The organism is Paenibacillus sp. FSL F4-0097 (assembly GCF_038593125.1).
In the GTDB taxonomy this organism is placed as follows: Bacteria; Bacillota; Bacilli; order Paenibacillales; family Paenibacillaceae; genus Paenibacillus_AQ; species Paenibacillus_AQ odorifer.
On the sequence record NZ_CP151965.1, the window covers coordinates 4440702 to 4498372 of the forward strand.

General features: G+C 42.7%; 55 protein-coding genes and 1 pseudogene (2 of these 56 cut by a window edge). 14 read left to right on the top strand and 42 right to left on the bottom strand.

From position 1 onward, the window contains the following. The 3 genes from MHH86_RS19935 to MHH86_RS19945 form a co-directional block, all read right to left on the bottom strand. Window positions 1-329: the start of a DUF1266 domain-containing protein gene (locus MHH86_RS19935; RefSeq protein ID WP_176462644.1), read on the bottom strand. The gene continues 349 nt to the left of window position 1, outside the view; the window shows 329 of its 678 coding nt (coding positions 1-329); the start codon lies at window positions 327-329; its stop codon lies beyond the left edge, outside the window. Between the two features lie 398 nt (window positions 330-727). Continuing rightward, complete coding sequence (locus MHH86_RS19940; RefSeq protein ID WP_342479396.1) at window positions 728-1297, bottom strand: hypothetical protein; 570 nt, start codon at window positions 1295-1297, stop codon at window positions 728-730. Window positions 1298-1382: 85 nt separating this feature from the next. Next, window positions 1383-1574 (bottom strand): cysteine-rich CWC family protein, encoded by a 192-nt coding sequence (locus tag MHH86_RS19945; protein WP_076141099.1) that lies wholly within the window; start codon window positions 1572-1574, stop codon window positions 1383-1385. A gap of 252 nt (window positions 1575-1826) precedes the next feature. Here MHH86_RS19945 and MHH86_RS19950 point away from each other — a divergent pair, with 252 nt between their 5' ends. Continuing rightward, complete coding sequence (locus MHH86_RS19950; protein WP_081388099.1) at window positions 1827-2375, top strand: MepB family protein; 549 nt, start codon at window positions 1827-1829, stop codon at window positions 2373-2375. Here the strand turns inward: MHH86_RS19950 and MHH86_RS19955 are convergent. After that, window positions 2345-2875, bottom strand: coding sequence for a hypothetical protein (locus MHH86_RS19955; RefSeq protein WP_076141079.1), 531 nt, complete (start codon window positions 2873-2875; stop codon window positions 2345-2347). The genes MHH86_RS19950 and MHH86_RS19955 overlap by 31 nt on opposite strands. A gap of 107 nt (window positions 2876-2982) precedes the next feature. Here MHH86_RS19955 and MHH86_RS19960 point away from each other — a divergent pair, with 107 nt between their 5' ends. Continuing rightward, complete coding sequence (locus tag MHH86_RS19960; protein ID WP_076141080.1) at window positions 2983-3591, top strand: isoprenylcysteine carboxylmethyltransferase family protein; 609 nt, start codon at window positions 2983-2985, stop codon at window positions 3589-3591. Window positions 3592-3720: 129 nt separating this feature from the next. Next, window positions 3721-4989: an alkaline phosphatase gene (locus MHH86_RS19965; RefSeq protein ID WP_076141081.1), complete on the top strand. Its 1269-nt coding sequence runs from the start codon at window positions 3721-3723 to the stop codon at window positions 4987-4989. Between the two features lie 69 nt (window positions 4990-5058). Here MHH86_RS19965 and MHH86_RS19970 read toward each other — a convergent pair whose 3' ends face one another. After that, window positions 5059-5265, bottom strand: coding sequence for a hypothetical protein (locus MHH86_RS19970; protein WP_076225074.1), 207 nt, complete (start codon window positions 5263-5265; stop codon window positions 5059-5061). Window positions 5266-5333: 68 nt separating this feature from the next. After that, window positions 5334-5855: a PadR family transcriptional regulator gene (locus MHH86_RS19975; protein ID WP_036688994.1), complete on the bottom strand. Its 522-nt coding sequence runs from the start codon at window positions 5853-5855 to the stop codon at window positions 5334-5336. Between the two features lie 181 nt (window positions 5856-6036). On the opposite strand from MHH86_RS19975, the gene MHH86_RS19980 reads away from it, so the two are divergent. Then, window positions 6037-7962 (top strand): FAD-dependent oxidoreductase, encoded by a 1926-nt coding sequence (locus MHH86_RS19980; RefSeq protein WP_076141084.1) that lies wholly within the window; start codon window positions 6037-6039, stop codon window positions 7960-7962. 397 nt (window positions 7963-8359) lie between these two features. Here MHH86_RS19980 and MHH86_RS19985 read toward each other — a convergent pair whose 3' ends face one another. The 7 genes and pseudogenes from MHH86_RS19985 to MHH86_RS20015 all read right to left on the bottom strand — a co-directional run. Beyond that, window positions 8360-9454, bottom strand: coding sequence for a winged helix DNA-binding domain-containing protein (locus tag MHH86_RS19985; protein ID WP_076141085.1), 1095 nt, complete (start codon window positions 9452-9454; stop codon window positions 8360-8362). A gap of 106 nt (window positions 9455-9560) precedes the next feature. Further along, a complete protein-coding gene (locus tag MHH86_RS19990; protein WP_076225075.1) occupies window positions 9561-10532 on the bottom strand; it encodes a ring-cleaving dioxygenase in 972 nt (323 codons plus the stop codon). A gap of 87 nt (window positions 10533-10619) precedes the next feature. Next, window positions 10620-11087, bottom strand: a complete 468-nt coding sequence (locus tag MHH86_RS19995) for a MarR family transcriptional regulator (protein ID WP_076225076.1) — start codon at window positions 11085-11087, stop codon at window positions 10620-10622. Between the two features lie 80 nt (window positions 11088-11167). Beyond that, window positions 11168-11881: a type II CAAX endopeptidase family protein gene (locus MHH86_RS20000; RefSeq protein WP_076225077.1), complete on the bottom strand. Its 714-nt coding sequence runs from the start codon at window positions 11879-11881 to the stop codon at window positions 11168-11170. Between the two features lie 98 nt (window positions 11882-11979). Then, window positions 11980-13320: a HAMP domain-containing sensor histidine kinase gene (locus MHH86_RS20005; protein WP_076141088.1), complete on the bottom strand. Its 1341-nt coding sequence runs from the start codon at window positions 13318-13320 to the stop codon at window positions 11980-11982. 1 nt (window position 13321) lies between these two features. Next, window positions 13322-14017, bottom strand: coding sequence for a response regulator transcription factor (locus tag MHH86_RS20010; protein WP_342479397.1), 696 nt, complete (start codon window positions 14015-14017; stop codon window positions 13322-13324). A gap of 79 nt (window positions 14018-14096) precedes the next feature. Further along, window positions 14097-14420: pseudogene (locus MHH86_RS20015) on the bottom strand (phosphotransferase); the annotation flags it as partial. A gap of 281 nt (window positions 14421-14701) precedes the next feature. Between MHH86_RS20015 and MHH86_RS20020 the strand changes: the two are divergent. After that, window positions 14702-15049, top strand: coding sequence for a PadR family transcriptional regulator (locus MHH86_RS20020; RefSeq protein WP_036689003.1), 348 nt, complete (start codon window positions 14702-14704; stop codon window positions 15047-15049). Beyond that, window positions 15036-16031, top strand: coding sequence for a hypothetical protein (locus MHH86_RS20025; RefSeq protein ID WP_038572325.1), 996 nt, complete (start codon window positions 15036-15038; stop codon window positions 16029-16031). The genes MHH86_RS20020 and MHH86_RS20025 overlap by 14 nt, the downstream gene beginning before the upstream one ends. A 401-nt stretch (window positions 16032-16432) precedes the next feature. Here MHH86_RS20025 and MHH86_RS20030 read toward each other — a convergent pair whose 3' ends face one another. From MHH86_RS20030 to MHH86_RS20090, 13 genes are all read right to left on the bottom strand, one after another. Further along, a complete protein-coding gene (locus tag MHH86_RS20030) occupies window positions 16433-17710 on the bottom strand; it encodes an alpha-L-fucosidase (RefSeq protein ID WP_076225079.1) in 1278 nt (425 codons plus the stop codon). A gap of 48 nt (window positions 17711-17758) precedes the next feature. Next, window positions 17759-18709, bottom strand: coding sequence for an ROK family protein (locus tag MHH86_RS20035; RefSeq protein WP_036689009.1), 951 nt, complete (start codon window positions 18707-18709; stop codon window positions 17759-17761). Window positions 18710-18737: 28 nt separating this feature from the next. Next, complete coding sequence (locus MHH86_RS20040) at window positions 18738-19430, bottom strand: copper homeostasis protein CutC (protein WP_038572334.1); 693 nt, start codon at window positions 19428-19430, stop codon at window positions 18738-18740. Window positions 19431-19454: 24 nt separating this feature from the next. Next, complete coding sequence (locus MHH86_RS20045) at window positions 19455-20894, bottom strand: leucyl aminopeptidase family protein (RefSeq protein WP_076225080.1); 1440 nt, start codon at window positions 20892-20894, stop codon at window positions 19455-19457. Between the two features lie 41 nt (window positions 20895-20935). Then, on the bottom strand, window positions 20936-21928 hold the full coding sequence (locus tag MHH86_RS20050) for a dipeptide ABC transporter ATP-binding protein (RefSeq protein ID WP_342479398.1): 993 nt from the start codon (window positions 21926-21928) through the stop codon (window positions 20936-20938). Beyond that, entirely contained in the window at window positions 21925-22926 is a 1002-nt protein-coding gene (locus MHH86_RS20055; RefSeq protein ID WP_076225082.1) for an ABC transporter ATP-binding protein, read from the bottom strand. Before MHH86_RS20055 ends, MHH86_RS20050 begins: the two co-directional genes overlap by 4 nt. A gap of 13 nt (window positions 22927-22939) precedes the next feature. Beyond that, window positions 22940-23851 (bottom strand): ABC transporter permease subunit, encoded by a 912-nt coding sequence (locus MHH86_RS20060; protein WP_038572342.1) that lies wholly within the window; start codon window positions 23849-23851, stop codon window positions 22940-22942. 66 nt (window positions 23852-23917) lie between these two features. Beyond that, a complete protein-coding gene (locus tag MHH86_RS20065; protein WP_076225083.1) occupies window positions 23918-24841 on the bottom strand; it encodes an ABC transporter permease subunit in 924 nt (307 codons plus the stop codon). Between the two features lie 112 nt (window positions 24842-24953). Beyond that, the gene (locus tag MHH86_RS20070) at window positions 24954-26558 is read right to left on the bottom strand and encodes a glutathione ABC transporter substrate-binding protein (protein ID WP_036689025.1); all 1605 of its coding nucleotides are present in this window, start codon (window positions 26556-26558) and stop codon (window positions 24954-24956) included. A gap of 89 nt (window positions 26559-26647) precedes the next feature. After that, window positions 26648-27652 (bottom strand): asparaginase, encoded by a 1005-nt coding sequence (locus tag MHH86_RS20075; protein WP_076225084.1) that lies wholly within the window; start codon window positions 27650-27652, stop codon window positions 26648-26650. Window positions 27653-27680: 28 nt separating this feature from the next. After that, window positions 27681-28838 (bottom strand): ROK family transcriptional regulator, encoded by a 1158-nt coding sequence (locus MHH86_RS20080; RefSeq protein WP_076225085.1) that lies wholly within the window; start codon window positions 28836-28838, stop codon window positions 27681-27683. A gap of 530 nt (window positions 28839-29368) precedes the next feature. Continuing rightward, window positions 29369-30052: an MgtC/SapB family protein gene (locus MHH86_RS20085; protein WP_244886359.1), complete on the bottom strand. Its 684-nt coding sequence runs from the start codon at window positions 30050-30052 to the stop codon at window positions 29369-29371. A 125-nt stretch (window positions 30053-30177) separates the two neighbouring features. Continuing rightward, window positions 30178-30732, bottom strand: a complete 555-nt coding sequence (locus tag MHH86_RS20090; RefSeq protein ID WP_038572346.1) for a GNAT family protein — start codon at window positions 30730-30732, stop codon at window positions 30178-30180. A gap of 185 nt (window positions 30733-30917) precedes the next feature. Here MHH86_RS20090 and MHH86_RS20095 point away from each other — a divergent pair, with 185 nt between their 5' ends. The 3 genes from MHH86_RS20095 (at window position 30918) to MHH86_RS20105 (ending at window position 32973) form a co-directional block, all read left to right on the top strand. Further along, entirely contained in the window at window positions 30918-31313 is a 396-nt protein-coding gene (locus MHH86_RS20095; RefSeq protein WP_036689034.1) for a DUF2871 domain-containing protein, read from the top strand. Window positions 31314-31408: 95 nt separating this feature from the next. Further along, entirely contained in the window at window positions 31409-32098 is a 690-nt protein-coding gene (locus tag MHH86_RS20100) for a helix-turn-helix domain-containing protein (protein ID WP_036683516.1), read from the top strand. A gap of 20 nt (window positions 32099-32118) precedes the next feature. Then, window positions 32119-32973 (top strand): IS3 family transposase, encoded by an 855-nt coding sequence (locus MHH86_RS20105; RefSeq protein ID WP_081383579.1) that lies wholly within the window; start codon window positions 32119-32121, stop codon window positions 32971-32973. A gap of 130 nt (window positions 32974-33103) precedes the next feature. Here the strand turns inward: MHH86_RS20105 and MHH86_RS20110 are convergent, their stop codons facing one another. Next, complete coding sequence (locus tag MHH86_RS20110) at window positions 33104-35239, bottom strand: glycoside hydrolase family 6 protein (protein ID WP_342479789.1); 2136 nt, start codon at window positions 35237-35239, stop codon at window positions 33104-33106. Continuing rightward, window positions 35208-35798, bottom strand: a complete 591-nt coding sequence (locus MHH86_RS20115; RefSeq protein ID WP_076225091.1) for a glycoside hydrolase family 6 protein — start codon at window positions 35796-35798, stop codon at window positions 35208-35210. Before MHH86_RS20115 ends, MHH86_RS20110 begins: the two co-directional genes overlap by 32 nt. Window positions 35799-36208: 410 nt before the next feature. Here MHH86_RS20115 and MHH86_RS20120 point away from each other — a divergent pair, with 410 nt between their 5' ends. Further along, a complete protein-coding gene (locus MHH86_RS20120; RefSeq protein ID WP_036685812.1) occupies window positions 36209-36637 on the top strand; it encodes a VOC family protein in 429 nt (142 codons plus the stop codon). 57 nt (window positions 36638-36694) lie between these two features. On the opposite strand, the gene MHH86_RS20125 is transcribed toward MHH86_RS20120, so the two are convergent. The 4 genes from MHH86_RS20125 to MHH86_RS20140 all read right to left on the bottom strand — a co-directional run bounded on the left by MHH86_RS20125 (window position 36695) and on the right by MHH86_RS20140 (window position 41934). Then, window positions 36695-39037: an ABC transporter permease gene (locus MHH86_RS20125; protein WP_342479399.1), complete on the bottom strand. Its 2343-nt coding sequence runs from the start codon at window positions 39035-39037 to the stop codon at window positions 36695-36697. A gap of 2 nt (window positions 39038-39039) precedes the next feature. Continuing rightward, the gene (locus MHH86_RS20130) at window positions 39040-39813 is read right to left on the bottom strand and encodes an ABC transporter ATP-binding protein (RefSeq protein WP_339809773.1); all 774 of its coding nucleotides are present in this window, start codon (window positions 39811-39813) and stop codon (window positions 39040-39042) included. Window positions 39814-39973: 160 nt separating this feature from the next. Then, window positions 39974-41248: a HAMP domain-containing sensor histidine kinase gene (locus MHH86_RS20135; protein ID WP_342479400.1), complete on the bottom strand. Its 1275-nt coding sequence runs from the start codon at window positions 41246-41248 to the stop codon at window positions 39974-39976. A 2-nt stretch (window positions 41249-41250) separates the two neighbouring features. Next, a complete protein-coding gene (locus MHH86_RS20140; protein ID WP_038572354.1) occupies window positions 41251-41934 on the bottom strand; it encodes a response regulator transcription factor in 684 nt (227 codons plus the stop codon). Window positions 41935-42000: 66 nt separating this feature from the next. On the opposite strand from MHH86_RS20140, the gene MHH86_RS20145 reads away from it, so the two are divergent. Then, window positions 42001-43272, top strand: coding sequence for a serine hydrolase domain-containing protein (locus MHH86_RS20145; protein WP_342479401.1), 1272 nt, complete (start codon window positions 42001-42003; stop codon window positions 43270-43272). Between the two features lie 40 nt (window positions 43273-43312). On the opposite strand, the gene MHH86_RS20150 is transcribed toward MHH86_RS20145, so the two are convergent. Further along, a complete protein-coding gene (locus tag MHH86_RS20150) occupies window positions 43313-43672 on the bottom strand; it encodes a hypothetical protein (RefSeq protein WP_036685802.1) in 360 nt (119 codons plus the stop codon). A gap of 279 nt (window positions 43673-43951) precedes the next feature. Between MHH86_RS20150 and MHH86_RS20155 the strand changes: the two genes are divergently transcribed. Then, window positions 43952-44161 carry a hypothetical protein gene (locus MHH86_RS20155; protein WP_036685800.1) on the top strand — a complete coding sequence of 70 codons (210 nt, stop codon included), beginning with the start codon at window positions 43952-43954 and terminating at the stop codon, window positions 44159-44161. Here the strand turns inward: MHH86_RS20155 and MHH86_RS20160 are convergent. The 6 genes from MHH86_RS20160 to MHH86_RS20185 all read right to left on the bottom strand — a co-directional run bounded on the left by MHH86_RS20160 (window position 44158) and on the right by MHH86_RS20185 (window position 50051). Beyond that, window positions 44158-44649, bottom strand: a complete 492-nt coding sequence (locus tag MHH86_RS20160) for a DinB family protein (protein WP_063829829.1) — start codon at window positions 44647-44649, stop codon at window positions 44158-44160. The two genes, MHH86_RS20155 and MHH86_RS20160, sit on opposite strands and share 4 nt — an antisense overlap. 28 nt (window positions 44650-44677) lie before the next feature. Then, entirely contained in the window at window positions 44678-45781 is a 1104-nt protein-coding gene (locus MHH86_RS20165; protein WP_051491411.1) for an LCP family protein, read from the bottom strand. A gap of 8 nt (window positions 45782-45789) precedes the next feature. Then, a complete protein-coding gene (locus tag MHH86_RS20170; RefSeq protein WP_342479402.1) occupies window positions 45790-46599 on the bottom strand; it encodes a GNAT family N-acetyltransferase in 810 nt (269 codons plus the stop codon). Window positions 46600-46807: 208 nt separating this feature from the next. Further along, window positions 46808-47035 (bottom strand): hypothetical protein, encoded by a 228-nt coding sequence (locus tag MHH86_RS20175; protein ID WP_036685795.1) that lies wholly within the window; start codon window positions 47033-47035, stop codon window positions 46808-46810. Between the two features lie 64 nt (window positions 47036-47099). Next, window positions 47100-47300 carry a cold-shock protein gene (locus tag MHH86_RS20180; RefSeq protein WP_036685790.1) on the bottom strand — a complete coding sequence of 67 codons (201 nt, stop codon included), beginning with the start codon at window positions 47298-47300 and terminating at the stop codon, window positions 47100-47102. A gap of 684 nt (window positions 47301-47984) precedes the next feature. Beyond that, window positions 47985-50051, bottom strand: coding sequence for a methyl-accepting chemotaxis protein (locus MHH86_RS20185; RefSeq protein WP_339191876.1), 2067 nt, complete (start codon window positions 50049-50051; stop codon window positions 47985-47987). A 218-nt stretch (window positions 50052-50269) separates the two neighbouring features. Here MHH86_RS20185 and MHH86_RS20190 point away from each other — a divergent pair, with 218 nt between their 5' ends. Next, window positions 50270-50674: a CBS domain-containing protein gene (locus MHH86_RS20190; protein ID WP_038572361.1), complete on the top strand. Its 405-nt coding sequence runs from the start codon at window positions 50270-50272 to the stop codon at window positions 50672-50674. A gap of 54 nt (window positions 50675-50728) precedes the next feature. Here the strand turns inward: MHH86_RS20190 and map are convergent, their stop codons facing one another. Beyond that, window positions 50729-51475: a type I methionyl aminopeptidase gene (gene map, locus MHH86_RS20195; protein WP_036685786.1), complete on the bottom strand. Its 747-nt coding sequence runs from the start codon at window positions 51473-51475 to the stop codon at window positions 50729-50731. Between the two features lie 398 nt (window positions 51476-51873). Between map and MHH86_RS20200 the strand changes: the two genes are divergently transcribed. Further along, entirely contained in the window at window positions 51874-53505 is a 1632-nt protein-coding gene (locus tag MHH86_RS20200; RefSeq protein WP_340940601.1) for a cellulase family glycosylhydrolase, read from the top strand. An 863-nt stretch (window positions 53506-54368) separates the two neighbouring features. Here MHH86_RS20200 and cysI read toward each other — a convergent pair. Then, window positions 54369-56093 (bottom strand): assimilatory sulfite reductase (NADPH) hemoprotein subunit, encoded by a 1725-nt coding sequence (gene cysI / locus MHH86_RS20205; RefSeq protein ID WP_340892004.1) that lies wholly within the window; start codon window positions 56091-56093, stop codon window positions 54369-54371. Between the two features lie 46 nt (window positions 56094-56139). Further along, on the bottom strand, window positions 56140-57671 hold the 3' portion of the coding sequence (locus tag MHH86_RS20210; RefSeq protein WP_340893284.1) for an assimilatory sulfite reductase (NADPH) flavoprotein subunit. 325 nt of this gene lie beyond the right edge of the window; 1532 of the gene's 1857 nt are visible here — the last part of the coding sequence; its start codon lies beyond the right edge, outside the window; it ends in the stop codon at window positions 56140-56142.

The window sequence follows — 57671 nt, forward strand, 5'->3', positions numbered from 1 at the left end:
ACAAAATCCTCATGATCCTTATGTGCCTCAAGATATTTACTGCGTGAGGTTTCGGAAAGTGTGGCTAATCGAGCATGTAAAGATCTATATTCTGCACGGTTGCCATCCTCTAGAAGCCAGCGAATCTGGCGATGAAAGGAGTTAGCATCCTCGATATTCCATCTTTCACAAGCATTTTTGATTAATCCTCTTTTGAAGAAGACATTACTGAAATCAAACTCATAAACCACATAGTATCTCCCTAAGAGACCACGTATGCAGGTAGAGGAAAGACAGCGGAAATACATTTCCAATCGTTTTCTTTGCTTAACATTGTATTCCTTCAGCATATAGAGCCTCCTGATATTAGTTCGAGAATAGGTATGCTGTTTTGCAAATGTTCCTGATTTTCCATAGAATAATAAGAATGAACACCGCATTGACAAGCGGGGGAAGCTCAGAAACTGAAAAATAACATATGGTATATACCAAAATATAGAACCAGCTTAATTTCAGGAAAACCAATAGATAGAATAATATAGGCCCTATAATGTTCTTTCCAATGGTTACTAGCGAAGAGATACGAAGACGTTGTGGATACAGTTTTTTGTTGTTCAACATGGACTTATTCGCAAGGTAACGAAAATGAATGAACTCGTCCTTTTTAGGCTCATTAGTAATGGCTAATGGGATACCTTCATTTTTTGGCGGAGGATATTTTTCTGTACATCATCTATAAAAAACAGTCTCATTCGTTCTCTGGACGTCCTAACATCTGATCTATCTTCTCTTTTGCACCTTCCCATGAGGTCAATAATGGAAAAGCATATTGTTCACGGGCCCGCAAATTCCATGGATGCGGAATACAAAGCACTTTTCTTCCCCCCTGCAATGCCGGAACCAGGTTATGCACCCCGTCATCGATCAATAGATCGTAGTTAATAAGATTTTTTCGCTTACAGGTAAAGAAATTTTCAATCGGAATAAACGGCATATGCTTCTGCAACCAGTTCCATTTTTCCACCACCGACTGGGGTTGGGCTGCCGTAACAATAATTACATCATAAGCGTTATGCAGTTTCTCCATTTCTCCTACGACATGTTCGTCAAACAGTTCAAGCTCTTCATACAGACCGGGCCGCCCATAGAAAATCTCTTGTGTACAATCCGGATGACGTAAATGATCCGTATTCCAATCAAGCATTTCCTCATACCGTAGCAGATGCGTGGGAAAATCATTATTATTATGGTATATGGCTCGCTTCACTAGATGGCAAATTGTATCATCCATATCTACTGCAATTATTGGCTTCCTCATCTGCGCCTCCATTATTTTTTTAGATTACACTTTAATTATATACAATGAAATTACGGTTTTCGTCGAGAATTAATTAATATCCCGGTTAATGTTTATTAAATGCTTCTACGCATTTTTGGCAGATACAAGCTTTCCCTCTCAGTTCTTCCGGGATCTGTTCCTGCAATTCGAGTGGAATTTCTGTATGGAAACACCAACAGTCACCGCTTTCAGCGCCACAACGATTCAATTCTTTACATAAAGGACAATGGCGTTCTTCAACCAGTATGTTCATCATATCCAAAATTTCTACTCCCCCAAAAATCACAAACTATTTTTCTTTGGAAAACCATATTAATAAAAAAATCCAACAAATGACAATACGTCAGTAAGTAAAACAAACAACTCCCCGAATAGGTTTCCGCCATAACCACTTCTGAAGATCCCTAGTTTAGTATAAGCCCAATTTCTCTATTATTCCTAGACTTGTGAACTCGGTTCACTTGCATTAAGATAGTGAACATTACGAACTCAAATGGGAGAATAACAGATGAATGATAAGAAGATGAGCTTTTTAGATACCCTACATAGTGACTTACTTGCTACCATGGAAGAAGTATATAATCCTTGCAGGTTTGATTGCTCCGAACCAATTCTTGAATCGCAAAATGCGGAATACGGAGCATATATCTTTACCTTAAATGCGCTGGCCATTAGATTCCGGGTGGCTAAAATCACACCCACTAAAGTCGGGCAATTTGTGACACTATGGGAGCGAATTGGAGATCATCCCATCCAACCCTATGACATCTCAGATCCTGCTGATCTCTTCGTTATAAGTACACGAAATGGGAATCACTTTGGCCAATTTATTTTCCCAAAAGCTGTCCTAGGAGAACATGATATTCTATCTGCTAAAGGTGAAGGTGGAAAAAGAGCTTTTCGAGTCTACCCGCCTTGGGACAATCCCACGAGTCGCCAAGCTCAAAAAACGCAAACATGGCAGTCGGAATATTTCTTGGATATCCCTGCAAATAAACCCATAGACTACCTTCGTGCGCAAGCACTTTACGGTTTACCTGTAAATCTTACGGTCTGACCTATCTCCTCCACATGTTCCTTATCGCCCTGCAAAATAAAATAATAGTATACATCATCTCCTATTTTCACTGCTTCGGGATATTTAATTATAAGCGCCGCTTGATGATTCCATTCCTCTCCTTGGTCAGTAGAAGGCATTATCAACTTTGCCTTCTCTTCCTCTTTTAACCCCTCTAATGTCAGTTCAGTGATTTGCGGATGGGAGCCATATGGTTTCAGCTGATGGGAGGCAATGATTTCAGCTACTTCATTTATTGATTGTCCCTCTCCAGACATAGCGGATAATTGAAAAAAACCATCCTCCCCCTGACCCTTCTCATCATCTGCTGAATCGACGACCCATTCCGTTGGATACTTCAAAGAGACTCCATAAGCATTGGAAGTAAAGGTTGCAAGCCCAGTTTGCGTAAGCAGCATACCGATTACAGTACCTGCAAGTGCAATAACCACGATAACCAACACCCAAAGCCACCGTTTTTTGTATACATTTGTTTTCACGATATCCCCCTAAATCAATAATTAGTTGACATGTACAATATTAGGAAATAAGATATAAACAAACATATGAGCAGTCATTCATATGTATTGGTAAGGAGGAAATCATAATGAGCGATCTTAAAAATATCCTATCTCTACTTCTTTTCTGCATCTTCCTAATTTCTTATCTATTAAAGCTCCTTATACTTTACAAGAAAAACCACATTAAAGGAAACGTTCTGGCTAAAGGCTCTAAACTATCTAAGATCCATTATATCGAGCTATTGGTAAAAACCTCTACTTTTTTATGGGGCGCAGCATGGTTTGTTTTTTCCGTAGCAGAGTCCTTTATGGTTACACTTGTAGGCAAACCGTTTGATATTCCTGTAATTCACTTTAGCGGTGTTGGTGTAGCTGCCCTCGGATGTTTTATTTTCATTCAAGCTATGATTGCTATGCGCACTTCATGGAGAGTTGGGATTGATAAGACTACTGTAACCAAACTCATCACACACGGTATTTATAAATATAGTAGAAACGCTGCATTTGTCGGGTTTGATCTCATGTTTCTGGGATTGTATCTGATGTACCCCAATCTGTTAACACTCCTAATATTCATTCTTAACATTGCCGCGATTCATTTACTAATTCTTCAAGAAGAGCAACATTTAAAGTCCGTATTCAGAGATGAATATATCCAATATTCCAATAATACACCTAGATATTTTCTATTTTAAAATCTTTTATCACAGCTCGGATAATTTATATTCGCTTTATCATTTTTACATTTTTTACAAGACAAGAAAACATTCTCTTAATGTAACTACTATAATATGAGACTGTAAACATACATTAGGAGGGAAATTATGAAATCACCGAAAAAGAATGGCGTCAAAACAGCAATTGTAGCGACAGCGGCAACGGCTTTTTTTGTATCCAGCATAGTCACTACTCATGCACCTAATCAAGCAGACGCAGCATCTTCGAACACAAGAAATGTAATTCTGTTTATTGGAGACGGAATGGGTGCTGCTCAGCGTGATGCCATCCGGCTTGCCACCGTAGGTGAAAAAGGAAATCTAGCAATGGATTCGATGCCATACGTTGGATTAATTCATACAAGCTCCACTGTCCCTGTTACAGATTCGGCTGCTTCTGCTTCAGCCTATGCCAGCGGTGTGAAAACTTATAATGGAGCTATCGGAATGGATGCCGATAAAAAAAGTGTTAAAACCATTATGGAATATGCTAAAGATGCCGGAAAATCAACAGGTGTCGTTACTACTAGTCAGATTACAGACGCGACTGGCGCCGCATTTGGTGCTCACGTCGAAGACCGCTCAAAGCAAAGTGATATCGCCCTCCAGCTTCTGACTAAGAGCAAGGTTGATGTTCTGCTTGGTGGGGGTGAGGATTTCTGGTACCCTGCAGGCAATCCCGGGAAATTCCCAGATGAACCCGCTGAAGATCCTTCAGAGAAAAGCAAAGGAACACAAGGTAACCTTGTTGATAAAGCTAAACAATTGGGCTACACCTATGTAACGAACAAAGCGGATATGCAAAAAGCTAAAGACGGCAAGCTACTGGGAATATTCGCAAACGAGGAAATGTTCCAGCAAAATCCTGAGGGTGAAGGGGATATTTATAATCCGGTGGTATCGCTGCCCGAGATGACTAAGAAAGCTATAGATACGCTAGCAACAAATAAAAAGGGATTTTTCCTTATGGTGGAAGAAGAAGGCACTGACGAATTTGCACACCAAAACAACGCTAAAATGACGATTAAATCAGGTCAAGAACTGGACAAATCCGTGCAAGTAGCCAAAGACTTCGCCAAAAAGAATCCAGATACACTGGTTCTAGTTCTTGCCGACCATGAGACCGGCGGATTTTCTATTGAAGCAGTTGACGCAGATGATGAGTCCGGTGACGGCATATCCAAAGAAGACGGCCCATTCGCCATCGCCAATTCCAAACACAATTTTGTAGTGGACTGGACGACCTCAGGCCATACTGCGGTTGATATTCCAATCACAGCTATGGGCAAAAATGCACAATTATTTACTGGAATCTACGAAAACACCGAAGTATTCACCAAGCTTATGCAAGCATCAGGTTTTAAAGCCAAAAAATAAAGGCGAACAATAAAAGACTAGCCAAATTAAGGAGGATGCCCCCTGCTCTCTATTGAGCAGGGGGCATCCTCACTTCTGATTACCTCGGTTGATATTAGCATCAATTAAAGCATTTTTGTGATTGTTATCTTTTTCTTCTTCTTCTTCAACTGTTACAACTACGCTTTTCAAAAATAACGGACTGTTATTAGTAATCATCAAATTATACTCATTATCGTTTTCTACTTTTGTATCATACTTAACCATTTCTTCACAGTCATAAGCTTGACTCTCCAATCTTATATTCTATTGTACCTCCTCATATTTTAAAAAATGATTGGTTCATAGGGTGCTAAACTGTTTCCTTATGCTTCTAATTTACGTGACAGCTCCTTAATTAACTCGATCTCTCGTAAAACCATACTTCGGGTGTAAAAATAGAGCTCCTCAGAGTAATCCATATCCTCACTATTGCCTACTACTTTGGATAACTGCTGTAAATGGTCCAGCTTTTCGTTCATATAAGTCTCTCTGTAATCAAGCAATCTTCTACGTGTCTCCTGATCCAAAAGCTCATAATAAGCAAGACGAATAGACCATTCATTATCAATTCTAATAGTCTCCAGCGTAAATTCTGTTAAGCAGGTGTTAAACCGCTCCTCACCCTCAGTAGTTATAGAATATACATAACGTTTAGGCCGGCGTTCCTGAATTTCCGTTTTTTTGATTACCCATTTTCGCTTTTCAAATAATTTCAGCTTTGGATAAAGCGAGTTATTGTTTACGATTTTATCATTGCCCATTACAAAAATAATGTTTTTTTTAATTTCATAACCATGTTTGGCCCCTTTCATTAATTGGGCCAGAATCAAAACTTCAATATCCATAATCATCCTCCGGGCTTCCGGAATACGTATCCGGTTCATCATTTTCTTATATTACCTCAATTACTACAATCCTGCCAAATCACTCGTGATTTTTTGCACATACTTTCACCCTACCCTTTCGCTAATATAGGTTAAAATAACCTATTTATTTTTAACCTATATGTAGAGAGGAAGTTATCATATGGAATTCACACATTTATTTAGCAAGGGCACAATCGGAAATATGGAGCTTAAGAACCGGGTCATTTTACCAGCGATGGGCACGAAAATGAATGCGCCGGGTGGATACGTCAGTGATCGTCTGATTGATTACCATGTAGCACGAGCTAAAGGCGGCAACGGCTTAAATACTGTAGAAGTAACAACTATTCACCCAACGGCGGCCTCCGATGATGCTCCTGCCCTTTATGATGATAAATTTATTCCAGGTATGGCTCAATTAGCATTAGCTATTCGAGAGGCAGGAGGCAAAAGCTGTCTACAGTTATGGCATGGAGGTAAAGTAACTCCCAACCTAATTCAGGTCTCCTCTTCACCTGTTCCATTTGAAGGCGTAAGTCATATACCACGTGAACTTGCGCATCATGAAGTCGGCGAGATGGTTCAAGCTTACGCAGATACAGCCTCACGTGCGAAGAAAGCCGGATTTGACAGCGTGGAATTCCATGCCGGCCATGGTTATTTGCCCCAACAATTTCTAAGTCCTGCAATGAATTTTCGTCAGGATGAATACGGCGGTTCTTGGGAGAATCGTTGCCGCTTCCCGTTGGCTTGTATCCGCGCTATCCGGGAAGCGGTTGGACCTGGGTTCCCTATCTTGATGAGAATTTCTGCAATTGAGGATCTACCGGGCGGACTTACGCTGGAAGATATGAAGCTCTTCTCGAAGCTCGCTGAAGAAGCTGGAATTGATGCTATTAATGTATCTCGTGGGGTCCCTGCTGGCGCTGCAATTAAATATGAAGTTCCGCCAATCGATTTACCTGTGGGCTTCAATGTAGATAACGCAGCGCAAATTAAATCTGTGGTTAACATCCCTGTTATTGCCGTAGGCCGTATTAATGATCCAGCAATTGCAGACCGGATAATCGCGGAGGGTTTGGCTGATTTTGTAGCCATTGGGCGTGCGCAGCTGGCTGATCCGGAATTCTGCAATAAAGCTTTAGCCGGACGTGCAGACACCATCGTTAAATGTGTGGGTTGCGACCAAGGCTGCTTCGATGGATTCGTGAATCCTAATGTGCCATTTATCAGCTGTGTGTTTAATCCTGCAACCGGCCGTGAAAGTGAATATGAATTGCAGCAAACGAATATCCCCAAGAAAATACTTATTGCTGGTGGTGGCCCTGGTGGATTAGAAGCAGCTGTCACACTGAAACGACGTGGGCATCATCCAATATTATGCGAAAAAAATGACATTCTAGGCGGACAGCTTTATATTGCCGGCGCCGCACCACGTAAAGAGGAAATGGCTGCAGCCGCTCTGCATATGGGAGAAACCGCTAAACGTGAAGGTGTAGACATTCGATTGAATACAGAGGTTACACCTGAATTAATCCAAGAAATTGGTCCAGATGAGGTCATTCTTGCAATCGGATCTTCTCCTATTATTCCGCCTGTGGAAGGCGTCGACAGTTCACATGTGGTCAATTCACATGATGTGTTGTGGGGAACGGTTCATCCAGAAGGAAGAGTCGTTATTATCGGTGGCGGTTTAGTGGGGCTTGAGGTCGCAGAGCTGCTTGTAGAACGCGGACATCAAATCACTGTAGTTGAAATGCAAGCCGATGTTGCTAATGATCTAGGACTTTTGCGTAAAATCTGTGTCATGGAAAGTCTATATGGACATGGCGTTGAATTAATAACCAACAGCAAATGTATGGCGATTCAAGGGGATAGCGTAATTGTTGAAAAAGACGGCGAATCTCACAGCCTACCTGCTGATTATGTAGTAATCGCCGTAGGTTCACGCGCCCTCAACAAACAACCTCTTCAGGATTTCTTGGAGGAAAGCTCCATCCCTTATCATATAATTGGCGATGCGGTGCAAGCGCGTAGAGCGCTTAATGCGATTTGGGAAGGCGCTGAATTAGCTAGACGAATCTAATTAAGCTAGCTATAAGATTTATGAAATAAACCCGGCAGGTCGCCCTGCCGGGTTATTTTTTACTCAGAGTGCATTCGTGAGCGGTTATCCGGTAATCGGTATCCATTCAACCATTCACCATTCGCCCATTATGCCGTTCTGTCTTTCGGACTCAGGAGGCGCTATTGAGCTAAAAGTAGTCTTTTTACGAATCTATCGGACCCAGATGCCGCTATTCCGCAAAAACAGGGGGCAAAAGTGGTGCTGCGACGGGAATAACTGCATTGGAGTCCGAAAAGCTCAGCAAATCAGCATTTAGGAGCTAATAAGTGCACTGGTGTCCGTTAGCGTTAAAGGTGCGCACAAAAGTATGGTAAGAAAGATGAAAACGGTGAGAATGATGAGAATAGTGAAATACTCATGTCAATGAACCACTCACATTCATTTTGAGTATCGGCAGCCCGATAAATGCCGCATATCGCTCTGCTTCTTTAAGTACCAACTTTTCCGTATCGCCCAGCTCGGCAAAAGGATGGATCACAATCTCGATCCCCTTGGTCTTTAGAGTTCTTTTCCATGTACCCACAACCTGACCCTCCACAACAATCGTTGGAAGAAAAACACCATTATTCCCCGGAACTATCAAAGGAGCAACGTCGGGCTCTAGAACGGCACTTCGGTCTTTATAACCAAGAATGTACTCATCAAAACCCGGAAGCAGATGAACGCCCGAGTCCTCAGCAGTTGGCTCTAGCCGATGAGCAGACATCCAATACTCACTGCCATCAATAACCTCTGATTGCAGTTGACTTTTGGCCGCTTCCAGTCCTCGTCTGGCATCTGTAAGGGTTATGCCTGCCCACCAAGCAAAATCTTGAACAGTTGCTAAACCATGTCCAGTGAAATATCTCCGAGCGAGTTCATACAATGACTCTTCGTAAGTAAGATCGCGAAAATGAGGCACCCATTCCTCTAGCAAAACAATCGTTTGCTGCTTACCATTCATCGGCCCGAAACAAATCAGCCCTTGGTACGCAACATTCCACAACATATGGTAACCACGCTGGTTCCCTGTGTGAATACCTTCTTCTTCTATTAGCTGAAGTAAAAGAGCACGATCTAGCTGCTTTCCACCTTGTAAAGCATTAACTATAATATGTCTACAACGTTCTAGTGTCTGATCATCTAGCCCAAGCTCTGCATTTCGTCGCTTTGTTTGTCCCGTTAAACGCGGCACAGATAGCTGATGCATCCACTTTACATCTTCCGGTGGGACAAAATGAAGCGTACCACGCAGCGTCCAATTCAGAATCATCTTGCGATCAACGATAGCACACTCTATATCAGCTAAATTCGAAGATGGAGTACGTAATCCGATCGCCCACATCGCCTGCATGTAATCCTGCGCCTGTATTGCCCCTAATTCTTTAACGACCTGTTCGGGCTTGATTAGCTTGGAATCAACGATCTTCTGATTATATAAACGCTGAGCAGCTATCATTTTATTCGTCACACTTTACCTCCTTAAGTGAACCTTATCAAACCATCGTCTAACCTTATAGGAATGATTTTAATATAATTTTTTCCAATCTCATAGTTTTTCTTATTTCTTAGCTATATTATTGGATAGGATGAAGTTTCGATTCAATCTCTTCCCGGCGTTCTTCCAGAAAAGAAGGTAAGGTCAAATTCTCGCCCAGCGCATCAAAAGATTCATCAATCTCAAACCCTGGACCATCTGTAGCAAGCTCAAAAAGAATATGGTTCGGATCACGGAAATACAAAGAATGGAAGTAATAACGATCAATGACCCCTGTGTTCTTGAACCCTGCAGCTGTGATTTTAGCAGCCCATGCGGTTAACTCTTCCAGATCCTTCACTCTTATAGCCACATGATGAATACTGCCTTTTCCCGGTCTTTCCCGGTCTTGATCATTAACTTCTTTGAGCTGAAGTTCAGTGTACAAGCCGCCTTTAGCTGTTTCATAAATATCCACCATTACCTTCGGGTCACCCATGGATGGCACTCTACGAACTTGTGTATAGCCTAAAATATCCTCCAAAACAGCCTTTGTACGGCTAGCCTCACGGACAGTCAATTCAACGGGACCCAAACCAACAATGGCATATTGTGGTGGAATATCATCAGTAATCCAAGGTTCTACCAGTTGAGTCACATTATCTTTTTCTGCGGACACCAGATGAACCGTTAATTCATCACTATCCTGAAAAGTAAGCGAATTGCGCTCCTCTATACTTACGATAGCTTCATGAGCGATTTCAAATGTATCTAATCTGTTAGCCCAATATACTAAGGCCTCATCGCTAGGAACGAGAAGAGAGATTGCAGAAATGCTGTTCGTTCCTTTCCGGGTCTGGCCTGCATTTGGCATTTCAAAAAAGGATACCTCGGTGCCTGGAGCGCCATTAGGGTTGCCATAGAATAAATGGTACATGGTTGGATCGTCCTGATTTACGGTTTTTTTGACAAGTCTTAGTCCCAGAACTTTTGTATAAAACCATAGGTTTTGTTTAGCGTCTTTAGTAATCATTGATACATGATGTTGTCCGGTTATTTGTTGTTGGCTCATTTTAATTTCCTCCTAATATGATTATGGTTTACTAGTAAACTGATGCTGAAAAAAGGAAGCTTTATTCAGAATAAAGCTTTAGCGCAACTACTGAGCTCCTCGTGGAATTCGATTCTCATTTTGGCTATGGCGGTGAATCTTCTTAAGCATGCTGTAAAATACCTTTTTCTCCTCGTCCGTCAGTGGATCGAATAACGAAGCTTGGAAATCCGATTGCAAAGGAAGAACTTTCTCGATAAGCGCCTGGCCCTTTTCAGTTAAAGAAATATACTTCACCTTCCAATCCTGCTTACGCTCAATCCATCCTTCTTTTTCTAATCTGCCAAGCATATGTGATACTCCACCTTTAGTAATGGTTAAATGCTCTGCAATATCCATCTGTGTCACAGGCTGATGTAATAGTATTTGTACTAACGCATCAAACTGGCTAACCGTTAAATCAAACTGCTTCAAGAACTCATTGGAAAGATCGTTACTATTGTCATAAACTCTTACCAGCCGCAGCCAGATCAACAAGCTTAGTTTGTTGTCTTCAGTGAATCCATTGTTTCGCATTATGCCACATCCATTGCTTTGGAATTGGATCTATTTGATTATCAGTTTACTAGTAATCTGATGTGGAGTCAAGTTTCGTATTAACTTAAGAAATAGAGAAGCACAGATAAACCATTACTAAACATGTGTGCACCTATTGGCACTAATATATTTTTTCTTTTCTCATATAGGTAGGCAAAGATTAATCCAGCAGTCATATAGGAGAAGATATTCCACATTTCGTTATAGTTACCCTGAAAAACCACGGCTCTATAGACATGCTGGAAGCCAAATAAAAAGGAAGATATCAGATAAGCCAGAAGACGACTTTTCCTGCGGATCGTTCTGTAAATGGTTGCCCGATACACTAATTCTTCAATCACGGGACCAATCCATACCACATTCACTGTAAAAATAAATGGATACGAAGACAACATTGCCCGTAAATCCACCTCATTAACAGACTTTGTAATGGGATGAAAGATGGAAATTAGTGTGGGAATCAACATACTTCCGATGATAATAATCAAACAAAGTCCCCAAACGATCCATACCATATTACGCACCCAGTGTTGTCTGAAATCATGAACAGCTTGTTTATAGAACCCTCTAATACCTATAATCACTCCTATGTAGATCAGACCATTCAACAGTAAGGCCATTCGATTTTGTTGTTCTGGCTGCCAAATAAAAACATGGTTAAGAATCTCCATAACCGGCCGGATCAAGAGAATGGAGAACAAGCCTAAAAAGTACATTACTGCTAATATAACGCCCATGATCAATTGCCATTTACTTAATTTCTCATCAATCATTATAATCTAATCCCCCATGTAAAATTGTTAATAGACTGAATATCAACCATTTTAGCATTAGGAAATTTCATACGACTTAATGTAATCTTACATAGACCTTAAATTTGCCGGTTCAGCTCAATTATAATTTCAAACTGGTTATCTTGCGTATTCAGCTGAACAGTCCCTCCATGAGCAGCTATTATTTTTTGAACAATGAGTAGCCCTAATCCAGAACCTGCCGGGTTCAAGGCTGATGGTTCGCCGTAATTAATAAAAGTAAGCTTGGCTCCATCATTCACCTTTTCCAGCACAACTTGAAACGTAGAACCTTGCTCCTGATAAGCGATGGCATTATAAAGCAGGTTTGAGAATACTCGATTCATTCTTTTTTTATCAAACTGTAGAATTATTTCTTCTGGCTCGATTACAAAATCAGGGATCAGACCCGCAGCCTCAAGCTCGGGCAACATATGTATCATTTCTTCTCTCAAGTATTCTGAGAAATCATCTGGTGTAACATCCAAGCGGAATTCGGGACTTTCCATTCTCGATAATTCAAACAAATCCTGAATTAATACATTGGCACGGATACTATTTTCGTATATTATTTTGGCAAATTCCAAATGTTCTATCCGACCGCTCACCTGTTCTTTTAGTTCAAGCTCTGCGTAACCCATAATACTTGTTAATGGATTTTTTAAATCATGGGATATATCTAATATTAGATTTTTTCGATTGTTTTCACTCTGTTCTTTTAACGAGGTCTGGATCTGAATCACTTCTGCCATATGATTAAAAGCCTGCTCCAGTTGACTAAACTCCCGATTCCCGCCTACCTGCACTCTTGCTGAATAATCCCCATTCTTAACTTTTTCAACAGCAGCGGACAACTGGTCTAAGGGTTTAATGAAACTAACCGCCGTAATTCTCGCATAAATCATCGTGCTTAGAATCAGAATCAACAAATAACCTAACCCAATAAACCCAAGCATTCGAAGGGTATGATCCTGCATAGGTGAATCTGAATTCCAATGGAAACTGCCTGTCATTTTCACTTGTATAGGTAAAGAGACGATCAGCCAAAATTGTTCCTGCTCATTATATTCAACAGTGATCATATTTTTGTTAGCGCCAGTATTCATTAGAAAATCCGTAAATTCTTTGACACTAATCTGCTCGGACGTAAATGGATTGTTGCCAATGGAGTCTATGACTTCGTAATTGGAATTCACAACCTGTAAACTGCCCCCGACATCATTAATAACACTAGTGTCAATTCTTTGATAGTCATTTTGCATAAGCTTAGCAGCCGTTAACTGATTATAAATAATATCTTTAGATCCCAGCCTGTTCATGCAAAATAAAGCAACAATCACCAATATCGTTATAACCGTTGTTATAAGAAAGATCGCGATATAGTTTTTTAACAATTGATAGGATATATTTTGTTTTCTCATCTTATTTACCTGGGTTGTAGAATTTGTAACCTAGTCCACGCACTGTAACGATATATTCGGGATGGTGTGGGTCCCGTTCGATCTTATTCCTTAGACGGCTGATGGTAACCATTATCGTATTATTATCACTATAGAAATCCTCTTCCCACGCCGCTGCATATAACTTTTTGGGCGTAAAAATTTGATTAGGACTCTGCATCAGACATTGTAATACCTTATATTCCTTGGCATTTAAAAGAACCGGACTTTCATTTATGTACAACATACATTCCTTTAAATTCAGCTTCAATTCTCTATGTTGGATTGTTTCTTCAGTTATCGATTGGCTAAGATCGTATATATTTCTTCGTCTCAGCTGCGCCTCAACCCTAGCCACAAGCTCTGAAGCACTAAATGGCCTCACCATATAATCGTCCGCTCCAAGACCTAAACCAACAACCTTATCAATTTCTTCACCGCGGGCAGTTAACAAGATAACCGGAATATGGCTTTTCTCTCTTATCTGTCGCAACAGATTAAGCCCATCAAGCTTGGGCATTACAATATCCAGAATGGCAAGATTTATTTCATGTTGATTAACAACCTCTAAAGCCTCAATGCCATCCTTGGCTTCGAATACTCGATAGGATCGATCTTCTAAATGTATTTTCACTAGTTTTCTTATATCAGTTTCATCTTCAGCAATCAGTATATTCATCGCTCAATTCCCCTAACTAATCTCAAATAGCTGAGTCTTTTCACTCAGTATAACTTGCCAAATACCACTTCGGTATAAAAAGCCTAAAGAATAGCTCTGGAACATCATGATTAAAATACCCATGGATTCGGCCCGATGCGAACTCTGGACTCGTTAGTGCACACCAAGAAATGCGATTAAATTCCTCCCAAGGATCACCATAATCAAATCTATTAAGATCAATAATTCCAAGTTCCCTCGACTTCGTAATGATCATATTCCCTACATGATAGTCGCCGTGTTGAAAAGTCTGCGGCCGCCCCTCCAATAAGTAACGATTCGCCTCCACAAACTCAATGACCTGCTCTGCTCCCTTTAGAACAATGCCGAATGTTTGATATTTCGTGATGTACTTATCGATCTTCCACCCCAAACTGAAGAGGTCATTTTACAACCTCCTTTTAATCAAACCGCTTCACAAAATAGAAAAATTTTCTTATTTATTTCTTAGAAGATTATTTTATTCAATTGATGTTGGAACAACAATAGTGTATGATGCATAGTATAGATCGAATACTGTATGACACATAGTAAGTATAAGCGGCTTCGACGTCCTCTCAAGGACAACAAGCGTTTAAACCAAAAATATAAGAACAATTTATAAGAGATTATAAATCCTTATATTTTAAATAATGAGGTGGGTGAATGAGTACTTTATTAAATTCTTTAATCACAGAGCTTAGAAGAGGTACGTTAACGCTAGCCGTTTTAAGTCAATTACGAACACCCCAGTATGGATATTCGCTCGTTCAATTGTTGGAGGAATCCAGCATCATCATCGATCAAAGCACCTTATATCCATTACTTCGCCGATTAGAGAAACAGGAATTAGTGACGAGCAGCTGGGACACATCCGAGAGCAGACCCCGTAAGTATTATGTTCTAAGTGACTATGGCGTAGAGATTTTTTTACAGCTAAAGGAAGAATGGCTTAAGAATTCGAAAGAACTCTACGGCCTATTACAAGGGGAGGATGACCATGAAGCTAATTGAGATTTACATTCATGAAGTTACTCGGAGGTTACCGGAACAAAATCGGGAAGACATCGCATTAGAATTACGATCAACCATCGAGGATATGTTACCGGATGATTATGACGAAAAAGAGGTAAAGGCCGTCCTTGAAAAATTGGGCAATCCAGCTATTTTAGCTAGTGAGTACCGCGATCAGCCCATGTATCTCATCGGCCCACGCTATTTCGATTTATATGTTACGTTATTAAAAATGATTATACCAATCGCTGTAGTTGTTTCTTTAATCGCTCTGGTTGCTGATTACTTGATTGGCTACAGCGGCGATAAAACAGTTGCGGATATTGTTACTGCAGTTATAAGTACAGGAATTGGAACCTTCCTTGAAGTAGGAATCCAAGTCTTTTTTTGGATAACTGTTGTGTTCGCTATTATCGAACGGGCGGATAAAGGAAAGGAAGGGCATCCGCTTACTACAAAATTAAGGAAATGGACTCCTGATGATTTGAAGGATATCGCGCTTGTCCATAAGAAAAAAGCAATTACAAGCTTCGAAGTGTTCGGAAGTTTACTGTGGACTGCCATTTGGGCTACTGTTTATTTTAATGCTGAACACCTGATCAGAGTCTATAGAGGCGGTGAAGGCGCACTTAACTTCGTAGCCCCAGCTTTTAATCAGCATGTGTTACTTGATTATTGGCCTATTATTCTTATTGTGATCGGATTAGAAGTCGCATTAACTATATATAAATTAATCAAGAGACAATGGACTAGAGAATTAGCATTATGTAATACGGTCCTCGAGCTCATTGTACTTATTGTATTCGCTGTTATCCTTATAAATCCGAATGTATTTAACCAAGAATTCATTAACTACATGTCTAATTTATTAACTACTACAGCTAACCAATTTGAAACGGGGCTAGTAGGTGGAGGTATAGCAGTCTTGATTTTAGTTGCGGTCCTCAATATATATGAAGGCTTCCGCAAGGCTCGCCTCTAGTATTCGCAGAGCGGTGATTCTCCTGTTATTTGGAGAATTGCCGCTTTGTTTTCTGACTCGTTGAATGCCTGCTTCAAATGCTTCAACAAATTCAACAGCTTCAACAGTTTTGTCACCCTCTAAGAGTTACGGACCCAGATGACGTAATTTGCACATTTTCTGCCTTTAGAACAGGGCTTCGGACTCCAATGACGTTATTCCCTAGAATCAGCTCCATATCGGGGGTGTTTCAAGGCAATAGCGGCTATGCGGTCCGTTGGCATCCCAAACGTGCGATATTTCTGGGTTTAGTGTCATCTGTGTCCGATAGGTGTTTCGTATGTGCAAATGTTAGCGAAGAATACGAAAAAAAGGAGTTGTCCCATAAGCCATGAATGGCTGCTAGGACAACTCCTTCTGATTTAATTAAATAGTTCAAGCTCGATAACCGTATCCATCTCATCAGGTAACATCGCGCCTTTTAATGTAATAAACGCTCCACCGTCAACATCCGAATATTCCTCAGCCATCCACGGCGCCTCCACCTTTAGCTCGGTACCATCACGTAGTAATCTGGCCTTTTTAATCTTCCCTTTCAAGCCTTGGAAATAGATCGGGCCAATTCCACGGTCGTAAACGTGCGCATATAACTTATTGCCCTTTTGCGTATAACGTCCCCACTCTGGCTTAGGTAACAAAGACTTCCCGCATCCATAAATACTGTCTCCATTAAGGCGCATCCACTCCCCAACTTCGTCAAGGATAACCAGTGATTCCCGTGTCATTTCACCTTTAGCATCTGGTCCAACATTGAGGAGCAGGTTACCATTCTTACTGATACATTCGACCATCGTACGGATGACTTGCTTGGTTGATTTATAATTCTTATCCTCGGAATGATAACCCCAGTTGTCATTAAGGGTAATGCAGGCTTCCCAAGGGATGGATTGGCCGTTTACGTCAACAATGCCGCCAGGTGGAATGATCTGCTCGGGGGAGAAGAAATCTCCAGCATATTCCTCAGGTTCTGCCGCACGAATATTGCCACCTAATCGATTGTCGATAATAGTATCAGGTTGTATGGAACGAATCATCCGGATAAGCTCCGTCGCCTTCCACTTCTCCCCTGTCATATTATCGTAGGAGAAGTCAAACCACATAATGTCGATTTTACCGTAATTGGTGAGCAGTTCCTTTACTTGCCCATGCATATACTCCAAGTATCTATCGAAATCAATCGGCTTATCTTTAGCCGCTTCGTTATCCCGATCAGGATGTGCCTTATCTCCATATCCGGGATAATCCTCATGGTGCCAGTCTATGATAGAGTAATATAGACCTACTGCAATCCCTTCAGCCCGGAAAGCGTCTACATATTCCCGCACTAGATCACGCCCAGCGGGCGTATTAGTGGCTTTGAAATCAGTCAGCTTACTATCGAACAGACAGAACCCGTCATGATGTTTGGTCGTAAGAACAGCGTATTTCTGACCCGCAGCTTTTGCTGCACTTGCCCATTTCTTCGGATCATATCGAGAGGCGTCAAATTCATCGAAATACGTCATGTAATGCTCTCTACTCATCCGCTCGTTACCGCGTATCCATTCCCCTCTAGCAGGAATTGAATATAATCCCCAATGGATAAACATCCCGAACCTATCCTGTAAGAACCATTTCGTTCTTTCTTCTCTTGCACCCATCTCTCCAACTCCTCGTTAATGAAAGCTATAATCAATCTTTCACTCCACCTAAGCGGTATGAAATAATGCTGCGGCTCCAATTAAACCTACATCGTCTTTGAGAGCGGCAGGTTCAATTGTAAAAGTACCCTTATATGGATCCATGACAAATTGCTCCGTCTTCTCCACCAGTGCAGGGAATAACAAATCTCCAGCCTTACTCACGCCTCCACCGATCACGATCCGATCAGGATTGAACGTATGAACTGCATTGGCTAGACCTAGTGCCATATAATGAATACTGCGGTCAATAACCTCGACGGCCACGGCATCGTTAAGTGCCATGGCTTCAAATACGTGCCGCGAAGTAATTTTTTCTCCATTTATATTAGCCAGTTCCGTAATCATCGACGGTCTGCTCTCCATACTTCGCAGCGCCATATCCCGAATCGCTGTGCCCGAAGCGAAAACTTCCCAGCAGCCGAATCTTCCACAGCTACATTCCGTTCCGTTCGGGTCAATAATATTATGACCTAGTTCACCAGCAAATGAATTTTTGCCAAGAAGCAGCTTGCCGTCAATGACGATACCTGCTCCAATCCCTGTGCTAAAGGTAACATAAACCATGTTGTCTGCACCTTTGCCAGCTCCTCGGACATACTCACCCCAAGCCGCAGCGTTCGCATCATTCACTACCTTTACTTCAACGCCTAGCTCCGACTCCATCCAGTGCTTCAGCGGAACATTATCCCATTCCGGAAGATTGGTGCCGTGAATAACGATCCCGTCCTGGCTATTTACAGCTCCGGGAGAAGCCAGCCCCACTCCAGTGAGTGGTCGTCCTTCGGATACGGAGCGGATCATATCGATCATTCGCTGCACCACTTCTTTAGCGGTACGTGCCCCAGCCGTTTCCATCAGTTCCCGTTTCAACACGGTCCCCTTTGAATCGAACAATGCTGCGGCAATTTTTGTGCCTCCTAAATCGATTCCAACTACGTAGCTCTCAACCTTCTGCATAACCCATTCACCTTTTCACTATCTATTATTAGCCGTTAGAATGAATACTCTCTGCTAACGCCCGTAAGGCTGCTGGATCGATTGGCGACAAAGCGTCTTTATCATAACGAACAGCCGACCCAAAATGCACTTCTGTTACTCCAGTCTGATGTATAAATGAAGTAATACCTTCCGGCTTCAAACCGCTTCCAGCCAGTATACTTACCGTTTTACCTCTTGATTCCTCGACTAGCTTCCGCATAGCAGGAATAGCTTCTGGTGCCGGACCTGGCCCAGCAGAAGTGAGTACACGCGTAATTTGCGGATACTTACAAAGCGTTCGATAACCTTCTATTTGATCCTTCAACTCATCAAAAGCACGGTGGAAGGTTACTTGCAATCCATCGGTCAACGGCAATAATGTTTCAAGCGCTCGCTCGTCGATAGTCCCTTCCGGTGTTAACGCACCAATCACAATCCCCGCCGCTCCGCTGGCTGCAATTTGCTTTATCTCTGCTGCCATGGTCAAAATGTCATACTTTGAATAGCAAAAAGAACGGCTGTGCGGGCGAACCATAACAAACGCAGGAATGCTAACCGATTTAGCAACTTGTTGCACCAATCCTATCCCTGGTGTTAGACCGCCTTCCGTAATCGCAGTAATGAGCTCCAGGCGGTCAGCCCCGTTCGCTTCGGCTGTAAGAGCATCGTCCATACAGGTAGCGATGACTTCCAATCTCATAACTTTCCCCCACTCTTCCGGTTGTTATTGTTGTGCCTGTTTCATGACATAATCAGCGAGCAGTCGAGCACCATAGCCCGTTGCTCCAGCTTCTGAATACCCCACATCCTGCTTGTACTGAACCGTCCCAGCCATATCAATATGAACCCAGCTCAGCGATTCCGCTACAAAACGCCGTATAAAAAGCGCTGCTGTAATCGCACCTGCAAAAGGTGAAGTACTAACATTACGTAGATCAGCGTAATTGCTTCGAAGATCGACTTCATATTCATCCATAAGCGGCATGGGCCACAGTCGCTCACCATTGCGCTCACCGATTTCGACGAGGTTCTGCGTCATCTCTCCATCACCCCATATGCCGGCGATACCTAATCCTAGCGCTGCGCCAACATTTCCAGTAAGTGTTGCAATATCGATGACCTTAGTTGCCCCGATATTTGCTGCATGAATAAGCGCATCCGCGATAATAAGCCGCCCCTCGCCATCCGTATTTGCAACCTGAACCGTCAGCCCATTAGGATAGCGTATAACAGACGATGGCAGCATCGCTTCAGCATCTGGTACGTTATCAACAACTGGGATCAATGCGGTCACATTTACATGAGCTTGATTCCGTACTAAAATATCCAGCGCCCCAATAACAGCTGCTGCGCCACCCATATCCATACGTGCATCGCTGATATCACTTGCGGTCTTAACATTCATCCCACCCAAATCGAAGGTAACACCTTTACCCACCAATGCCAGCATTGGCAATTCAGGGTTACTCTCATAGCGAATTTCAACGAGGGCCGGGGAGTGTTTACTGCCTGCTCCAACCGCCAGCAACCCATTCATCTGTAGGTCAACCAGCTCCTGCCCCCGGTAAACATGAACTTTCACTGCTGCGTTATCACGCTCGAAATATTCGACCATCCATTCTGCGAACCGATCCGGATTTAGAGTCCCGGGCACCTCATTCACCAGATCGCGAGCAACCACTGCTCCTTCAGCGCGTATGCGGCCAGTACTTAGTACAACTTCCAGTTCAAGCTTAGTCAGCTCAGGCCAATCGGCTGTCTGGAGCAGCAAATCAACTGAATTGTCTATTTTAGTAACGCCACGATAGGTTTGGAAACGATATAATCCGAGAAGCCAGCCTTCAATCCATGCTTGCAGCTCATCCGCAGCGGAAATATCACTTTCTGCTGTCCTACGAACAAATGAAGCGAAATTCAGCCCTTCTCTTAGAGCTAAGCGGGCGGCAGATCCCGCTGCTCGACGAATTTTCTCAAGCGTAAGAGCCTTGCGTTTTCCCATTCCAATAGCTAACACATCGGACTCTTCCTCAGAACGAGCATATAACCATGTCACACTGCCACTCTGTTTGTGAGCTTCTCCCAGCCGAAGAGGAAAAGGCTCCTCTTCATAGGCTAAGTAGATAAGCATATCCGCCCCATTAGCAGAATCGAACAAGATATTCATAGCTGTCCCTTCTTTTCCGTAAAGTGTACTCACATTTAAAATTATCGTTCTAGTTTCAACATTTCTTCATCAAACAGATGACAAGCGAGCTCATGACCTGGTCCAACTTCCCGGAATACAGGCACATGTTGCTTACAGATCTCCATACAGGAAGGGCATCTTGTATGAAAGCGACAGCCCGTCGGCGGATCAACGGGACTTGGAAGGTCACCTTTTAGAATAATGCGTTTCTTCTTCAAGCTTGGATCGGGCACGGGAACTGAAGATAGCAGCGCTTGGGTGTAAGGATGCAAGGGACGGTCATACAATGTATCCTTATCAGCCGTCTCCACAAGGGAACCCAGATACATGACCCCAATTCGATCACTAATATGCTCGACCACACTAAGATCATGAGAGATGAATAAATAGGTCAGGCCATATTCCTCCTGCAAGTCCTGTAACAGATTCAACACTTGGGACTGAATCGATACATCCAGTGCTGACACGGGTTCATCCGCCACGATTAGACTAGGGCGCACTGACAAAGCCCGGGCAATCCCAATCCGTTGCCGCTGTCCACCGCTGAACTCAAACGCAAATCGCTCAGCGTGCAAACTGTTCAATCCAACGGTCTCCAGCAGTTCGCAAGCTAGCTTATCCCGCTCTTTGGAGGACAGCTTTGTATGAATAAGCAGGGGTTCGGCGACAAGATCCTTCACCTTCATGCGTGGATTAAGTGAAGCGTAAGGGTCTTGAAACACCATCTGCATATCTTTGCGCAGAGGCCGCATTTGGTTATCTGAGATATGGCTAATATTTTGCCCCTTAAACCACACTTCTCCATGATTGGGTTCCAGTAAGCGAGTCACTAGTCTGCCCGTAGTCGATTTCCCACAGCCACTTTCACCTACAAGGCTGAACGTTTCTCCTTTACGAATGGCGAATGAAATCCCATCAACGGCGTGCAAATATTTAGTCGTTCCGAAGAAGCCCTTCTTCACAGAAAACAACTTCTTCAAACCCTTAACTTCAATTAGTGGAGTCTCTTTCATAAACATCCCGCTCCTTCCGTGTCCTCCTGCTGTGTAAGCCAACAACGGCTTTTGCGCTCTAGTCCCTCAATCGGAAGTAGCTCAGGTTCGTGCGACAGACAACGCTCCATGGCAAAGTCGCAGCGAGGCGCAAACTTACAGCCGGCAGGCATTTGTGAAAGGTCTGGCACATTTCCTTTTATTGACTCCAAGCGATGTACATTGTGGCGCAGCTTAGGTACCGATTGAATCAATCCCTTGGTATACGGATGCTGCGGTCTGGCAAACAGCTCCTGAACAGAGGCTTCCTCCACCACACGACCTGCATACATTACAACTACCCGGTCACATAATTCGGCAACTACTCCAAGATCATGGGTAATGAGCAGCATTCCCATATCCTGTTCATCTTTCAACTGCTTCATCAGATCAAGAATTTGCGCTTGAATCGTTACATCGAGTGCGGTCGTGGGTTCATCGGCAATCAACAGCTTAGGATGACAAGACATGGCCATTGCAATCATGACCCGCTGTCTCATTCCGCCGGATAGTTGATGCGGATATTCATCGATTAATTCCTCTGCGCGAGGGATACCTACAAGCCGCAACATATGAATCGCATGCTCACGAGCCTTCTTGCGTCCATAACCCAAATGCAGTCTAATCGGCTCTGTTAATTGCAGTCCAATCCGCAGCACTGGATTAAGAGAGGTCATCGGCTCCTGAAAAATCATTGCCAGATCATTTCCCCGGATTTGGCGCATCTCCTTCTCAGAAATCTTCGTCAAATCCTTTCCTTCAAAACGCACAGAACCTTCAGAAATTCTACCCGGCGTATCTTTAAGCAACCGCATGATCGATAATGAGGTTACACTTTTGCCACAACCAGATTCACCAACCAGGCCTAGCACTTCACCTTTTTTAATAGCAAAGTCTACCCCCGCAACCGCAGTAATACTTCCATCGCCGCGTTTGAACTCCGTTTTCAGCCCTTGTACATCCAGCAAATGTTGAGTCATGTCTTGTCCCTCCTTAGTTTTTCATTTTGGGATCAAGAGCATCACGCAGTCCGTCCCCGACCAGGTTAAATGCAAGTACAGTTAAAAAGATGGCTATCCCCGGAAAATAAACGATATGTGGAGCAATACTTAAATAATCACGTCCCATACTTAACATTGCGCCCCAATCAGGCTCCGTTGTTTTTGCACCCATTCCGAGAAAGCTTAGTGATGCAGCGGCCAAGATCGCTCCGCCAATCTTCATGGATAGATTAACGATAATGCTGGGCACGGTCTCAGGAAAAATATGACGCCAAATAATCCGGCGATGCTTCGCTCCCATGGAACGAGCAGCTTCCACAAACAATGTTTCTTTCGCAGACAGCGTTACGCTCCGAATAATTCGGGCGAACGATGGAGTACCAAAGACTGCAACCGCGATAACAACATTGGATAGACCCGGACCGAGGATGGCGACGATCCCAATGGCAAGCAGCAAGTCAGGAAATGAAAATAGTACATCACTGCCACGCATAATAATCCGATCTAGCCAACCGCCATAATATCCACTTAACAGACCTAGGATGGTTCCAAGTACGCCTGCGATTAAGACGGAACTGAGACTGACAGCTAAGGTTAAGCGAGTACCATCAATCAAACGGCTTAGAATATCACGGCCATATTCGTCTGTCCCGGCCCAATGTGCAGCAGAAGGACCCGCCATAAGGGCATCGTAGTTTGGTTCATCAGGATTATACGGGGTCAGAAATGGCCCGAAAATTGCAATTAGGAATAGCAATATAATAAAAAATGCGGCCACAAGGGGCATCTTTTGTTTACTGAACTTACGTAAAAAAACACCCATACGGCCTTTTGTTTTCTCCGGGGCCAGTACCTCTCCGGGTAATGGAGATTTTGCTCCCATCACCGCCGAATTGTCACTCATGATATCCCTCCTGATCCTAAATTCACCCTATAAATCTATTGAAATTCTGCTTCTTAGTCGCATTAGCTACTGAGAAAACCTTATTTTCGGATTAAGTACGCCATACAATAAATCTACTAATAGATTGATAAGAATAAATTGTGTAGCAAACAGAAGCAGTAAGGCTTGAATGACTGTATAATCCCGGAACAAAATGGAGTCTACTAGCAGCCTACCAAGACCCGGAATACTGAATACCGTCTCAACCATTACAGAGCCGCCGAGCAGGAACCCAAACTGAAGTCCAGCTACGGTAACCACCTGAATCAAAGAGTTGCGCAGCGCATGCCTGCCGATAACAACATACTCGCGTAAGCCTTTTGCACGTCCTGTACGGATATAATCCTCCCGAAGGGTCTCCAGCATAGATGACCTAGAATAACGGGCCAACATAGACATAATTCCCATCCCAAGTGTAATGGAAGGAAGAATATAGGACTTCCAGGAATCAACACCACCTGTTGGAAACCAACCAAGCTCTACCGAGAAAATTTGAATGAGTACCAAGCCTAACCAAAATCCAGGAATAGACATCCCTGAAATAGCTGTCAACGTCCCTAAATAATCTGGCCACCGATTGCGATAAACGGCTGAAACCACGCCAATTAGAAGACCAATAATTAGAGCCCAGGCCATACTGAGAAAAGTCAGCCACAACGTTGGCATTACTCTGCTTTCTAGCATGTCGGTAACCGGGATCCCTGAACGGATCGAATTGCCCAGATTCCCACTTAGCAGATCACCCATGTAGTTTATGTATTGCTTCCACAAAGGCAGATTGAGACCCAGCTGCTCCTGAATTCCACGAATCTCTTCAAGTGTGGCATCTTTACCGGCAATAAGTCGGGCTGGATCGCCTGGGATTAAGTGAATAAACAAAAAGACAAGCACCGATACAATGAACAACAGCGGAATAACCCCGAGGAGTCTTTGTAAAGCATATCTACCCAACTCATAAGCCCCCTTCAGTATCGACAAATGATTTAGTGAGGCCGCTTCCCACCATACTACAGAAGCGGCCTCGTTCATTTCTTGGGATATTAAACCTAACGTTTGTTTAGCATTATTTCACTTCTGCATTCAGGACATTAATGGAACCATCGGGGAAGACCTTAACTCCTTCCAGATACGATCTTTTGCCTGAGATGATTTGGTCGACGCCCATGAATGCCCATGGAGCATCTTCCCATATTGTTTTTTGAATATTGCCATAAATGGATTTAGCCGCTTCTGGATCAACAGATTTATTCGCCTCAGCGATCCACTTGTCTACATTTTCATTTTTATAATAAGCTGTATTTGAGCCAGCAGGCGGGAACATTTCACTACTGAACAACCCTCTGGTTGCACCATCTGCATCACCTGAAGACGGAGACCAGCTGACATACCACATTTGAATTTTTGCTTCTTCTGGCGTCTTAGCAGAGTTAATTTGGTCGGACAATGTGCCGCCTTCCATGGATTTCACGTCTACCTTAATCCCTACAAGTGCTAGCTGTTGCTGAATAAATTGCATACCCTTCATAGTTTCGGATTCATTTTCACCCCAAATTTCGGTTTCGAATCCATCAGGATATCCTGCCTCAGCAAGCAATTGTTTAGCTTTTTCAATGTCATAGTCATAACCTGTTTGTGGGGAATAGTATTGTGTTTTGGAAGACATCGTGGAATCAAGCTTAGCGCCAAGACCCGATTTCACAACTTTGATATAAGCTTCTTTATTGATAGCATAGTTAATGGCTTGACGAACCTTCACATCATCAAAAGGTTTTTTCATCGTATTTAACGTTACATAACGAACAATTGTCGAATCGATGGTATCTACAGTAATTCCTTCAAGACCTTCAACCTCAGATACTTGCTCCGTTGGCATTGGATAAATGAAATCTGCCTCGCCGGTTTTTAGCATGGCTATCCGTGATCCATTCTCTGGAACAGGTCTAAAGGTCACACTATCTACTTTTGGCAACCCAGCTTGCCAGTAGTCAGGGTTCTTAACGACAACCAAGCGGTCGCCTTGCACCCATTCTTTGAACTTAAATGGTCCCGTTCCTACAGGATTTTTCGAAATATCGGCGCCATTTTCTTCTAAAGCTTTCGGACTAATAATAGGTGCCATAGCTACTTTATTTAAAAATGCGTTGTACGGCTCGCTGAGTGTAATAACCACTGTTTTGGCATCAGGAGTCTCCACTTTAGCTACCTTTGCGAAGCTTTTGCGCAGTCTCAGATTATTCTTCTCATCTTGAATACGGGCAATGTTAACTTTAACCGCTTCAGCATTAAAGTCAGTACCGTCTTGGAATTTAACATTCTCTTGCAGCGTGAACGTGTAGACCAACCCGTCTTCACTTATGGAATGGCTTGCGGCAAGAACAGGAACTACGTTCATATTCTCATCAAAACCCATCAGACCTTCGTACATCGTTCTGGCAGCGCTGATTGAATGCGTATCGCTTGCGTTATGAGGGTCCAGCGTAATAAAGTTAGAATTGATGGCAATTACAATGTCTTTATCATTCTTTGTAGTTGGGGTGCTAGTTTCAGTTCCACCAGCAGTATTGCCTTTTTGTCCCTCGTTGCTCGCTTTGTTGCCGCACCCTGCAGTCACTACTACTGTAATAAGCAGCAGCATGAACATTGACCATACTTTTCCTTTTGCTTTCATTTTTTACACTCCCCTATTCAAACGATGTATTAGAAAAGCTTCTAGTCCGATTAATCACCAAACTTGAAGATTATTCTTGACCTTATGCTCTAGATCTCCCATTGAAATACAGCACGGCGTTCGCCGACCACAGTACCGCCATCATTAACAATCGTGTTAGGCACAAGTGCATATAAGCGATCAATTGTGTCTTGATTGCTGTAACCAATACGTTCTAGAATCGATGCGATAATACATGGCCAGACTTGTTCTGATCCGTCGGATACTTTCAGTGATATACCCATTCGTTCCTTACGGAGTCCGATACCGTATACCCCTTTTGCTCCACCTTTAGCTGTCAGATTGTCATCCTTCAGGAGCTCTGAGCATACAAATTTCGTGTCAGCAATCATAACCGGGTTATCGTTCATAAGTTTTGCAATGGCAGCGGCTGCCTTACGTATATCCGTATCCTCTATCAAATCGGGACACGCTAGCTTTAGATAGGAATAAGCGATTTTATGAAGCGGAAGTGCGAAGATAGGAAGTCCACAGCCATCAATACCTTGCGGGATGGACGCTTTGGGAACTTCAGCGATATAAGCCATCATCTCAAGAATCTCCTGTTGTACAGGATGGTTAGGATCGTAATAAGTGTCTATATCCCAACCCATATATTTGCTAAGGCCCATTAAACCTGCATGTTTGCCTGAGCAGTTATGAAAGATTTTACGAGTTGGCTCATTTGCCCGGTGACGTTCTGCTTTGGCTTCTTCATTCAGCGGGTATGTAGAGCAGCAATGAAGTGACTCTTCTTTTAATCCCATTTTCTGAAAAAGAGCTTCAAGCGCTTCAATATGGAAGGCTTCTCCCCGGTGTGAAGCGGTAAACAGCGATGCTTCTTTACTTGTCAAACCATATACTTCATCGATCCGGCGTTTCATTACCGGCAAAGCTTGGAATGGCTTAGCAGCAGAGCGAAGATAAGTCATATGCTCCGGATCACCTGCTTTGTACAAAATGCTGCCCTTCTCATCAACTACACTAACTGCACCATAATGCACATTCTCCAGCAGGTCACCACGATATTCTTCTACCAATGTTGTAAATCCCATCTGTACAACCTCCCCAGCAGTATTTAATTTAATCTAAGGCAAAAAATCGGTTCTGCGATAAAAGTCCCGATCCGATAATTACACCCTTCTCATTCAGCAACGAACGATGAATCGTAAAGGAACCCCGAAGCGGCTCCCATGTAAAGCGCGAGAGGTACAGCTGCTCAACTTCTTCGTATATATCCGGGAATTTGTCCACGAGTTCTCCACTCAAAATCACGCTGTCGGGGTTATACATGCATACGACATTATTAATGGTGATCGCCATATACATGAGTGCACGGTCGATCAAGTGAATCGCCCATTGTTCTCCTGCATGTTTTGCTGCGAATAACTCCTCAATCGTACGGATCGGGCGAATCCGATTAGCTTCAGATAATAAAGAACTGATATTTATATAAGTCTGTAAACAGCCCGCTTTGCCGCACTCACACATCATTCCGTTAGGATCCACTGTCGTATGCCCAATTTCACCCGCACTGTTCATCACCCCTCGGTAAATCTCTCCCTCGAGAATCATCGCAGAACCCACGCCTTGACCGAACCCCAATAATGCCGTACGGCTGGAGCCGACTGCGGCTCCTTTAAGATGTTCTGCAAGAGCCCTTACTTTCAGCTCATTGTCCACAGCGATTTCAAAACCTGTCAGTTCCTTCAAGCGTTTGGCTAACGGCACATTTTTCCATCCTAGCTGAACAGAGAAGACAACAATTCCTTCTTCGTTATTCACAATGCCGGGAAGTCCAACGCCAATACCCACGATACGTGTTCTGTCAATCACATGCAGCTGGAACAATTGTTCGATGGCATCCTTAATTCGCTCCAGCGTTCGATCTGGACTTTCGTCTGGTGTACGGGGAAATTGACTACTGCAGATAAGCTGTCCTTGTAAATCCACAATTCCAATAGACATAAGACTGCGATCCAGTTCAACGCCAACCGATAATACAGAAGCGTCCATCATACCTATTAACGTTGATTTCCTACCTAATCCTGATGATACCTGCTCTGAATCGAGTAAATATCCTTCCTCCGTCAACTCTCCGACAATTCGACTTACAGTCGTAGGACTCATACCAGTCTGCTTAGCAATAGAAGCGCGAGAAATCGGTTGTTGATTTTTTATAATTTCGAAAACCGTTAAACGATTTTGTCGCTTCATAAAATCCTGATCGTGCTTTTTCACGGGCATTCTCCTAATTATTTTCTCCAGTGCATTAATTGGATTAATAAACCACAAAAACAAGAAAATATTTGCAAATAAAGCGCTGATAATGTATTGTTTGATTTAAATTTTAATCTAGTTTCTCCAGTGATGGGATTAATAATAAAGGGTCATGGTTTATGTGTCAATATAAATGACATATTTTTTATTTAAAAATAAATGTAAGCGGTTAACTAAAGATAACCGACACAAAAACCACTAAATATATAACACAGACATAACACACATACCCATGAATTAGCATTTAATTTGAATCTTGATCCTATTAATTGGGATAGAAAGACTGAAAGAAGTATTTTGTTTGGATTAATGTGAGGGGGTTGAATGAAAGATTGATAATGGGAGCTGGAGCAATCTGTAGATTGAAAATATACAAAACGATGTGTGAATCGAAAATACAATGGAGGTAACACTCGCATCAAAAGGAAGCTCTCTAAAGGGAGGTAACCTTTGATGCGAAGTGAGTTAGTTACATCGAGGGTGCTAAAAAATCATTGAAACTCAACGGTCTTAACGGCTGCGTCCTCTTGGATCATCGATAACAATTGCACTGGATTAAATGATTCAGGCAATCTTACAACGATTTCTACGTTTAATTCGGATTCTACACTGTTATTTTCAGCATGAAAACTTAGAACAGCAATTTTGTGTTCTTTAAGTAACTCTTGAATTCGGCCCATAGCGCCTTCTGTGTTAGCTAGACTTATAACGAGCTGTTGGGTTTTTGGTGCGGCCAGCCAGCTGTTACGACTGTGTAAGATCTTTTGCCCAAGTAAAATGATTATCGTTGCTCCTACGCCAAGAATATAAAGACCAGACCCTATGGCCATGCCCACTCCGGCTGTTGCCCAAATCCCTGCAGCAGTAGTGAGCCCTTTGACTGTGTGTCTTTGCATAAAAATCATCCCTGCTCCCAAAAAACCTACTCCGCTTACTACCTGAGCAGCTATCCGAGCGGGATCAAGAGAAAGATTAGGCCAATCCGCTTGGTCCTGAAACCCATATTTGGAGATGACCATCATGAGTGCAGCACCTAAGGCTACAACAAAATGTGTTCTAACTCCAGCTTCTTTCATCCGGCTTTTGCGTTCATATCCAACTAATACGCCACAAATTCCCGCGCCAATTACACGAAGCAAATACTCAAACTCCATACCTTCACCTTCTTTCATCATGATATGTATGTTGGATTAGTACCACGTAGGATAAATTCGATAATCTATTTATTGTATCACAAACAAAAAACCATAATACGTCCTCTCGCATTATGGTTAACTTGCTTTTATTAATTTTACACTTCTTAGTTCGTATCGGAAGCTAACAAAGAGCAAATCTCCGCATCTACAAATCTACCTTTTTCAAAAAAAGATTCGCGTAACAACCCCTCATACTTAAAGCCCGCTTTCAAAAGCGACTTCTTGGAGGCAATATTAGCCGGATCATAAAACGCCTCAATTCGATGGAGCTTCATATGCTCAAAGCCATACGCAATAATAGCTGTCAGAACTTCCGTCATCACACCCTGCCACCAATAAAGTGGAGATAATTCATACCCAATCTCTGCTTTGAAATTTCTGTGCGCCCAGTTATGATATCCGCATGAACCAATCATTATATTATCCTCACGCCTGGCTATTCCCCAGCGAATGCTTTGTTTGCCTTTGAAACGTTCATCCCATCTTTCGATAAGGTTGATCGCTTGCTGTATATCGGTGAAGCTATCCAGATCATAATACTGGGTCACTTCATCTTTTGAAAAATAATCATATATTTCTTTAGCATCATCCAGTGTAATTCTTCTCAAAATAAAGCGGTCAGTTTCGAGCACCGGAAATACTTCAATGTTATCATTCATATTTTCCTTAAGTCTCCTCTCATTTCTCTAGTAGTACAGTTCGTCGTGGAAAGTGAAACTTCCTTTAGGATATAATGTATTTATAAACTAGTGATTTTTTTCACCTTGTAATCATTTGTTCATATTGCGTTCTTAATTGCTTGATACACTTCAATCATAACGATAACTACAAAGGAGATATTCTTATGAAAAAATTGTATTACACGTCTTTTTTCTATGCAATTCTTGGTTTGATAGCCGGAGTGGCCTATCGCGAAATTACTAAAATGAATGATTTCACAGGAGATACTATATTAGTTGCGCTTCACACCCACATTCTAATCTTAGGATTCTTTTTCTTTATTATTGCTATGATCTTAGATAAGTTATTTAATATCCATGAGGCTAAATCTTTTGGTGCATGGTACATTGTCTATAACATTGGTCTTCTAATCACGATTGGTGCAATGGCTACACGTGGAATGCTGCAAATTAACGGCAGTGATATTAGCTTCCTGCCCCATATTGCGGGGCTTGGTCACGCCATTGTTGGGGCTGGAATCATCTGGCTGCTTGTGCTACTCGGTAAACGAATTAAATAATACAGAAAGAGCCGCCAGGATCTGATAAGCTCCCATCATAGTAGACAGTAGAAAAAACAAAAACTTCTACTGCTACAATGATGGGAGTTTTTCTAATGTCTAATAGAAGTCCAACATCTTTAAAAGTAAAATTACATGTCGTAGGGCTGTGCCTTGAGCACAAGTCAAATCCAAACTATGAGGCAAAGCAGCTAGGTCTTAGTTCACACACAGTTAGAGAATGGATTAGGAAATATAAAGCAGATGGTTTGGACGGGTTGAGGGAATCGAGAACATGGAAATCATACCCAAAGGAATTGAAGCTTGCTGCTGTTAACGAAGTGTTGTCTGGTCGTTGCTCCGTTGAAGAGGTGACAAACAAGCATTATATTTCAAGCAGAAGTGTTTTGACAAAATGGATTACCAAGTATACTAATGAGATAGAATTGAAACCTACACATACAGGAAAAGGACTATCTCATATGAACCAAGGACGTAAAACAACTTTCGAAGAACGCATTGAAATTGCACAATATACCATCGCTAATGGATTGGATTATCAGAAAGCGATTGAAAAGTACGGAGTATCTTATCAGCAAGTTTACGCATGGGTTCGGAAATATCAAGTTGGCCGCGAGGAGGCTCTTCAGGACAATCGCGGTCGCAAAAAGCCTGTAGAAGAACTAGATGAGCATGACCGCCTTAAACTACGGATTAAAGAGCTAGAAGCGCGAAATGAATACCTAGAGATGGAGAATGACTTCGCAAAAAAGTTGGCGGAGATCAAGCGACGAAATACACGCTAACCCTCGTTCGACAAGTAAACTTGTATCAAGCGATTCAAGAACTGAACAAAGAAAAAGGTCACGCAATTACGAAGTTGTGTGCGTTAGCTGGGGTTGCTCGATCTGCCTATTACAAGTGGTTAAAATGGAAACCCTCTTGCATAGAACTTGAAACTCGTGCGTTAGCGAAAGAAGTAAAGCTACGATATGACAAGCGAAAAGGGATTCTTGGCTATCGTCAAATGCGCACGCAATTAAACCGAAAGCTCAAAAAGCAGTACAACAAAAAGCGTTATTACCGAATTATGTGTGCTCTTGGGCTTAAAGCAGTCATTCGCAGAAAACGAGCGAGTTATGTGAAAGCTACGGAGATCCATGTAGTTGAAAATGTAATGAACCGTAACTTTGATGCCAATTCTCCTAATTCAAAATGGTGTACAGATGTGACTGAACTGAAGTACGGGAATGGGCGCAAAGCCTATTTGAGCGCTATTATTGATGTATATGATAATTCCATTGTCTCATGGGTATTAAGCCATTCCAACAACAATAAACTCGTGATGGATACGTTGAAGAGGGCTTACGCGAAGAATCCTGGCGTATCCCCTCTTTTACAAAGCGACAGAGGCTTCCAGTACACGTCTCATGAGTACAACCGACTTCATGTAAAATACGGATTTAAGAAAAGCATGTCTCGTGTGAGTCGGTGTTTGGACAACCAACCTATTGAGCGTTTTTGGGGTACATACAAGTCAGAAAGCTATTATCTTACAAAGTATGACACCTATGATGATGTCCTCACAGAGGTTAGCAAATATATTCACTACTACAATAATTACCGCTACACAGAGTGTTTGGATGGCTTGTCACCTAGCGAATACCGACGAGCTGCATAACGAAGATACCTCAGTTCTGGCAATACGAACTGAGGTATCTAAACTAACTATTTTTGTTTTTTACACTGTCCACTTGACAGGGAGCACTTCAATCACTCCAGCGGCTCTTTTAAATATCCCCTGCTTTCCGTTACGGAGCAATCCCCCATACGAGAGCATCACTTTGATAAAGTGTCACTTTATCCCAGTTAGTATAAGCAGTTTTAGTAGCATCAAAGGAGTAGTCATTGGCTTCGTTAAAATTAGTCCAATCGGATTTATATATTCTGAGCTGAATATCTCCGGACTGGCCTCCAGCTGGAATGGAACCAGCTGCAGAAGTAAACGAAAGTTCAACGTAAGTGTCTGCATTCGTGCCTGTGTAGTCTGCAAAGGCGACTTGAATATTATTGTTGCCAACTTGTGCCCAGTCAATTGCGCTGTTTAACGTCTGATTACTATCTTTAGTGAAATAATAACGGATTTTAAGATCGCTTAAGTTCACTGCGGCTGTGCCGTTATTTTTAATATTAAAATAAGGTTTGATCTGATTGTCTGTCGCATTAGTATCTCCCGCCCGATACTGCAACGTCAGACTAGTTGCTGCCGGAACTTGTGGAACAGCACTCGCTTGTGCCGAATTCACACTCTCTCCCGCACTATTGGTTGCGCTTACAACATAGTAATAGGTTGTTCCGTTCGTTAAGCCCGTGTTGATGTAGCTCGTTGCCGTTAGCCCTGTTGCTACAGTGGTGTACGGTCCTCCGCTTGTGGTTGCACTTTTCACAGTGTAACTCGTCGCACCACTGGATGCGCTCCAGCTCAGGCTCACTTTCGCATCTCCTGCTGTCGCTACCAAGTTAGTTGGTGCCACTGGAACAGTTGCCACCGCTGCTGGGATCGCACTTGCTTGTCCCGAATTCACACTCTCTCCTACACTATTGTTTGCGCTTACAACATAGTAATAGGTTGTTCCGTTCGTTAGGCCCGTGTTGGTGTAGCTCGTTGCCGTTAGCCCTGTCGCTACAGTAGTGTACGGTCCTCCGCTTGTGGTTGCACTTTTCACAGTGTAACTAGTCGCTCCACTGGATGCGCTCCAGCTCAGGCTTACTTTCGCCTCACCTGCTGTCGCTACCAAATTGGTTGGTGCCGCGGGAACAGTCGCCACTGCTGCTGGAGTCGCACTCGCTTGTGTAGAATCCACACTCTCTCCCACACTATTGGTTGCGCTTACAACATAGTAATAAGTTGTTCCGTTCGTTAAGGCGGTGTTGGAGTAGCTCGTAGCTGTTAATCCTGTCGCTACTGTGGTATACGGCCCTCCGCTTGTGGTCGCTCGTTTTACCGTGTAACTAGTCGCACCACTGGATGCGCTCCAGCTCAGGCTTACCTTTGCATCTCCCGCTGTCGCTACCAAGTTAGTGGGTGCCTCTGGAACTACAGTGCCCCCTCCGTTGCTCAGAGGAATTACAGGGTAAGCATTCTGTACCAGCTGAACAAATTGATCATGGAACCAGTGACCTGATACAGGCGCATTAGGTAATGCACCGGTCAGTGTGCCGCTTGAGCTGGTATAAGTCGGATCACACATTCTGTCAAAGCCCTTGCCTTCATTATTTGGAATGGCACTGCTGGAACCATCAGATTCTCCCGGAGGTTTCACCCAGACAAATGCGTCCAAATGTGAGGCTGCATAACCTGCAGGGGCTGCTTGTGGAACTTCTCCAATTCCAGCGCCGCTGGCATTACACCAATTGCCGCGATGGAGACGTTTATCAATCCGACCGGAATCTGCATAAGCGTTAACGGTTGTTCCGCTTGCACTAGTCGGGCGATTAGGTCCACCCCACCCGTTACGGGAGGTATCAATAAGGAAGCCGATCGTGGAAGGCCAACCTTTTGCTACAAAACCTGAATACAAAGCTGCTGTGAAATCGGCTTCATCAAAATACGGATTCCATTCATAATAACTTGCGGAGCGAAGCTGCTGGCTGCCTATCGTAAGATTCGGATCTGGAAGATTAGGTTCTACTAGTGGAGTGGTATTGGCTGTATTCGTAATAAATCCATCGACACTAGCAAGTCCAGCTGTAGTGCCTGACACAACCGAAGTAAAGAGGTCGATAGCGGGGCCACGGTTAGTATCCCATCCGAGCCAGCCGGAGTGGCCAATATCCATGTAAGTATATACATTCGGAATGGCATGGAGAGCATTTAAAGTGTAACGCGTAGCATCACGGTAAATATTCGTGGAGTTAGCTTGAGCACACTGTTGGTGTGCTGAGATTGGTGACTAGATTCGGAAGCGAGTCCGGCTCTACGATAGTCACTATACGAATGTCACTATATTTGGGCTTTGCAAAAATACTGGCGATTACGTCAACATAATCTGACTTATAGGTTGTAAGACCCGCAGCTGTCAGTGGCAGCTCGCCATTGGAGGCAAGAGCGTGGCAATCCCGCCCAGGCATGTCATAAATTACGAACGTGGCTGTAATCGGCGTATTGGGTTGCTTTTGCGCGAGTACGGCATCTAAAGTCTGTTCCAGACTTTTTCTACCTCCATTGTCCTCTCCGCCATAAATTGCAGCAATTCGATCCAGCCATACGGCTGTCGGATATTTTTTAATGGTCTCCATCTTGGAAACTAAAGTACTATCGGTAACCTGAGCAATAGAGGTATCAATCAGTGCGGCATAATCAGGATTCACATATGCTGTAGCTCCTACAAACGGATTGTCAACATGTGCCTCACTGGCATACGTGGTAGAAGGAGCATATCCGGTGATAACTAAAGCCATGATCGTAAGCAATAACAACATTTGCTTCCTTAGTGCTTTTGTCATTTATTATTCTCCTTTCGACAATTAAATAAATTCGTAAATAATTTATTAATAGCCACGCGATGCTACAATTGCAGTATTCACTCCTTTAAAGAATTGTCACCTCCTCTATGCCTTACCCGCACTCACCATCACCTCCTCTCAGTGGTAAAGATCAAACACGAGCCCAAATCCACCCCAACTATTTAACATAAATATAATTTTATTTAATTTATAGAAAATTATCCCTTTTCTTGAATACTACCATATCCTATTTTTAATTAGAAGATAGTAGATGAAATAAAAGTTTAATAATGAGACTAAAAGTATATTTGTTTATAAACTGGTAAATGATACAATGTGGATGTGATAAGGTATTTTGAATTTTAAGAACTTTTGATGTGCCGCTAACAAACCTTTAAGGAGTGAAAAAAATGTCTATCGATGTTTATCTTAATTTCAACGGGAATTGTCGTGACGCAGCAGAGTTTTACGCAGAGGTGTTTGGCACTGAACGTCCACAAATCATGACCTTTGGTGAAACACCACCCGATCCCAATTTCACTCTTCCTGAGGAAGCTAAAGATTTGGTTATGCACACCCGCTTGAATATCGAAGGCAGTAATGTAATGTTTTCTGATGTTTTTCCAGGCATGCCTTTTATCGAAGGAAACAATATTAGTCTTTCCGTAGTTAGTAAGGATTTAGATAACATAAAGAAATATTTCAATAAACTTCAAGAGGGCGGTAAAGTAGTTATGGAACTGCAAGAAACCTTCTGGAGCTCTTGTTATGGTAGTCTAAAAGATAAATTCGGCATTGATTGGCAATTCAATTATGATGACGGACGAATGAATATGTAAAAAAAACAACGAGTATGGAGTAACAAACCTCCTGCTCGTTGTTTTTTTGTCTTTTGCTTAGTCCATAATCAAATCGTAAACACTAACCTTCCGAATTCGCCGGGCAACAAGCATAGACACCGCATAAGCGACTACTAGAATGGCTGCACACAATAGCAATACTTGTGGCAAACTAACCGCCAGTTGGACGTTATAAATCCCTAAACTCGAGAGCAATAGTACAAACGCAGAGTCCGAGAAAAAATAACCGCCTATACTCCCCAAAGCTACTCCCACCACAATCACCGGAAACAGACTAAAGGTAATCTGCGTCATCAGATTAAAAGTGGTATAACCCATTCCTTTAAGAATGCCGAACTCACGCTTCCGCTTCAGAATCAAAGTCTTAATCACTAAATATAAAATCAGGCTTACTACTATAATCGTCACCACAGTGATGACTGCTGTCATAGAAGATACTGCGGCAGTGAATGTACTGAGCGTACTATCAACCGTTTCTCGAATGTTAGTAATATTCCATTTTCCGGGGAAATGTGCTTCCAGATCCTTCACAAAAGCTTGCGCATCTCCCCCCTCTTTCAGATACACATTGATGGACAGAGGGGTGTACTCCGGTTGAAGTCTTCTCATTCCATCACCGGTCATACTCGCCACCATTCCAAGTTGGCTAATCTGCTGGCTTAAGCCAGTGACCAAATAATTCTCCGTCACACCATTAAAAGTGATAGGTACCTCGTCCCCTATTTCTGTATTTTTCAACTTTGCAATAACACCGGAAATCACAATTTCATTATCATAAATAGGCTCTCGCCCTTTGTATATGGTTTGTGTCTCCAGCTTGCTATAATCGTCAGATACCCGGAGCATAAAGCTGGTATTTTTAATCGAAGCGACCATGCTATCCAATACAGTCAACTTTTCAACCCCTGGCATGGCTTCTAATTCTGTAAACTTCCCCTGCTGTAGGTCACCGTTTTTCGGCAACAACAAAAAGTCGCTGCGTTCTATACCTACCAGTTTTATAACTGCTGAGGTGTCTCCCTTAAAGTTGAAATTCACTATAGAGCAAAAAATACTAGAAAAGGTTAATCCGGCAACGATCAATACGATCATCATATTCTGCTTCATTTGCCTTACTAAAGCTTTAAGGCTTAAGCTGAATTGCAGATTCATTCGGGATGTTTCGAGTGGAATTGGGTTCCGCTTAAAATTGTGAGTGAGGATTCCGCTCTGCAGAGCTGTAATCGGAGTAATGTTCCGAATTCGCCGGCTCGACAGATAGGTAACAAGTAGCACTAGTCCAGAGACAATAACCAAACTAAGTACTGCACTGACCCCTTCAAAGGATATTGGCCACAGAAGTCCGATTGAAGACGAAATCATATTCCCTACCAACGGCATAACCAGCCCAGATAACCCACCTCCCGGTATAGCTGCGATGATTGACACTGAGGTGAACTGTAGCAGAAGCGCGTTTTTAATCTGCCATGAAGTATAACCGTTGGCTTTTAAAATACCGATATTCGTCAAATTGTCTTCAATATGTCCCAATATTTGAAACCTGATGACAATAAGCGAGATCAGAACCATAATCAGGGCAAATACGATCAGAATGGCCGCTAAAAGATTAACAAAAACACGGTTCCCTTGGAGACCAACCTCTGCCCGCATGACTTGAAATTGATCCGTACTTCCTGAGGCAAAAATCCGCTCACTTAGCATTTGTTCCAGCTTTACATCCTTTGAAGGATCGGTTAAATCTGCTGATAGAAAGCTGTACTGAGCTTCTGTTCCAAGACGTTTCTCCAACTGCTTATAACCTTCATCATTCAAAAATACTTTTAAAGCTCCATTAGTTAACGTTCCTAGCAACGGCTCCTCAATAAAGCCACCTATTGTATAAGAGAATGGCTTATTATCGTATACAAAAGAAAAGGTATCGCCAAGGTTATACCCCGATCCAACATGGAACAAATAAGGCAAATAGATCATATCCGCATCCTTAGATCCTAACGGAGTCGTTGTCTTGAATAGTCCCTTGGTCCGCGGTGTATCCATGTTAAGAATTATAAAAGCTACCGTAGTGTCCGTTTGTCCGTACTTCATTTTAGCGTCTGCTAACAGAATTGCTGCTTCATTCTCCCAGGTTTCTGTATATGAATAACTATCCACAAGCTCCTCATACTCTTCTAGATGATCATCTTTTGGGAAAAATGCACTTATTTCTGGAGTCCTTAATTCAGTCATTTTTTCTTGCTGAAAAGAATTTAGCTTTAAACTGACCGTAAGGCCAATGTTCAGCAGCAGCACAGCTATCATGATCAAAATGAAGAGTGTAAGCGTGGCGCTTTTTCTTTTACGAATATTTGACCAAGCTAGGTTTCCTATTAGGCTGCTCATCCCTACCACCCCAATTCGGTTAGAAAGGACTGTACTTGCTGCTGCCGTTCAGGTCCGTTATCTTCGCTATAAGGGGTAAGACGCAAATCACCAACGATGACTCCGTCCCGCAGATACAATATCCGATTACCACGCAACGCGGTTTTAAGATCATGTGTAACCATAATTATGCTTTGCCCTTGCCTATTCACCTCAGTGAGGACGCGCAATACACCTATTCCTGCTGAACTGTTTAACGCACCTGTCGGCTCATCAGCGAAAACCGCTTTTGGACTGTTGATCAATGCCCGGATAATACCCGCCCGCTGAGCTTCGCCACCTGAGATTTGCGCCGGAAACTTGCCCCAGACAGAGTCATCCAGACCTACATCTGAGAGTAGCTTTTTGGCTTTTTTCACAGCCCCTGCTCTATCCTTTTGTACAAGAAAAGCACTAGATAATACATTGTCGAGGACACTCATCGTATCCAGCAGATGAATCTGCTGAAACACGAACCCACAATTCTTCCGCCGGAATACCGCAAGCTGATCATTACTCATGGCTGTGATATCCTGACCTTCAAATAGAACCTCTCCAAGCGTTGGCTTATCCATACCCGAAATGGCATACAGCAGTGTTGATTTACCAGAACCAGAGCTGCCCATGATAATCGTGAAATCACCATGATATAAGGTCAGATCCAGATTTTTCAAAACATGCTGCTGAGTTCCTCCATGGGAGAAGGTTTTTCCAAGCTTATTAGTCTGCATCAGCACTTTATTATTCACTTCGCTCATGTTGAACACTCCATTTACATTCATGCTCATTAATTGCGCTAAAAGAAAATCATTGCTCTACGCGAAATATAATGGCTGCAATCACAAGCTTATTCGTAATTGCAACCTTATCGTACGTTAAATGTTCTTAACATGTCTTTGTGCAATCCTTAGCTAATTCTTAATTCTGTCCTGCTAAAGGAATTAGCAGTTTGACTGTAAATCCATCCTCCCGATTGGAGCACACAATGTCGCCTTGCATTTTTTGCATCATATAACGGGAAATGTACAGGCCTAGACCCGCACCATTCTGGCTCACGGCCAGACTGCCCCGAAAAAATTTATTAAATACTAAAGGCAGCTCCTCCTCCGGAACCCCGGGGCCATAATCCAGAATATCTACCTCCAGATAATGATCCGTAATCTCGAACCTAATATCAATAGGTGTGTCTATGTAGGCATATTTGTAGGAATTATTCACAACATTATCAATCACCTGCTGCAGCCGCAAGGAGTCCACCGTAATGATACAGTCAGGCACTGCTGCTACTGAAATCCGTTCATAGAAATTTACATTATTTATAATTTGGATCAGCAGGTGGCTTTGCTCCTCCGTTAAGCTGACTTTAAGTTCATTTAGTTCCTCTAAGGTCGAATGGAACATATCGGTCACCAGACGATCAATCTGATCCGCTTTGGAATACAAAGTGTTAAGCTGTCTGCTGGTCTTCTCATCCCTTGCGCTTAATAACATCAGTTCCGTAATCGCCTTTAACGAAGCAACTGGTGTTTTAATATCATGACTGAGACTAGCAACCAGTTCCTTTTTACTTTTATTCGCCAAATATTCGCTGTGTCTAGCCGCTGCAAGCTCTTCCCGCATCATATCAAAGCTTTCGGTAAAAGCACCAAACAGATGATTACGATCCATCTCCAGCGGAACTTCCAGATCACCTCTCGCGATATGCTTCGCGAATAGCTGCATTTTGCGAAACGGACGGAGAACCGATCGATTCAGGAACCAAATATAGCGAATGCCTAGAACCGTAAGCAGTAGCAGCATCACAATAGAAACTTGTATAAATTGTTTTTTCATATGTATAAAAATCGCATGGTAATCATTATTAATAATCACCTTACCCACCATCTTATCCTGAACAAAAACGTCCACTAGAGTATCCCGATTGTTGATGGCTTCGTTAACGGTAACGGAAATCGCATTTCCCGTCTGATATTTAAGTACTCCCGCGGTATCGATAATGGCAAATTCATAAGGACCTTCCTTGTACAGGTTCGGATCAAGCTTGTCCCAGTTCTGCTCCGTGAGCTTCACAATGGTATTGATAGCCACTCTATCTGTTCCTGTCTCCTCCTGCAAATTAAGAATTAGGAATGTGAGCGTTAAACTTGCGGCAAATATAGTAAGTAGAAGAGCCAACAGCAGTTTTTTAGTCATAACTATTTGTCCTCAAAAGCATAACCGATGCCCCATACTGTACGGATGTACTGAGGATCATTAGGATTCTGCTCAATCTTCTCGCGTAGATGGCGAATATGTACATTTAAGGTGCCATCCCCCGCAAAAACATCTCCCCATACCTCTGTAAATAACTCCTCTTTGGGGATTACCCTATTTTTATGCTGAATCAAATAGCTGAGCAGTTTATATTCCATCGTTTTCAGCTTGAGAGCTACGCCATTAAGGCTTGCCCTCCTAAGTTCAGGGTCTATCTGGATAGAGCCGGCTTGAAGGACCGCTGCCTCAGCTATAACTTCGTTATTGTGGCGTTTAAGCACCGCCTTCACTTTTGCGAGCAGCACTCTCAGGGTATACGGCTTATGAATATAGTCATCTCCTCCGATATCAAGAGCAATCAATACATCATCTTCACTGGAGCGGGCACTAATAAACAAGATAGGAATCCCCATCGTCTGACGCAGCTCTTTGCATAACTGGAAGCCGGATTCACCGCCTAAATTAATATCAAGCAGTAACATTGAGACCTGATGCTCACGCAAAAAGCTCCGACAGGCAGCAGCGCTTGTAACAAACGCGGTTTGAACATCAAACAAATTAAAATATTCGCAGGTGCTCTCCGCAAGTTCAGTTTCATCATCAATAATTAAACAATCATATCTCATGGATTTCTCTCCGCTTCAACAGAATTTAGTATTATGTTAGAATATGCCTTTAAGGAGGGGTTACCTGTGGATAAACAATCCCAGCGTCTGGAGCAATATTTAGAAAAATACGAACAAAGCTGCCCACTGAGCGGCACAGTCTTAATAGCTCAGCATGGAGAAATCAAGCTACAAAAAGCATACGGATATGCGAATCTTGAACATCAGGTTCCGAACACTATAGATACCAAATTCCGGATCTGGTCATTAACCAAGTCATTCACTGGCATGGCAATTCTGATGCTAAAAGAACAAAAACGTCTGCGACTGGAAGATCCGATCCTTAAGTATCTTCCTGAACAGCATGCATTCGAGGGGATTACCGTCCTTCATCTGCTGGGACATACCTCGGGTATAGCCAACTACACTTCTCTACCCGAATATAATCAAAAATTAAATAAGCTGAAGCTGACTCCACTGGAGATGTTACAGCTATTTGTGAGTCAACCGCCTGCATTTATGCCTGGCACATCGTTTTCCTATAATAATTCAGGTTATTATTTATTAGGAATGATTATTGAGAAGATTACAGGCATGACATTTGAAGATTATATCACTACTTTTATATTACAGCCTCTTGGCATGGTAAATACAGGAGTTTATAACAATCAGCAAATCATTTCAAAATTAGCCTCACCTTATCATTCCTCATGGGGTGAGTATACTCAGGGTGAATACATAAATATGAGCTCTATCCTATCAGCGGGTGCTATGTATTCGACGGCTGCTGATCTTTTCCTGTGGGATCAAGCGTTATACTCCGATCAATTAGTATCCCACGATACTTTGGAGATGGCTTTTCATTCAAGTAATCTCAAATATCGTTTTGGTTGGTTTTTGGACGAACGTTATGATCGCAAAAGAATGTATCACGGCGGCGCTTATCGCGGCTTCCGAAGTGAAATGCACAGATATCCAGAAGAGCAGACGACCGTCATCATGTTGACCAATTATGATTGTGTCCCCATTACCAAGTTAACGGAATCTCTATCTGGATTAGTATTCGGTGAGCCTGCCGAGATGCCGATATTCCCGCAAGCCTTCCCACTTGATGATAGCATGTATGCTGAATATATGGGGACCTATGAGGGATTTGGCTGCAAAGCGAGCGTAGAGCGTAGGGGCCAGGACTATTATTTTGTCTGGAATGATGGAGAGGTTACACCGTTCTATCCTATCTCAGAAACAAGATTCCATCATACCAAGCATGACAGTGAATTTGAATTTAAACGGAGTGAACAGGGTGAGCTTTCATTTCTGGGGATGAAAAAAAACAAACGAGTGCCGCATAAGCCATGAAATGGCTGCTGGGGCACCCGCCTTTTTTTTCAGCTAAAGCCTAAGCCTTGGCCAAAATAATAAATTGTGTGAGCATCACGATTACCGCTGAAGACACCCCCAGCGAATTAATGATTGTTAAAGCATTTGGATAACTTTCTTTCCGAAACTGTGAGAACAAAGACACCGTCCATAACACGCTGAAAAATAACGACGACAACCCAGATACAGCTTCACTATCAATTCGTCTGCTCCGGAGAAACAATCCGGCAAGGGTGGCGACAGTATAAACAATATATATTACTAGCTCTATCGATGTGATAACGATTGCCTCGCCGGCAGAGAACAAACGCATTAACAAGTATTGAAAACCTAAACAGATAAACACAAGCTGGTTAAAAGATAGTCTCTTCACTCTCATAGCTTAGCTCCTTTAGGATATATTTTCACAAAAGACAACGCTTACATTGTACTGGTGATTGAATATATCTTCTGTGACTTTCCATACCCTGCCAAATATTAGTCAGATAATATCCTCACATACAAAAAAGGAAGTACACTTTGCGAAAAAGATCCGCAAGGCATACTTCCTTTTTTTACGATTCGATTGTAGATTTAGACGGAATGGGACATCTTAGTTCCAAAATAGAATGAACAGTGGATTTATAAGATGTTTTCTTAAAATTAGGAGGTCATTGCTGTGAGAAACAAACAATCTATTGTCTTCGTGACCATTCCATTATCCGAGATCAAGAAGTTCATCCTTATTGATATTGTTGCTGGATGGGTCTTTTATTTTGCTATAAAATTCCCCTTCCATTCCTTAATTGCCGCCTCTGCCGGAAGCATGTTTGGTCCTATCCTCATACGCCAATCCATGAAGTTAGTTCAAAATCGCGCCAAGGTTTAAGGTTTTAAGAACTGCTCAATCTGTTTTTTATGATGCTTATCATGTGGGATAAAACTTCTCAAATACTTGCGAACGCTGAATTTTTTGCGATCTCCGTCCTTATATTCCTGATTGAATTCATCTTCCGTTAACCCTGCAGCTGCATCTATGATTTTAGTTCTATAACGTACAAATTGTTCAATTAATGTTTGTTCAGATAATAATTTAGCATATTCTACAGCGTTAGCATTAAACTCGTTAAAATCCAAATGCTTAGTTGTGATCGGTTCCCGGAGAATTATTTTCTTAATCGCACCTTCATAAAAATATTTATCCCATAACATGAGATGACAGATGATATCCTTTACAGTCCATTTACCAGCTGCAATAGGCTGATTCCAATGTTTGTCTGATACTTCCCCTAAAGATTCTACGAACGGGATGAGGGACTTAAATTCGAGTAACATTTGCTCATTTGTTTTTGCAGCCAGAGAGATCAACCTCCACATGAAAAATAAAATAATTCAGTCACAACATCTATGCTGCGTCATCCGCAGAAGCTGCGGCCAGATCCATATCGGTAGAGTCAGGATTCAGCCAAATCTCAATCAACTCATGGGTACGCTTCACATCATTTTCGTCAAGCATATAATACCATTGATCCTTCCGTCTGCCTTCACCCTGCAACATATGGCTTGTGATCTCAGGAGTACCCCCTTCAAGAATTACTCTTTTCGCCAAATCAAGAATAAAGTCTGACTTCATATTGGTTTGGAAATTACTGCCTGCTATTTCGATGATTTTCTGTATATTAAGGATATTATCTACTCTCTTCATCCGTTCAAGCGCAGATTTCAAAAAGATCCGCTGCCGCTCCGTTCGTTTAAAATCAGAATCCTCACGGTATCTTACATACATTAATGCTTCAGCGCCAGAATAAATCGGTTTGTTCGGTTCAATTCTTAATTTCTCATGATCCGGACTCTTGTTCTCAATCACCTTGGTAATCGGAAGTTCAACACCCCCTAGAGCATCTGTAACGCCCACAAGACCGTTGAAATTAATAGTAGCGTAATATTCGATAGGCGCGTTTAATAAATTTTTAACGGTGTCTACACTCATCTGAGGACCGCCATAGGAATGTGCTGCATTAATCTTGGTTTCTTTCCTAGCTCCTTTAACATTTTCCGCTCCGATAATTTCTGCATAGGAATCACGAGGGATCGACACGAACAATACTTTATGATCAACTGGCCGAATCACAGTATATATAATCGAATCAGAAAGCCCGTTCTCTTTTCCCCGCTGATCAGTACCCAATAGGAGGATAGAAAATGGACGATCCTTATTATCCGTCGTGGGTTGGAATCCAGGAGCTTCAGCATTTTCATTATTTTTTAAAGGAACGTATGACCCATCAAGCGTGTGTTCAATAGTTGGAGCCACAACATTATTAAATCCGAAAATCAGCAGTTCTTTACGAAAAACATAAGATCCTAGCCCAGCAATAAGTACGATAGCAAGCATAAATAGCCAGATCTTTTTTTTCCTGCTGGTCTTAGTTTTCTTCTTCACCTTCTTTTTCTCAATTCTACTTAAAGAAAAAGAAGAAGCTGAATGGGTAATCTGTTTATTTTTCATTCGGATCCTTAACCCTTCCTGATGACGGATTCTACCAGCCGATAATAGGGAATCATGTAGGTTGTCTCAAAGCCTAATCTATGCGCTAAGTTGAAAGAACCTTCGTTATCCAGACGACACGCCCACACCGGCTCAAGCTGATGTTCTAGACAATATTCGATTAAGGCTGAACAGACAGCGTAGGCATAGCCCTTCCCCCGATGTGCTTCTGAGGTTTCTATGCCAATTTCCAGTTGATGCTCATTAACAAAACCCGAAAATGCCGTAGAGGCAATTTCCCCAGCATCAAGAATATTGAAGCCCAGCCCCTCAGCAAGAAATTGCTCTTCATTCCTCCAAAAATCCTTAGGATTGACACCTCCTGTTGCCGCCATAAACCGTTCTTTGTTCATTCGCACCACTTCAAGGTCTTGGTTAAGATAAGAAGCTTTCTGGTTCAGATATCTCTCGCGGTTAAAGCTGAAGTTGACCCTTGTATTTCTATGGAGCATTTCCTGTTCACTCCAATGAGCGATAACTTCCGGCCAACCTCCCGCTGGATCAGCCTGCAGCATTTCTTGATGATGCCGAATCATATTTTTATTGGTTATGTAATCAAAAAGGTCGCGCTTAAACTCTTCATTATCCGACTCTCCAATTAATAAAGACATTCCACAAGGGTGTGCAATGTAAAAAGCACGCGGGTTAACGATATCGTCAACATATACGCTGCCAGCAATGACTTGCTTCACCACTGACTCAGCAAACATCGTATTTATTTTCACATTTTCTAAAGGCTCAATTGCTTTGTAATAATCTTTACACTCTAGTCGTTTCATAATTTTCTCCTTAGATATCACGTAATGTTTTGATAGATAACCACCAGCTTGTGAGAATATTTTTTTACTGGATGACACCGTTACCTAAAATATCCCATTATTATAGACGATCTTCGGGTCGATAAGTTTCTATTTATAAGAAATTTGTGAGACAAAAAAAGACCATATCCTATCAAGGATTGGTCTACCCTATTTATTAATGCTGATCTTAGATTTTTTTCACAATCATATCGATCTCGCTCTTCAGTAAAAGATATCTGACGACACTTCTCATGATCGGAACTTTAGTCAACTTATGCTGATCTACATAACTTTTCATTTGATCTTTAGACAGCCCAAGCAAGCTTCCCGCTTCAGATACCGTCAATACTTCCTTGTTACTTGTAGCGTTAAAGGTTTTCTTAACTTTTAAATTCCAGTCTTCAAACACCTGCATTTACATCCGCCACCTTTCTATAAAAAAATCCCCAAACGATACGTTTGGGGATTCATTTTACTACTTACAGTTTTACAACATTCTCAGCTTGTTGACCACGATTGCCTTGAACTACGTTAAATTCTACACGTTGTCCTTCATCCAGGGACTTGAATCCGTCACCAGTAATTGCGCTGAAATGTACGAATACATCTTCTCCACCTTCAACCTCGATAAAACCAAAACCTTTGTCTGCGTTAAACCATTTCACTGTTCCTGTTTGCATAATATAATTACCACCTTATTTTTATTTACATGTTATTCTTATCCTCAAAAAATCTCTTACAAAATCTCTAAAAAAATAAAAATTCACATATGGTACAAGGTTATTAACGTCTAAAGAATAACCCTCTACGCTATGTGAATTCGCCAGGTAAATACTTTCGATAGATTGATTATAGCACAGCTAACACCAAATAGATACTCTTCTGCATTATGAACAAAATGGGAAGAAAGAAGGAGCTGTGTCATAAGTGATTCTACGAGTGGAGACTGACCTCCTCACTTTCAAAATCTTAAAATCAACAAAACAGCGATTCTTCTGTTCTCGAAGAATCGCTGTTCGGCGTTTTTTGGTCATTCGCGGTCTGCTTCAACTACACTTTCATTATCCTGCGGGGCTTTCGGACTCAGTTGACGTTATTTACATGTTTTTATCCTTTACAGCTAGAATTCGGACACCAGCGACGTTATTCCTTGGAAAGAGGCTCATATTAAGCATTTTTTGGGCCAATAGCTGCACTGGAGTCCGATAACATTCCAAATATCGGATAATCCTACGTTTAAGGATTACTGTGTCCCTTAGCAGGTTACTAAGCGTATTTTCCAGTGACTAAGCATGTGCTTTCGACACAGCAGTCATTTTCATAGCTTAGGGGATAGCCCTTTTTCTAAAATTTGAAAAGGGAATTTAAATTTTAAAATAGGACAATTTATCCAACAGGTCTTGCACCATTGAGCTAAGTGACTCCGACGAAGCTGAGATCTCTTCCATAGAAGCAAGCTGCTCCTCTGAGGCTGCTGCCACACTTTGGGAGTCAGATGAAGCTTCCGAAGCAAGATCGGCTAATTGTTTAACTGTAACTGAAATTTGCTCCGTACCCGCGGTCATCTGCTGTGCAGCTGCGGACACCTCTTGGATTTGATCAGTCACCTGCGTCATCTCTGTCAGAATCGAAGTAAATAAAAGATCACTATCAGATACACTTTGCACACCAAGAATTACTTTTTCATTGCCGACAGCCATTGCTTGTGAAGCTTGATTAGTATCTTGCACCACATCTTCAACCAAAGCAGTAACTTGTTCGGCAGCTTTTTTAGTCTGATCTGCCAGCATACGAATTTCTGAGGCCACTACAGCAAAACCTCGGCCATGTTCACCCACTCTGGACGCCTCAATAGCCGCATTTAGTGCCAACAGATTGGTCTGTTTACTTATGTTCGAAATCAGGCCTATAATCCCGCTGATCTGAGCAGATCGTTCGCCTAAACGTTCGATTGCCAGACTCGTCTCATCCACAGACAGCTTTAACTCTGACATTTGGTTCACTGCCATTTGAAGCTGCGCACTGCCCTTTTTCGTCTGATCGGTAACCTCATCTGCAGACGCAGACACCGATGACGAAGAGTCAGCGATCCGTTGCACTCCAACATTCAGCTCGCTCATCGCCATTGAAGAATCACCCGCATAATCACTCTGCAGCTGCGCTCCTTCGGCTACTCGTCCAATTGCCACAGCAATTTGTTCAGCAGCTTTCCCAGTCTGCTCAGCGTTAGCTGTCAGCTCTTCAGAGGTAGCTCCCACAGACATTGATAAATCAGCAACAAGTCCAAACATTTCTCGAAGCTTATGGGTCATATGATTAAAATGTGTAGCCATCTTGCCGAATTCATCATCATTTCGAACCTGCAGGGTTTGAGTCAAATCACCCTGAGACATCAGCTGCAATTTATCAGATAACAAGCGAAGCGGTTTAACTACCATCAACCATAGCTGAAGACCAACAATAACAGCTAAAATCAAAATACCAATAATCATAATGATAAAAAATTCTGTTTTGGCTTGTTCATAATCAGCCATGATTACATCCTTAGAAATCGCTGTCTGTGTGTACCAGACCTGGTCACTTCCAGGCATTGGTATCGGAACAAAAGTCCGCAGCACGTCTTCTCCCTTGGAATTTATCGTGTATCCCAGTGTGGCCTCCCCATTCTTCACACGCTTCCACAGTAATGTTTTATCTTCTGTATCACCGAACTCTTTGAGTACACTTTGAGGATCATTTGGATTGGCTGCATATTTGCCATTACCAGTGATTAAAGAAACATAACCTCCCAGAGGTTTATAGTTAACAGCTTCTTCCTGCAATTGGGTTAACGAAACATCGAACCCTACAGTCCCAAGAAAAGCACCCGTTTTATCCAAAATCGGCAGCATGACCGAAATCATCTCTATTGCTCCACCAGTCGTCTCATAGGAATAGGGTTCAATATAGACCGGTTTTTTCTCTTTTTTAGGTAAAAGGTAATAATCACCCGCACCTTCTACATCGTAATTTTTTAAGGGTTCAACCTTAATTGCACCTTGATTTCTAAAGACATAAGGAATAAAACGCCCCGTACCGTCATCATATGGCATCTTATTTATATTAGCCTGATCGTTCTGATCAAAAGCATTGGGTTCCCATAATATGCTCATCCCAAAAATTTCTGGTCTGTGCTCAAGCATAGTTTTCATTGTAGAAACAACATCTTCACGGTCCAAGGTTTGACGTTCTCTTGATTCAATCAGTACCTCAGCGAGCGCTTCACCCGTCGACTGAATGTCTATCATTCTATTCTGAATGGTCTCCGCATAACTTTTCCCTGCGATCTCTGCCTGAAGTTCACCGTTGGATATGCTCACACTACGCAGATTAGCCAGGTTTGCGACTAAACTAAAGAAAAAGATCACAATAATTACTAAACTTACCACCATAACAAACTTAAACGTTAAAGAAAGCCTTCGATACAATGCCATCTGAACAACTCCACTCTAGGATAATATATCTTTAATCGACAAAATACGACCTCTATTCAATAGGACTTATTACCTATAATTCAAGGGATGAAAATTTAAAATTCTATCCATTCCAAAAGTATGTTTAAATAAAAGTAGCCTAATCAAAAAAACATAATACAAAGGAGTTCATGCCGATGGAAATATCCTCTTTTTTGTTGCCAAAAGATCAAGTTGCCTATATCACTAACTCACTATCCATGCTGGAAGCCTTAGAACAATTAGAACAGCACCATTACACGGCTATCCCTATTATTGATAATGAAGGAAAATATGTAGGAACACTTTCGGAGGGTGATCTATTGTGGAAGCTGAAAAACACAGCAGATTTAACCTTTGACAATATAGGGGAAGTTCCAGTAAGTGACATCCAAAAGCATGTTCATAACGAAAGTGTTCTCATTAATGCAGAAATGGAGGATATGCTGACGCTCGCTGCGGATCAGAATTTCGTTCCTGTGATTGATAATGAGGGTGTATTTGTTGGAATTATTAGGAGAAAAGATATCATTGAATATTACACTCGCAACATTACGGATTAATAAAAAATGACCAATCTCCAATACGGAGACTGGTCATTTTATTTTTCATCAAAATTACAGTTCAGTCAGGATAATCGTTCCTTGTGGGGTAATCGCCAAAGTATGCTCATATTGTGCTGACAATCCACCGTCAATGGTACGCGCAGTCCAACCATCCGCATCAATTTTTGTTCTGTAACTGCCTGTGTTCAGCATGGGCTCAATGGTAAATACCATCCCCTCTTTAAGACGAGGCCCTCTCCCTGCTGGACCATAGTGAGGCACTTCCGGAGCTTCATGCATTTCTGAACCGATCCCGTGGCCAATAAAATCACGTACTACAGAAAATCCGTTAGACTCTGCATAAACTTGGATGGCATGCGCAACATCCCCGATACGGTTGCCTGCAACCGCCTGCTCGATTCCACGGAATAACGATTCCTTAGTAGTGTCTAGAAGTTTGGTCGCCTGTTCACTAATATTGCCAATCCCGTAAGACCAGGCCGAATCTGCCAACCAGCCGTTTAAGTTAACAACCATGTCAATGGTTACGATATCCCCGTCTTTTAGCGGCTCTTTTTTCGGAAATCCGTGGCATATTACATCATTTACAGATGCACAGGTTGCGTACGGGTACCCATTATATCCTTTTTGCTCAGGAGTAGCTCCTTGAGACAATATAAATTTTTCTGCAAATTCATCAATTTCCCAGGTCGTAATACCAGGCTGCAAAATTTGCGCAATTTGACGATGACATTCAGCGAGAATTTTTCCCGCCGCACGCATTTTTTCGATCTCTTCCATCGTTTTCATGATAATCATAATATCGCCTCTTCTGTACAGAACTCATCGCTCTCGGGCAACGGTTCTTCTTTTGTATTTAGTTTACCCTTTATATTATGAAAGAAAATCGCGAGAAATCCAAATCATTAGTCAAAAAAAATTATATTTTCCTTCCTGAATCTAAAAATAACATCATTTTTCATGATAATGTTAGATGAAAGACGAGTGCCTGATCAGCACTTCGTCTTATTTTCTAATAAAACATAAAATTATTGTTATCGTTAAATTATTTATTATTCCTAAAAATTCCTTTATATGTTATATTCAAAATAACTGAGGAGGTGATACATGCCTGTAATTGAGTGCATTTACTGCAACCACCTGAAGGATACGCATAATCTAAGAAGCAACCCTATTTGATTAAGGAGGAAATGTTGATGAAATTCAGTAAGCATTTTTCGTTCCGGAAAATCAGTTTGTTAGTATTAATTAGTATCCTTACTCTTTCTATTTCTTTACCTCAACAGCAGGCAGCAGCAGCAAACACTTCTGTTAAGGGCTTTTATGTAAGCGGTACCACTTTGTATGATGCCACCGGCAGTCCTTTTGTAATGCGTGGGGTTAATCATGCACACACTTGGTACAAAAACGATCTGGCTACTGCAATACCGGCCATTGCAGCCACTGGCTCCAATACCGTCAGAATTGTACTTTCTAATGGCAGCAAGTGGTCTCTCGATACCTTGGCGGATGTCCAAAATATTCTTAAGCTTTGTGATCAGTATAAATTGATTGCCATGCTGGAAGTGCATGATGCTACTGGCTCAGACAACACATCTGATCTTAACGCTGCAGTCAACTATTGGATCAGCATCAAGGATGCTTTGATTGGTAAAGAAGATCGTGTCATTGTGAATATTGCTAATGAATGGTACGGTTCTTGGAACACTGCAACATGGGCCAGTGGTTACCAAGCGGCAATTCCGGCGTTAAGAAATGCGGGCATTAAGAACACTTTAGTTGTAGATGCAGCGGGATGGGGTCAATACCCACAATCCATTTTCACTAGTGGTCAGGCTGTATATAATTCAGATACCTTAAAAAATACTATTTTCTCGATTCATATGTACGAATATGCCGGAGGTAATGCTGCTACCGTTAAGAGCAATATCGATAGTGCCTTGGCCATTGGAGCCCCCGTGATTATCGGCGAATTCGGTGACAAGCACACGGGTGGAGATGTCGATGAAGCCACCATTATGAGCTACACTAAGGAAAAAAAGGTAGGATGGCTCGCCTGGTCCTGGTATGGTAATGGCGGAGGCGTCGAATATCTGGATCTAGCCAGCGGTCCAGCAGGAACACTCAGCAACTGGGGAAATACAGTCGTTAATGGAGCAAACGGAACCTTAGCAACCTCCGTGCTTAATAAAATTTATACAACGCCTGGTTACCAACCTGTGCCGGATGGTGGCACAACTCCTACACCTACACCTACACCTACACCTACACCTACACTTACACCTACACCAACACCAACACCAACGCCAACGCCAACGCCAACAGCTACGCCAACAGCAACAGTAACACCTACAGCCACTCCTACCGGCTCGCCATCCAGTAATCTGGCACTTTACTACCGTGCAGCAGATACCAATGCTACAGATAACTCAATCAAACCTTACTTCAACATTTATAACAACGGAACAACGGCAGTCAATCTAAATGGACTGAAAATTCGTTATTACTTTACTAAAGATGGAAGCGCCTCCCTCAATGGTGTGATCGATTGGGCGCAGATCGGTGCTTCTAATATATCGGTTGCCCTTGGGTCCACTAGTGGAACGAACGCCGACTCTTACGTTGAGCTTACTTTCAACGCTAGCGCGGGCTCCATACCTGCTGGTGGACAGTCAGGAGAAATCCAATTACGAGTGCATAAAAGCGACTGGTCTAACTTCAATGAAGCAAATGACTATTCGTTCGACCCAACCAAAGTTTCCTTCAGCACTTGGAACAAAGTAACCTTGTATCAAAACGATGTACTGATCTCCGGCATCGCTCCTTAAAAACATAAACCAGCGAGCCTCCCAAGATTGGAGACTTGCTGGTTTTTAAAATTAGATCTGTTGTAGCGCAGATGTTAGGATAATGCTTACTTATAGTAGCTCAAAAGATGACTGTTGTTAGATTTGTCAGTCAACAGTGATTTACTGCTGTTAGTCTACTGCTGGATTAGTCTGCTGCTGGACTGTTACTACTTTGATGTTAGTTTACTATTGCTCGTCTATTGTTCCGCTAGTCGATTGCTGCTCTTTTGTTTGGCTATTCTGCGTACTACTCTACTGTTGCTCCTACTGATCTGATTTCACTCTTTCACACTATCTAATTCGACTCTTTCATTACTCTGACGTTAATCTACTATCGCTCATCTGCCGCTCATGTGCTGTTCATCTGCCGTTCTTTACTTTTTGAACACTCGGTTGTGGTTTTCGGACTCAGATGACGCTATTTGTGCAATTTAAGCCGTTTTGAGCAACTTTCGGACTGGAGAGACGCTATTCCTCTGAAAAAGGCCTATTTCGGCCTCTTTTCATACCCATAACAGCGCTGGTGTCCGAATACTCTGCAAATTGGCAAGGTTTCAGAAAATAAGGGCTCCTGAGTCCGTCACCTTGTTAGTCTACTGCCGCTCGTCGCGCTCATCTACTGCTCTACTATCGCTCATCTACTACTCATCTTCCGCTCATCTACTACTCGTATGCGCTTATCTGCTGCTTATCTGCTGCTCATTTACTCTTGTCTACCGTCTTTACCTCTGGAGCATTTTGTGTACGACACGACACCTCGCGCACCTAACTACGCCCAAACCACAAAAAATACCCCGGCGGCCATCCAACTGGCCCCGGGACATTTTTAAATCTACTTTCATTTAGTCATGGAAATTAAGCCCAGAGGTAACGGCTTTAACATAATCTGCACGGATCACGAAATCTCCAAAATGCTCACCTTGTTGACGTTCTTTGGCATATCGGTGAAGAATAGGTTCAAGCGTCTCTAGGATCTCCTTCTCATCTATGTTTTCTTTATACATTTTATTCAGGCGATCACCCGTAAAGCCTGCTCCTAAATACAGATTATATCTGCCTGGAGCCTTGCCGATAAACGAGATTTCACCCAGCGCCGGTCTAGCACATCCATTAGGGCAGCCGGTCATCCGGATTACAATTTCCTCGTCGCGCAAACCAGCTTTATCTATAACAAGCTCCAGCTTATCTATCAACGAAGGCAGATAACGTTCCGCTTCAGCCATCGCAAGCCCGCAGGTTGGCAGTGCTACACAGGACATGGAGCTGCGCCGCAATGCAGAAAGATGTGCTCCATCTGTAAGTCCATGCTGTTTAGCCAGCTCAGCTACTTTGCGTTTTTTGGCAGTAGTGACGTTGGCAATCGTTAGATTCTGATTCGGCGTTAGCCGGAAATCTCCAGTATGAATCTTAGCAATCTCCCGCAAGCCAGTCATCAAGGTGTATCCTTCTTGGTCATGAATCCGTCCGCTTTGAATATAAAGTGTCAGATTCCATTTTCCGTTGGTACCCTTCACCCAGCCGTAACGGTCTCCGTTGTGATCAAAATGATAATCACGTGCTGCTTCAAGCTGCCATCCGAGTCTTTCATGCAGTTCATCTACGAACCATTCCAGACCGTGGCGGTCAATCGTATATTTGAACCGTGCATTTTTGCGGACAGAGCGATTGCCATAATCCCGTTGGATCGTTACGGTCTTTTCTGCCACATCAATCAACTGTTCGGGACGGCAAAAACCAATAATACGTCCCAACTGAGGATAAGTACTGGTATCGCCATGAGTCATCCCCATACCGCCGCCTACAGAAACGTTAAAGCCGACTAGCTTCTCATTTTCCAGAATAGCGATAAAACCCAGATCTTGCGAGAATACATCCACATCATTAGAAGGTGGCACCGCTAAGCCAATCTTGAATTTACGCGGTAAATATACCGGACCATAGATTGGTTCTACTTCCGCACGTTCGCCTAAGCTATCTACTACCTTTTCACCGTCTAGCCAAATCTCATGGTAGGCGGGAGTACGTGGGGATAAGTGATCACTCACTTTGCGCGCCCATTCATAGACCTCTGCATGCACCTCTGACTGGTAAGGATTCGGATTACTCATTACGTTACGGTTAACATCGCCGCAAGCTGCCAGCGTCGTCATCAGCGTATCATTAATGCTGCGAATGGTTTTCTTAAGATTCCATTTGAGTACCCCATGCATTTGAAACGCCTGTCTGGTAGTCAGACGTAAGGTCCCATTACCGTATTTTTGTGCCAAATCATCCATCACTAGCCACTGCTCTGGTGTCGCTACCCCGCCTGGGGCAACTACACGAAGCATGAACTGAAATGCAGGCTCCAGCTTTTGCCGTTCACGCTCATTGCGTAAATCCCGATCGTCCTGCATATAACTTCCGTGAAATTTCAGCAGCCGATTATCATCTTCCGGCAAACCTCCGGTAATCGGATTGCTTAATGTCTCAACAAGCGCGCCCCGCAGATAGTTACTCTCTTGCTTAATGTGTTCAACATCACTTGGAGGCCCGCCGATCGGCTTAACCTTTTCATTGTTTGCCATTGTTGTTATCTCCCCCCGAAGTCATTCGATAACTTTCCTCTATCCATTAGTAAACATCACGTTGGTAGCGCTGCGCCTGCTGCATATTATCCAAATAAGCTGCTGCTTCTTCAGGACTCAGCCCACCCTCATGCTGGATGACAGTAATCAGAGCAGAATGAACATCATGTGCCATATGCTTCTCGTCACCGCAAATGTAAATATGAGCTCCCGCTTGCAGCCATTCGTAGACCTCGCGGCTCTTTTCCAGAATGCGATGCTGAACATATACTTTCTCTTCGGTATCACGGGAGAAAGCAACATCCAGCTTAGTTAACAAGCCGTCTTTTAGCATTCTCTGCCAGTCCGTCTGATAGAGGAAGTCCGTCACGAAATGCCGATCTCCGTAGAACAGCCATGATTTACCTTCCGCCCCAAGCTCGCCACGTTCCTCCAAGAAAGAGCGGAAGGGTGCAACGCCTGTCCCCGGTCCAATCATAATGATCGGCGCATCAGGATTTGTTGGAAGCTTAAAGTTAGGATTATGTTGAATGTAGATGGGCAACGTATCTCCCGGCTGGACTCTTTCAGCACAATGTACCGAGCAGACCCCATAACGCTCACGGCCATGTGCCTCATAACGTACAGCTCTAACCGTTAAATGAACCTCATCTGGATTAGCTTTATAGCTGCTAGCAATTGAATAGAGTCGTGCTGGAAGCTTGCGCAAAATAGTCACAAAGTTACTGGCTGAACCTTCCCATGGAGAGAAGTCCTGAACCAAATCGAGCAGATCGCGGCCTTGAATATATTCCTTAAGCTGTTGCGCACGTTCTGGCGCCAATAAATCCTTTAGTTTGTTAGAAGAAGATAACTTCGCCGCTTGCTCAAGCAACGGTTTGGTTAATACAGTGATTTCATAGTGGTGAAGAAGTGCCTCACGTAAGGAACCTTCTTCCCCTTTTTTATTAAATGGAACAATATCATTAGGATTCCAGCCCATAGTATGAATAATAGCGTCTACCAATTCAGGATGATTCTCCGGGTAGACACCCAGCGCATCCCCTGGCTCAAATTGTATGTTAGAGCCTTCTAGTGATAGCTCCAAATGGCGGGTCTCCCGGTCGGAACCACGTCCGTTCAGATTTAGATTTTCTAATACTTCCGCTTTAAAAGGATTGTTGCGGGTATACAAAGGCTCCTGAGAATCTGTGTCTTCCGCAGCTTGAACCGCTTTTGCCGCAATGGCCGGAGCATTTAAATGTGCATTTAAGGCACCAATCACGCCTTCAAACCACTCGGTAACCGAATCATCATAATCAAGATCACAATCAATACGCGGACTTAACCGCTTGCCGCCAAGTTCCTCAAGCCGCTGATCGAAGTCCTTGCCGGTCTGACAAAAGAATTCATAGGAGGTATCCCCCAGTGCCAACACTGAGAACTTCAGATTCTCTAATTGAGGGGCTCTTTTGCTATAGAGAAATTCATGGAACATCCGTGCATTATCTGGCGGCTCGCCTTCACCGTGAGTACTGACCAGCAATAGGAGGTTCTCAACCTTCTTAAGTGCATTGGGCTTAAAGCTGTTCATCGCAG

Bases quoted from the DNA above. Each gene is read 5' to 3' on its own strand.
- MHH86_RS20050 (WP_342479398.1), bottom strand. From the start codon at position 21,928: ATGAAAGAGACTCCACTAATTGAAGTTAAGGGTTTGAAGAAGTTGTTT.
- MHH86_RS19980 (WP_076141084.1), top strand. From the start codon at position 6,037: ATGGAATTCACACATTTATTTAGCAAGGGCACAATCGGAAATATGGAG.
- MHH86_RS20135 (WP_342479400.1), bottom strand. From the start codon at position 41,248: ATGACTAAAAAACTGCTGTTGGCTCTTCTACTTACTATATTTGCCGCA.
- MHH86_RS20045 (WP_076225080.1), bottom strand. From the start codon at position 20,894: ATGAATATCTTGTTCGATTCTGCTAATGGGGCGGATATGCTTATCTAC.
- MHH86_RS20160 (WP_063829829.1), bottom strand. From the start codon at position 44,649: ATGTGGAGGTTGATCTCTCTGGCTGCAAAAACAAATGAGCAAATGTTA.
- MHH86_RS20125 (WP_342479399.1), bottom strand. From the start codon at position 39,037: ATGAGCAGCCTAATAGGAAACCTAGCTTGGTCAAATATTCGTAAAAGA.
- MHH86_RS20200 (WP_340940601.1), top strand. From the start codon at position 51,874: ATGAAATTCAGTAAGCATTTTTCGTTCCGGAAAATCAGTTTGTTAGTA.
- MHH86_RS20180 (WP_036685790.1), bottom strand. From the start codon at position 47,300: ATGCAAACAGGAACAGTGAAATGGTTTAACGCAGACAAAGGTTTTGGT.
- MHH86_RS19945 (WP_076141099.1), bottom strand. From the start codon at position 1,574: ATGATGAACATACTGGTTGAAGAACGCCATTGTCCTTTATGTAAAGAA.
- MHH86_RS20060 (WP_038572342.1), bottom strand. From the start codon at position 23,851: ATGAGTGACAATTCGGCGGTGATGGGAGCAAAATCTCCATTACCCGGA.
- MHH86_RS20055 (WP_076225082.1), bottom strand. From the start codon at position 22,926: ATGACTCAACATTTGCTGGATGTACAAGGGCTGAAAACGGAGTTCAAA.
- MHH86_RS20025 (WP_038572325.1), top strand. From the start codon at position 15,036: ATGAAGCTAATTGAGATTTACATTCATGAAGTTACTCGGAGGTTACCG.
- MHH86_RS20000 (WP_076225077.1), bottom strand. From the start codon at position 11,881: ATGATTGATGAGAAATTAAGTAAATGGCAATTGATCATGGGCGTTATA.
- MHH86_RS19950 (WP_081388099.1), top strand. From the start codon at position 1,827: ATGAATGATAAGAAGATGAGCTTTTTAGATACCCTACATAGTGACTTA.
- MHH86_RS20040 (WP_038572334.1), bottom strand. From the start codon at position 19,430: ATGAGATTGGAAGTCATCGCTACCTGTATGGACGATGCTCTTACAGCC.
- MHH86_RS20115 (WP_076225091.1), bottom strand. From the start codon at position 35,798: ATGACAAAAGCACTAAGGAAGCAAATGTTGTTATTGCTTACGATCATG.
- MHH86_RS20095 (WP_036689034.1), top strand. From the start codon at position 30,918: ATGAAAAAATTGTATTACACGTCTTTTTTCTATGCAATTCTTGGTTTG.
- MHH86_RS20120 (WP_036685812.1), top strand. From the start codon at position 36,209: ATGTCTATCGATGTTTATCTTAATTTCAACGGGAATTGTCGTGACGCA.
- MHH86_RS19975 (WP_036688994.1), bottom strand. From the start codon at position 5,855: ATGGATATTGAAGTTTTGATTCTGGCCCAATTAATGAAAGGGGCCAAA.
- MHH86_RS20085 (WP_244886359.1), bottom strand. From the start codon at position 30,052: ATGATGAAAGAAGGTGAAGGTATGGAGTTTGAGTATTTGCTTCGTGTA.
- MHH86_RS20075 (WP_076225084.1), bottom strand. From the start codon at position 27,652: ATGGGATTTACAACATTGGTAGAAGAATATCGTGGTGACCTGCTGGAG.
- MHH86_RS20090 (WP_038572346.1), bottom strand. From the start codon at position 30,732: ATGAATGATAACATTGAAGTATTTCCGGTGCTCGAAACTGACCGCTTT.
- MHH86_RS20100 (WP_036683516.1), top strand. From the start codon at position 31,409: ATGTCTAATAGAAGTCCAACATCTTTAAAAGTAAAATTACATGTCGTA.
- MHH86_RS20170 (WP_342479402.1), bottom strand. From the start codon at position 46,599: ATGAAACGACTAGAGTGTAAAGATTATTACAAAGCAATTGAGCCTTTA.
- cysI (WP_340892004.1), bottom strand. From the start codon at position 56,093: ATGGCAAACAATGAAAAGGTTAAGCCGATCGGCGGGCCTCCAAGTGAT.
- MHH86_RS19990 (WP_076225075.1), bottom strand. From the start codon at position 10,532: ATGAGCCAACAACAAATAACCGGACAACATCATGTATCAATGATTACT.
- MHH86_RS20165 (WP_051491411.1), bottom strand. From the start codon at position 45,781: ATGAAAAATAAACAGATTACCCATTCAGCTTCTTCTTTTTCTTTAAGT.
- map (WP_036685786.1), bottom strand. From the start codon at position 51,475: ATGATTATCATGAAAACGATGGAAGAGATCGAAAAAATGCGTGCGGCG.
- MHH86_RS20130 (WP_339809773.1), bottom strand. From the start codon at position 39,813: ATGAGCGAAGTGAATAATAAAGTGCTGATGCAGACTAATAAGCTTGGA.
- MHH86_RS20035 (WP_036689009.1), bottom strand. From the start codon at position 18,709: ATGCAGAAGGTTGAGAGCTACGTAGTTGGAATCGATTTAGGAGGCACA.
- MHH86_RS20010 (WP_342479397.1), bottom strand. From the start codon at position 14,017: ATGAATATACTGATTGCTGAAGATGAAACTGATATAAGAAAACTAGTG.
- MHH86_RS20190 (WP_038572361.1), top strand. From the start codon at position 50,270: ATGGAAATATCCTCTTTTTTGTTGCCAAAAGATCAAGTTGCCTATATC.
- MHH86_RS19960 (WP_076141080.1), top strand. From the start codon at position 2,983: ATGAGCGATCTTAAAAATATCCTATCTCTACTTCTTTTCTGCATCTTC.
- MHH86_RS19995 (WP_076225076.1), bottom strand. From the start codon at position 11,087: ATGCGAAACAATGGATTCACTGAAGACAACAAACTAAGCTTGTTGATC.
- MHH86_RS20070 (WP_036689025.1), bottom strand. From the start codon at position 26,558: ATGAAAGCAAAAGGAAAAGTATGGTCAATGTTCATGCTGCTGCTTATT.
- MHH86_RS19965 (WP_076141081.1), top strand. From the start codon at position 3,721: ATGAAATCACCGAAAAAGAATGGCGTCAAAACAGCAATTGTAGCGACA.
- MHH86_RS20175 (WP_036685795.1), bottom strand. From the start codon at position 47,035: ATGCAGGTGTTTGAAGACTGGAATTTAAAAGTTAAGAAAACCTTTAAC.
- MHH86_RS19940 (WP_342479396.1), bottom strand. From the start codon at position 1,297: ATGAGGAAGCCAATAATTGCAGTAGATATGGATGATACAATTTGCCAT.
- MHH86_RS20185 (WP_339191876.1), bottom strand. From the start codon at position 50,051: ATGGTGGTAAGTTTAGTAATTATTGTGATCTTTTTCTTTAGTTTAGTC.
- MHH86_RS20150 (WP_036685802.1), bottom strand. From the start codon at position 43,672: ATGAGAGTGAAGAGACTATCTTTTAACCAGCTTGTGTTTATCTGTTTA.
- MHH86_RS20020 (WP_036689003.1), top strand. From the start codon at position 14,702: ATGAGTACTTTATTAAATTCTTTAATCACAGAGCTTAGAAGAGGTACG.
- MHH86_RS20140 (WP_038572354.1), bottom strand. From the start codon at position 41,934: ATGAGATATGATTGTTTAATTATTGATGATGAAACTGAACTTGCGGAG.
- MHH86_RS20030 (WP_076225079.1), bottom strand. From the start codon at position 17,710: ATGGGTGCAAGAGAAGAAAGAACGAAATGGTTCTTACAGGATAGGTTC.
- MHH86_RS20005 (WP_076141088.1), bottom strand. From the start codon at position 13,320: ATGAGAAAACAAAATATATCCTATCAATTGTTAAAAAACTATATCGCG.